This is a genomic window from Achromobacter sp., from assembly GCF_049647645.1.
GTDB lineage: Bacteria > Pseudomonadota > Gammaproteobacteria > Burkholderiales > Burkholderiaceae_B > Achromobacter.
In genome coordinates this window covers 1-49195 of sequence record NZ_JBARYB010000201.1, presented here as the reverse complement: position 1 = coordinate 49195, position 49195 = coordinate 1, and the positions used below count along the sequence as shown (strand labels likewise).

Annotated in this window: 44 protein-coding genes; 27 read left to right on the top strand and 17 right to left on the bottom strand. The window is 67.1% G+C overall.

The window, feature by feature from the left end; translation table 11 throughout:
• The 6 genes from WBB14_RS22685 to ruvA all read left to right on the top strand — a co-directional run.
• Positions 1 to 1073, top strand: a 1073-nt coding sequence (locus WBB14_RS22685) for a UbiH/UbiF/VisC/COQ6 family ubiquinone biosynthesis hydroxylase (RefSeq protein ID WP_424241832.1), incomplete at its 5' end; no start/stop codon positions are given.
• 114 nt (positions 1074 to 1187) lie between these two features.
• Positions 1188 to 2213 (top strand): tRNA dihydrouridine synthase DusB, encoded by a 1026-nt coding sequence (gene dusB / locus WBB14_RS22680; protein ID WP_424241831.1) that lies wholly within the window; start codon positions 1188 to 1190, stop codon positions 2211 to 2213.
• A 36-nt stretch (positions 2214 to 2249) separates the two neighbouring features.
• Entirely contained in the window at positions 2250 to 2489 is a 240-nt protein-coding gene (locus WBB14_RS22675; RefSeq protein ID WP_006217670.1) for a helix-turn-helix domain-containing protein, read from the top strand.
• A gap of 103 nt (positions 2490 to 2592) precedes the next feature.
• Positions 2593 to 4182, top strand: coding sequence for a bifunctional phosphoribosylaminoimidazolecarboxamide formyltransferase/IMP cyclohydrolase (purH, locus tag WBB14_RS22670; protein WP_424241830.1), 1590 nt, complete (start codon positions 2593 to 2595; stop codon positions 4180 to 4182).
• Positions 4182 to 4730 carry a crossover junction endodeoxyribonuclease RuvC gene (gene ruvC / locus WBB14_RS22665; RefSeq protein WP_332014366.1) on the top strand — a complete coding sequence of 183 codons (549 nt, stop codon included), beginning with the start codon at positions 4182 to 4184 and terminating at the stop codon, positions 4728 to 4730. Before purH ends, ruvC begins: the two co-directional genes overlap by 1 nt.
• Before the next feature lie 125 nt (positions 4731 to 4855).
• Positions 4856 to 5428: a Holliday junction branch migration protein RuvA gene (ruvA, locus tag WBB14_RS22660; protein ID WP_173143858.1), complete on the top strand. Its 573-nt coding sequence runs from the start codon at positions 4856 to 4858 to the stop codon at positions 5426 to 5428.
• Between the two features lie 7 nt (positions 5429 to 5435).
• Here ruvA and WBB14_RS22655 read toward each other — a convergent pair whose 3' ends face one another.
• From WBB14_RS22655 to WBB14_RS22635, 5 genes are all read right to left on the bottom strand, one after another.
• Positions 5436 to 6344, bottom strand: a complete 909-nt coding sequence (locus tag WBB14_RS22655) for a complex I NDUFA9 subunit family protein (protein WP_424241829.1) — start codon at positions 6342 to 6344, stop codon at positions 5436 to 5438.
• Between the two features lie 102 nt (positions 6345 to 6446).
• Positions 6447 to 7412, bottom strand: coding sequence for a threo-3-hydroxy-L-aspartate ammonia-lyase (locus WBB14_RS22650; protein WP_424241828.1), 966 nt, complete (start codon positions 7410 to 7412; stop codon positions 6447 to 6449).
• A gap of 120 nt (positions 7413 to 7532) precedes the next feature.
• Positions 7533 to 8606 carry a Holliday junction branch migration DNA helicase RuvB gene (gene ruvB / locus WBB14_RS22645; protein WP_424241827.1) on the bottom strand — a complete coding sequence of 358 codons (1074 nt, stop codon included), beginning with the start codon at positions 8604 to 8606 and terminating at the stop codon, positions 7533 to 7535.
• 87 nt (positions 8607 to 8693) lie between these two features.
• Positions 8694 to 10244: a sensor histidine kinase gene (locus tag WBB14_RS22640; protein ID WP_424241826.1), complete on the bottom strand. Its 1551-nt coding sequence runs from the start codon at positions 10242 to 10244 to the stop codon at positions 8694 to 8696.
• On the bottom strand, positions 10244 to 10945 hold the full coding sequence (locus tag WBB14_RS22635; RefSeq protein ID WP_424241825.1) for a response regulator: 702 nt from the start codon (positions 10943 to 10945) through the stop codon (positions 10244 to 10246). Before WBB14_RS22635 ends, WBB14_RS22640 begins: the two co-directional genes overlap by 1 nt.
• A 216-nt stretch (positions 10946 to 11161) precedes the next feature.
• On the opposite strand from WBB14_RS22635, the gene WBB14_RS22630 reads away from it, so the two are divergent.
• Positions 11162 to 12466, top strand: coding sequence for a fimbrial protein (locus tag WBB14_RS22630; RefSeq protein WP_424241824.1), 1305 nt, complete (start codon positions 11162 to 11164; stop codon positions 12464 to 12466).
• A 93-nt stretch (positions 12467 to 12559) separates the two neighbouring features.
• A complete protein-coding gene (recQ, locus tag WBB14_RS22625) occupies positions 12560 to 14389 on the top strand; it encodes a DNA helicase RecQ (RefSeq protein WP_424241823.1) in 1830 nt (609 codons plus the stop codon).
• A 30-nt stretch (positions 14390 to 14419) separates the two neighbouring features.
• Here recQ and WBB14_RS22620 read toward each other — a convergent pair whose 3' ends face one another.
• Both WBB14_RS22620 and WBB14_RS22615 read right to left on the bottom strand, forming a co-directional pair.
• Positions 14420 to 15472, bottom strand: a complete 1053-nt coding sequence (locus WBB14_RS22620; protein ID WP_424241822.1) for a cytochrome d ubiquinol oxidase subunit II — start codon at positions 15470 to 15472, stop codon at positions 14420 to 14422.
• Positions 15469 to 16812: a cytochrome ubiquinol oxidase subunit I gene (locus WBB14_RS22615; RefSeq protein ID WP_424241821.1), complete on the bottom strand. Its 1344-nt coding sequence runs from the start codon at positions 16810 to 16812 to the stop codon at positions 15469 to 15471. Before WBB14_RS22615 ends, WBB14_RS22620 begins: the two co-directional genes overlap by 4 nt.
• A 136-nt stretch (positions 16813 to 16948) precedes the next feature.
• Here WBB14_RS22615 and WBB14_RS22610 point away from each other — a divergent pair, with 136 nt between their 5' ends.
• The 4 genes from WBB14_RS22610 (at position 16949) to minE (ending at position 20973) form a co-directional block, all read left to right on the top strand.
• Entirely contained in the window at positions 16949 to 18715 is a 1767-nt protein-coding gene (locus WBB14_RS22610) for a glutamine--tRNA ligase/YqeY domain fusion protein (protein WP_424241820.1), read from the top strand.
• A 162-nt stretch (positions 18716 to 18877) separates the two neighbouring features.
• Positions 18878 to 19756, top strand: a complete 879-nt coding sequence (gene minC, locus WBB14_RS22605; RefSeq protein ID WP_424241819.1) for a septum site-determining protein MinC — start codon at positions 18878 to 18880, stop codon at positions 19754 to 19756.
• A 140-nt stretch (positions 19757 to 19896) separates the two neighbouring features.
• A complete protein-coding gene (minD, locus tag WBB14_RS22600; protein WP_207470361.1) occupies positions 19897 to 20712 on the top strand; it encodes a septum site-determining protein MinD in 816 nt (271 codons plus the stop codon).
• A gap of 3 nt (positions 20713 to 20715) precedes the next feature.
• On the top strand, positions 20716 to 20973 hold the full coding sequence (gene minE / locus WBB14_RS22595; protein WP_006217654.1) for a cell division topological specificity factor MinE: 258 nt from the start codon (positions 20716 to 20718) through the stop codon (positions 20971 to 20973).
• A gap of 88 nt (positions 20974 to 21061) precedes the next feature.
• Here minE and WBB14_RS22590 read toward each other — a convergent pair whose 3' ends face one another.
• The 4 genes from WBB14_RS22590 to WBB14_RS22575 form a co-directional block, all read right to left on the bottom strand.
• A complete protein-coding gene (locus WBB14_RS22590) occupies positions 21062 to 21286 on the bottom strand; it encodes a glycine zipper 2TM domain-containing protein (protein WP_332014222.1) in 225 nt (74 codons plus the stop codon).
• Positions 21287 to 21477: 191 nt separating this feature from the next.
• Complete coding sequence (locus WBB14_RS22585) at positions 21478 to 22011, bottom strand: isochorismatase family protein (RefSeq protein ID WP_424241818.1); 534 nt, start codon at positions 22009 to 22011, stop codon at positions 21478 to 21480.
• A gap of 121 nt (positions 22012 to 22132) precedes the next feature.
• A complete protein-coding gene (gene ettA / locus WBB14_RS22580) occupies positions 22133 to 23806 on the bottom strand; it encodes an energy-dependent translational throttle protein EttA (protein ID WP_424241817.1) in 1674 nt (557 codons plus the stop codon).
• A 106-nt stretch (positions 23807 to 23912) separates the two neighbouring features.
• Positions 23913 to 24833, bottom strand: coding sequence for a DMT family transporter (locus WBB14_RS22575; protein ID WP_424241816.1), 921 nt, complete (start codon positions 24831 to 24833; stop codon positions 23913 to 23915).
• 100 nt (positions 24834 to 24933) lie between these two features.
• On the opposite strand from WBB14_RS22575, the gene WBB14_RS22570 reads away from it, so the two are divergent.
• Both WBB14_RS22570 and WBB14_RS22565 read left to right on the top strand, forming a co-directional pair.
• A complete protein-coding gene (locus WBB14_RS22570) occupies positions 24934 to 25731 on the top strand; it encodes an AraC family transcriptional regulator (protein ID WP_424241815.1) in 798 nt (265 codons plus the stop codon).
• A gap of 137 nt (positions 25732 to 25868) precedes the next feature.
• Complete coding sequence (locus tag WBB14_RS22565; protein ID WP_424241814.1) at positions 25869 to 26411, top strand: hypothetical protein; 543 nt, start codon at positions 25869 to 25871, stop codon at positions 26409 to 26411.
• Between the two features lie 60 nt (positions 26412 to 26471).
• Here the strand turns inward: WBB14_RS22565 and WBB14_RS22560 are convergent, their stop codons facing one another.
• The 6 genes from WBB14_RS22560 to WBB14_RS22535 all read right to left on the bottom strand — a co-directional run bounded on the left by WBB14_RS22560 (position 26472) and on the right by WBB14_RS22535 (position 32698).
• Positions 26472 to 27467, bottom strand: a complete 996-nt coding sequence (locus tag WBB14_RS22560) for an ABC transporter ATP-binding protein (protein ID WP_424241813.1) — start codon at positions 27465 to 27467, stop codon at positions 26472 to 26474.
• Positions 27464 to 28444 carry an ABC transporter ATP-binding protein gene (locus WBB14_RS22555; protein ID WP_424241812.1) on the bottom strand — a complete coding sequence of 327 codons (981 nt, stop codon included), beginning with the start codon at positions 28442 to 28444 and terminating at the stop codon, positions 27464 to 27466. Before WBB14_RS22555 ends, WBB14_RS22560 begins: the two co-directional genes overlap by 4 nt.
• Before the next feature lie 7 nt (positions 28445 to 28451).
• Positions 28452 to 29366, bottom strand: coding sequence for an ABC transporter permease (locus WBB14_RS22550; protein WP_332014229.1), 915 nt, complete (start codon positions 29364 to 29366; stop codon positions 28452 to 28454).
• Positions 29366 to 30355 (bottom strand): ABC transporter permease, encoded by a 990-nt coding sequence (locus tag WBB14_RS22545; RefSeq protein ID WP_424241811.1) that lies wholly within the window; start codon positions 30353 to 30355, stop codon positions 29366 to 29368. Before WBB14_RS22545 ends, WBB14_RS22550 begins: the two co-directional genes overlap by 1 nt.
• 84 nt (positions 30356 to 30439) lie before the next feature.
• Positions 30440 to 32011: an ABC transporter substrate-binding protein gene (locus WBB14_RS22540; protein ID WP_424241810.1), complete on the bottom strand. Its 1572-nt coding sequence runs from the start codon at positions 32009 to 32011 to the stop codon at positions 30440 to 30442.
• A 189-nt stretch (positions 32012 to 32200) separates the two neighbouring features.
• Positions 32201 to 32698, bottom strand: a complete 498-nt coding sequence (locus tag WBB14_RS22535) for a MarR family winged helix-turn-helix transcriptional regulator (RefSeq protein WP_424241809.1) — start codon at positions 32696 to 32698, stop codon at positions 32201 to 32203.
• 370 nt (positions 32699 to 33068) lie between these two features.
• Between WBB14_RS22535 and WBB14_RS22530 the strand changes: the two genes are divergently transcribed.
• The 13 genes from WBB14_RS22530 to WBB14_RS22470 form a co-directional block, all read left to right on the top strand.
• Entirely contained in the window at positions 33069 to 35291 is a 2223-nt protein-coding gene (locus WBB14_RS22530) for a thiamine pyrophosphate-dependent enzyme (RefSeq protein ID WP_424241808.1), read from the top strand.
• 13 nt (positions 35292 to 35304) lie between these two features.
• Positions 35305 to 36849 (top strand): indolepyruvate oxidoreductase subunit beta family protein, encoded by a 1545-nt coding sequence (locus tag WBB14_RS22525; protein ID WP_424241807.1) that lies wholly within the window; start codon positions 35305 to 35307, stop codon positions 36847 to 36849.
• Between the two features lie 26 nt (positions 36850 to 36875).
• Positions 36876 to 37853, top strand: coding sequence for a PDR/VanB family oxidoreductase (locus WBB14_RS22520; protein ID WP_424241806.1), 978 nt, complete (start codon positions 36876 to 36878; stop codon positions 37851 to 37853).
• A 22-nt stretch (positions 37854 to 37875) separates the two neighbouring features.
• A complete protein-coding gene (locus WBB14_RS22515) occupies positions 37876 to 39195 on the top strand; it encodes an aromatic ring-hydroxylating dioxygenase subunit alpha (RefSeq protein WP_424241805.1) in 1320 nt (439 codons plus the stop codon).
• Positions 39192 to 39683, top strand: a complete 492-nt coding sequence (locus tag WBB14_RS22510; protein ID WP_424241804.1) for an aromatic-ring-hydroxylating dioxygenase subunit beta — start codon at positions 39192 to 39194, stop codon at positions 39681 to 39683. The genes WBB14_RS22515 and WBB14_RS22510 overlap by 4 nt, the downstream gene beginning before the upstream one ends.
• Before the next feature lie 9 nt (positions 39684 to 39692).
• Positions 39693 to 41327, top strand: a complete 1635-nt coding sequence (locus tag WBB14_RS22505) for an AMP-binding protein (protein ID WP_424241803.1) — start codon at positions 39693 to 39695, stop codon at positions 41325 to 41327.
• Positions 41324 to 42493: a thiolase family protein gene (locus WBB14_RS22500; protein WP_424241802.1), complete on the top strand. Its 1170-nt coding sequence runs from the start codon at positions 41324 to 41326 to the stop codon at positions 42491 to 42493. Before WBB14_RS22505 ends, WBB14_RS22500 begins: the two co-directional genes overlap by 4 nt.
• The gene (locus WBB14_RS22495) at positions 42490 to 43731 is read left to right on the top strand and encodes an SDR family NAD(P)-dependent oxidoreductase (protein ID WP_424241801.1); all 1242 of its coding nucleotides are present in this window, start codon (positions 42490 to 42492) and stop codon (positions 43729 to 43731) included. The genes WBB14_RS22500 and WBB14_RS22495 overlap by 4 nt, the downstream gene beginning before the upstream one ends.
• Before the next feature lie 44 nt (positions 43732 to 43775).
• A complete protein-coding gene (locus WBB14_RS22490; RefSeq protein ID WP_175205216.1) occupies positions 43776 to 44561 on the top strand; it encodes a cyclase family protein in 786 nt (261 codons plus the stop codon).
• Between the two features lie 50 nt (positions 44562 to 44611).
• Positions 44612 to 45340, top strand: coding sequence for an SDR family NAD(P)-dependent oxidoreductase (locus WBB14_RS22485; protein ID WP_424241800.1), 729 nt, complete (start codon positions 44612 to 44614; stop codon positions 45338 to 45340).
• A gap of 176 nt (positions 45341 to 45516) precedes the next feature.
• Positions 45517 to 46668: an ABC transporter substrate-binding protein gene (locus WBB14_RS22480; RefSeq protein WP_013391688.1), complete on the top strand. Its 1152-nt coding sequence runs from the start codon at positions 45517 to 45519 to the stop codon at positions 46666 to 46668.
• A gap of 162 nt (positions 46669 to 46830) precedes the next feature.
• Complete coding sequence (locus WBB14_RS22475; protein WP_424241799.1) at positions 46831 to 47871, top strand: branched-chain amino acid ABC transporter permease; 1041 nt, start codon at positions 46831 to 46833, stop codon at positions 47869 to 47871.
• A partial coding sequence (locus WBB14_RS22470) for an ABC transporter permease subunit (protein WP_424241798.1) occupies positions 47868 to 49195 on the top strand: 1328 nt, incomplete at its 3' end. The genes WBB14_RS22475 and WBB14_RS22470, both read left to right, overlap by 4 nt.

The window sequence follows — 49195 nt, the reverse complement described above, 5'->3', positions numbered from 1 at the left end:
GCATCGCGCTGCTTGCGGGCAGCGCGCCCGCCCCGGTCGCGCCCTCGGCGGCGGTACCCGCCGCGGATCCCCGCGTACTGGCCATGAACCACGGCAGCCGGGTATTGCTGGAGTCGCTGCATGCCTGGCCCGAACGCTCGGCCGACATCCGCAACATCCATGTGTCGCAACGCGGCCGGCTGGGCCGCACCCTGATCCAGAACACCGATTTCGGCGTGCCGCAGCTGGGCAGCGTGGTCGCGTATTCGGGCCTGCATGCCAAGCTGGACGAATGCGTGGCCGCCTGTGGCGTCACCGTGCTGCAAGGTCCTCCCGCCCAGATCGGCCAGCAGGACGCCGACGGCGTGCGCATCCAGCAAGGCGAAGCGACGCTGCTGTGCCGGGTCGCGGTGCAGTCCGACGGCGCGGGCGCGACCGACGTGCGCCGGGACTACGACCAGCACGCCGTGCTGACCACCGCCCATGCCACCCTGCCGCGCCGCGGCTGGGCCTGGGAGCGCTTCACCGCCGAAGGGCCGCTGGCGCTGCTGCCGCATCCGCAGACCCCGGATGCCTATTCGGTGGTCTGGTGCAGCGCACCCGAACGCGCCGCCGAACTGGCCGCTCTGGACAATGCCGCCTTTTCGCGGGCGCTGTCTGAAGCTTTCGGCGACCGCCTGGGCCGGCTGTCCAGCCAGGCGCCGCGGCATGTCTTCCCGCTGGCGCTCAGCGCCCGCCGCGCCCAGGTGCATGGGCGCGTGGCGGCCATCGGCAATGCCGCGCAAACCCTGCATCCGGTCGCCGGACAGGGCTTGAATCTGGGCCTGCGCGACGCGGCCCGCCTGGCGCAGACCCTGGGCGGCTGGCTGGCCCAGCCTGACGTCAATCCCGGGGCCGCCCTGGCGGAATTCGCCGGGGCGCGCCACGTGGACCGCTTCCTCACCGCCGGCCTGACCGATCTGATGCCCCGCATCTTCTCGACCGGCCTGGCTCCGGTGGAGCATGCTTGCGGCCTGGCTTTATTGGGGATGGATCTGGCCTCTCCGTTGCGGGCGCCGCTGGCGCAGCATCTGCTGCAGGGTTTCCGCGCCTGAACCCCACCCGTTCCGCCCCCGAAAAGGGGCGGATTGCCTGTTTTCCTCCCCTTCTGTTACGAATTGTTCCCCTGGTGACAAAGGGGGCGCGATCGAGCCGGTTAAAATGTGAGCATGCGCATAGGTCAATGGACCCTTCCCAACAACGTGCTGGTCGCGCCCATGGCGGGCGTGACGGACCGTCCTTTCCGCCAGCTTTGCAAGAAGCTGGGGGCGGGCTACGCCGTGTCGGAAATGGCCGCCAGCAACCCAAAGTTGTGGGATAGCGTCAAGACATCCCGGCGCCTGAACCACGACGGCGAGATCGCCCCTATTTCCGTGCAGATCGCCGGCGCCGACCCCGCCATGATGGCGGAGGCGGCCGTGTTCAACGCCAGCAAGGGCGCCCGGATCATCGACATCAACATGGGCTGCCCGGTCAAGAAGGTCTGCAACGTGGCTTCCGGGTCGGCGTTGCTGCGCCACGAAGACCAGATCGCCCGCATCCTGGACGCGGTGGTGTCCGCCTGCGCACCCCTGGACGTGCCGGTGACGCTGAAGACCCGCACCGGCTGGGACCGCGAAAGCCGCAATGCCCTGCGGGTGGCGAAAATGGCGGAAAACGCCGGCATCGCCGCCCTGACCCTGCACGGACGCACCCGCGCCGACCTCTATACGGGCGAGGCGGAATATGACACTATCCGCGCCGTCAAGGCGGAGCTGAAAATCCCCGTTGTCGCCAACGGAGATATCACGACGCCCGAAAAAGCCAAGCACGTCCTGGATTACACTGGCGCCGACGCGGTCATGATCGGCCGGGCGGCTCAAGGCCGTCCCTGGATTTTCCGCGAAATCGACCACTACCTGCGCACGGGCGAAACACTGGCCCCTCCCTCCTATGGGGAAATGCGCGAGCTGCTGCTCGAACATCTCGACGACCACTACCGGTTCTATGGCGAGCACACCGGCGTACGCACGGCGCGCAAGCACATAGGCTGGTATCTGGACGGCCTGCCGGGGGCGGACTCGTTCTGCGCCCGCATGAATCTGATCGACAACACCCGCGACCAGTGGCGGGCCGTGTCGGACTGGTTCGACCTCATCTCGCGCGACGGCGGATCCCATCCGGCGCCGGTCGCAGAAGCCCTGCTGGCGGCATAACCGCCTCAACACCAACATAAAAATATCTGTACTCAAATGAGCAAGAAAGATGTCCTGGAAGAATGCGTGCGCGCCAGCCTGGAGCGCTATTTCGAAGACTTGGGCGAATCCGAACCCCACGACATGTGGGACATGGTGATGCGCTGCGTGGAGCGCCCGGTGCTGGAAGTGGCGTTGGAACGGTCGGGCGGCAATCAGTCGCGGGCATCCGAAATGCTGGGCATCACCCGCAACACCCTGCGCAAGAAGTTGCTGGCGCACAATATCCAGGTATAGCTTTCGTGCGCGGGCGGCAGGCGCGTCGCGCCGCCCGCTCCCCCCAGATTTCCCATCCGACCTGAACGAGAAAGGCGCTCCCGCCCCACTCCCGTCCCTCACCATGAAAATCGAAACCGCCCTGCTTTCGGTGTCCGACAAGACCGGCATCGTTGAATTTGCCCGCGCCCTGGCCGCGCGCGGCGTGCGCCTGCTGTCCACCGGCGGCACCGCCAAGCTGCTGGCCGACGCCGGCCTGACCGTCACTGAAGTGGCGGCCCACACGGGTTCGCCCGAAATTCTCGATGGCCGCGTCAAGACGCTGCACCCGAAGATCCATGGCGGCCTGCTGGCGCGCCGCGACAGCGCCGAGCACATGGACACCATCAAGGCGGCCGGCATCGACCGCATCGACATGCTGGTGGTCAACCTGTATCCGTTCCGCGAAACCGTGGCCAAGCCGGACTGCACCTTCGCCGACGCCGTCGAGAACATCGACATCGGCGGCCCGGCCATGCTGCGCGCGGCGGCCAAGAACCACGGCACCGAAGCCGGCGGCGTCACGGTGGTGATCGACCCGGTCGACTACTCGCGCGTGCTGGCTGAAATGGACAAGGGCGGCAAGACGTCCTACGGCCTGCGCCTGGCGCTGGCCTCCAAGGTCTACGCCCACACCGCCGCCTACGACGGCGCCATCGCCGCCTACCTGACCAGCCTGGCCGAAGCCGAGCCCAAGCAGGAAGCCGTGCCGGCCCGCAACGAATGGCCCGGCACCCTGACCCTGCAGGTCAAGCAGGAACAGGCGCTGCGCTACGGCGAGAACCCGCACCAGACCGCCGCCTTCTACGTGGACGCGCAGCGTCAGGCCGGCCTGCTGGGCAACTACCGCCAGTTGCAGGGCAAGGAACTGTCCTACAACAACATCGCGGACGCCGACGCCGCCTGGGAATGCGCCCGCAGCTTCGAGGCGCCCGCCTGCGTCATCGTCAAGCACGCCAACCCCTGCGGCGTGGCGGTCGCGGCCGACACGCTGGGCGCTTACCAGCAAGCCTTCAAGACCGACCCGACCTCGGCCTTCGGCGGCATCATCGCCTTCAACCGCCCGGTGGACGCCGCCACGGCCGAAGCCGTGAGCGCGCAGTTCCTGGAAGTACTGCTGGCCCCCGCCTATGACGGCGCCGCGCTGGCGATCCTGGCCGCCAAGAAGAACGTGCGCGTGCTGGAAGTGCCGATGGGCACGGGCCAGAACGCCTTCGACATCAAGCGCGTGGGCGGCGGCTGGCTGGTGCAGAGCCCGGACGCCTACAACGTGCCGCGCGATGCGCTCAAGGTGGTCAGCAAGCGCCAGCCCACCGAAGCTGAAATGAACGACCTGGCATTCGCCTGGAAGGTCGCCAAGTACGTCAAGTCCAACGCCATCGTGTTCGTGGGCGGCGGCATGACCCTGGGCGTGGGCGCCGGCCAGATGAGCCGCATCGACTCGGCCCGCATCGCCTCGATCAAGGCGGAAAACGCCGGCCTGACCCTGAAGGGCTCGGCCGTGGCGTCCGACGCCTTCTTCCCGTTCCGCGACGGCCTGGACGTGGTGGTGGCGGCTGGCGCGACCTGCGTGATCCAGCCCGGCGGCAGCATGCGCGACGATGAAGTCATCGCCGCGGCCGACGAGCACGGTATCGCCATGGTGCTGACCGGCACCCGTCACTTCCGCCACTGATGCGCGTCCTCGGCATCGATCCCGGCTTGCGCCGCACCGGCTTCGGTGTGATCGATGCCGACGGCCCGCGGTTGCGCTATGTGGCCAGCGGGACCATCGTGGTCCCGCCGGCGCTGGCGCTGTCCGAACGCCTCAAAGTCATCCTGGACAATCTGCGCCAGGTGGCGCGCGACACGCAACCCGATGTGGCCGCGCTGGAAATCATCTTCCTGAACACCAATCCCGCGTCCACGCTGCTGCTGGGCCAGGCGCGCGGCGCCGCACTGTGCGCGCTGGCCGACAGCTCGCTGGCGGTGCACGAGTACACCGCGCTGCAGATCAAGAAAGCCGTGGTCGGCACCGGCCGCGCCGCCAAGGAGCAGGTGCAGATGATGGTGCAGCACCTGCTGGCGCTGGACGGCGCGCCCGCGCCCGACTCGGCCGATGCGCTGGCCTGCGCGATCTGCCATGCCCATGCCGGCCCCATGCAGGACAAGCTGGAACGCCTGGGCGCGACCCTGCGCATGAGCGGCAAGACCCGCATCCGCAACGGCCGCCTGGTCGGCTGAACGCCTGATCCACCGCGATTTGCCGCAAGGCGGGACCGGTTCCCGCCGATTGCGCGCCCGCGCGTATAGAATCCCCGCATCCGCCGCGCATTCAGCGGCCTCACCATTGCCAGGCCACCATCACCATGATCGGACGCATCACCGGAACCCTGATCGAAAAACTCCCGCCCACCATCTGCGTGGACGTGGGCGGTCTGGGCTATGACATCGACGTGCCCATGAGCACGCTGTACTCGTTGCCCGACACTGGCGCCCGCGTCACGCTCTACACGCACCTGACGGTGCGCGAAGACGCGCACATCCTGTATGGCTTCGCTTCGGCCGGCGAACGCAGCGCGTTCCGCGAACTGATCAAGGTCAGCGGCATCGGCGCGCGCACCGCGCTGTCGGTGCTGTCGGGGCTGTCGGTGGCGGATCTGGCGCAGGCCATCACCTTGCAGGAATCGGGCCGCCTGACGCGCGTGCCAGGGATCGGCAAGAAGACCGCGGAACGCCTGTTGCTGGAGATGCGCGGCAAGCTGGGCGCCGACATCGGCGCGTCCGCCCACGCCACGCCCGACAATCAGTCGGACATCCTGAACGCGCTGCTGGCGCTGGGCTACTCGGAAAAGGAATCGCTGTCGGCGCTGAAGACCCTGCCGGAAGGCGTGGGCGTGTCCGACGGCATCAAGCAGGCCTTGAAGGCGCTGGTGCGCTGAGACAGGCTTACAGGTAGCGTGGCGCCACGGCTTCCAGGCCGGTCGGCACCACATGCAGTTCCGGCGCGATCGGCCCGCTGCAGATGTTGTCGCGGCGCAGGGAGTCCAGGTTGTCGCGCGACATCAGCGGCGTGCCAGGCAGGCATTCGAACAGCCGGGCCTGCATGCGGCCCACGCCCATCGGCATGCTGACGACCGGCCGAGGATGGCCGCTCCAGGCGGCGCACAGGCGGGCGATCTCGCCCAGCGTGTAGACCTGGGGGCCGCCCAGTTCGTAGGTCTTGCCACAGGTGTGCGTATTGCCCAGCGCCGACACGATGGCCGCGACCACGTCGCCCACATAGACCGGCTGCATGCGCACGTGCGCGCCCGCCAGCGGCAGCACCGGCAGCCAGCGCGCCAGGCCGGCGAACATATTGGTGAATTTGTCGTCGGGGCCGAAGACCACCGAAGGACGGAAGATGGTCCAACCGCCTTCCTGCCAGCCCTGCAATTCCTGTTTGATGGCGGCTTCGCCGTCGCCCTTGGAGCGCTGGTACATGCTGTCGCCATTGGAATCGGCGCCCAGCGCGCTGACGTGCAGCAGCCGGCGCACGTCCTGCCGGCGGCACGCTTGCGCGATGCGCTGCGGCAGCAGCACGTGCGCCCGCGCGAACTCCGAGCCATAGGGCCTGCCGCCGTTGCCGTGCAGGATGCCGACCAGGTTGACGACCGCGTCGCAGCCCTGCGCCAGGCTGTCCAGCGTGGCGTCGTCGTGCACGTCGCATTCGAGCAAAGTAACGGTGGGAAGAATCTGCAGGTCGCGCCCGCGGCTGTAGAGCCGGGTGGGCACGACGATCTGATGTTGATCCGCGGAAAGCCGCGCTACCAGATGACGGCCGATGAAACCGGTGCCGCCGATGACAAGGATACGCATGTCGCAGCCCCTGTTCGTCAGGATTCAGTCCCGATTCTGCCTTGCACACGCTACAACCGCAAGCGCGCATCGGCGGCCCCGAAACAGGGCCGCCCGCCGCTATCAGGCCGCCAGCAGCTTGGCGTAGGCCGGAAGATCGACGTTGCCGCCGCTGATGATGACGCCGACCCGCGCGCCGCGCACCGGCACCACGTTCTGCATGACGGCGGCCGCGCCCAGGCAGCCGGTGGGTTCGACCACCATCTTCATTCGTTCGGCGAAGAAGCGCATGGCGGTGACCAGCTGTTCGTCGGTCACCGTGACGATGTCGCGCACATGCTTCTGGATGAGCGGAAAGGTCAGATTGCCCAGGTGCGTGGTGGCGGCGCCGTCTGCCAGGGTCTTGGGCGCCGGAATTCGGACGATTTCACCTTTGCGCAAGGACTGCTGGCCGTCGTTGCCGGCCTCGGGCTCGACTCCGTAGACCAGGCAGCGCGGGCTCAGCGCGTAGGCGGACAGCGCCGACCCCGACAGCAGGCCGCCGCCGCCCAGGCAGACGAACAGGTAATCCAGCTCGCCCACTTCCTCGAACAGTTCCTTGGCGGCGGTGCCCTGGCCGGCAATCACGTCTTCGTGATCGTAGGGCGGGATCAGGGTGGCGCCGGTTTCCGCCTGGATGCGGCGGGCGATCGCCTCGCGGTCCTCGGTGTAGCGGTCATAGGTGACGATCTTGCCGCCATAGCCCTCGGTGGCGGCGCGCTTGGCGGCGGGCGCATCCAGCGGCATGATGATGGTGGCCTGCACGCCCTGCAGCCTGGAGGCCAGGGCGATGGCCTGCGCATGGTTGCCCGACGAGAACGTCACCACGCCTGCGGCGCGCTGCTCAGGCGTCAGGCGCGCGATGGCGTTGTAGCCGCCGCGGAACTTGAAGGCGCCCATGCGCTGGAAGTTCTCGCACTTGAAGAAGACCGACGCGCCGCTGATCGCGTCGGCCGTGGCCGAGGTCAGTACGGGCGTCCGGTGTGCGTTGCCGGCCAGGCGCTCGCTGGCGCGCACGACGTCGTCATAGGTGGGCAATTCGGGCTGCATGGGATTGGGTCCTTTGATCGCGAAGGGAAATCAAAACCTTCGGATGATAAACCCGCGGCGCAGTCGCGGCGCCAATTGGACGCCGTTCGCTGCGCGGCTCCCGTCCGATTGACCCGCCGCCTACTTGCCGAAGAGGTCGCCGGAACCGGCCGCGTTGCCGGCCGGCGGGGTCAGGCCCAGGTGGCGCCAGGTGGTCAGCGTGGCGGTGCGACCGCGCGGTGTGCGCTGCAGATAGCCATGCTGGATCAGATAGGGTTCGATCACGTCCTCGATCGTGTCGCGCTCTTCGCCGATGGCGGCGGCCAGGCTGTCCACGCCGACGGGACCGCCGTCGAACTTGTGGATGATGGCCTCGAGCAGCTTGCGGTCCATCAGGTCCAGGCCCTGCGGATCCACCTCCAGCATGGCTAGCGCGCGGCCGGCGACCTCGGCGTCGATGGTGCCGCCAGCCTTGACTTCGGCGTAGTCGCGCACTCGGCGCAGCAGCCGGTTGGCGATACGCGGCGTGCCGCGGGCGCGGCGCGCCACCTCGGCCGCGCCTTCCGGCGTGATGTCGGCGTTCAAGAGGCCGGCGCTGCGCGTGACGATGTGGCCGAGATCGGCGGCGTTATAGAACTCCAGGCGCGACACGATGCCGAAGCGGTCGCGCAAGGGATTGGTCAGCATGCCGGCGCGAGTGGTGGCGCCGACCAGGGTGAACGGCTGCAGGTCCAGCTTCACGCTGCGCGCCGCGGGCCCTTCGCCGATCAGGATGTCGATCTGGAAATCCTCCAGCGCCGGATAGAGGATTTCCTCGACCACGGGCGACAGGCGGTGGATTTCGTCGATGAACAGGACGTCGTTCTTTTCCAGGTTGGTCAGCAGCGCCGCCAGGTCGCCCGGCCGTTCCAGCACCGGACCGGACGTCTGGCGCAGTTGCACGCCCATTTCATGCGCGATGATGTGGGCCAGCGTGGTCTTGCCCAGGCCAGGCGGGCCGAACAGCAGCACGTGGTCCAGGGCTTCGCCGCGCTTCCTGGCCGCGGCGATGAAGATCTCCAGTTGCTCGCGGGCCCGCTGCTGGCCGACGTACTCGCCCAGCGCCTTGGGCCGCAAGGCGCGTTCGATCGACTCCTCGTTGGGCGATACCGGCTGCGGCGCCACGATACGGGGGGCGTCGGGACGGGAGGAAAGTGAATCGGACTGGATGGCCATGGTGCGGAAACAACAAAGTACTGAGCAGGATGCATCGTACCGTAGGGCGGCCCGCCCCGGGGGGCGGCCGCCCTTGCCTGGACAGTCCTAAGGCGTTTCCGACAGCGGCAGCCTGACCCGCACGCACAGTCCGCCGGATTCCGCTTGCAACAGCTCCAGCGACCCGCCGTGGGCGCGCGCGATGGCCTCGGCCAGCGCCAGGCCCAGCCCCACGCTGCCCGTGCGCGTGCGTGCATCGTCCAGCCGGCTGAACGGACGCAAGGCTTCCTGGCGCCGCTCCGGCACGATGCCCGATCCATGGTCGGCCACGTCCAGCACCGCGTGGCGTCCCTCGTGCCGCAGGCTGACCTCGACCGGCGGCGCGCCATGGTTCAGCGCATTGCCGATCAGGTTGTCCAGCAGGCGGCCCAGCGCCACGGCGTCCGCCTGCACCACCAGGGCAGCAACATCGTCGCCGGCCCGCAGGCTGATGTCGGTGCCGGCGCCCTGCCAGGCGCCCACGCGCTCGGTCAGCCAGTCGGACAGGATCATGGAGGCGTAGCGATAGGCGGCAGGATCAGTGCCGCGCACGAAGCCGATGAACTGGTCGACCATGTGCTGCATGTCCTGCAGGTCCGCGCGCAGCCCCTCCTTCAGCTTGGAGTCGTCGGCCAGCTCGATCCGCAGCCACATCCGCGACAAAGGTCCCTTCAAGTCATGCGGCAGGCCCGACAGCAGGGTGCGGCGCACCGAATCGGATTCCGACAGCGCATCCAGCATGGCGTTGAAGCGTACGCCCAGCACCCGCGTTTCATGCGGCCCCGAGGGCTCGACCCGCTGCGGCTGCCCCGCAGCCAGGCGGTCGGCCGCGTCGGCCAGCCGGGTGATCGGACGCGTGATATGCCAGGAGAAACCCACCGCCAGCAACAGCAGCAGTCCCAGGCCGCCCAGCCAGGCGGCGATGAACGGCGTGGCGACCGGCGGGTCCAGGCGGTCCAGCGGAATGACCAGCCATTCGCGCAGGCGCGGCGCGTCCTCGCTGGCGGGATTGGGCGCCAGCGAAATGAAGATTTCGGGCGTGGGTCCGCGCGACAGCGCCACGCGCGTGCCGTCGTTCAGGCGTTCATTGAGTTGTTGCACCAGCACCCGCAGGTCGCGGCGGATGTCGTCCGGCTCGGGCTGGTAGCGGCGGTTGTGCTCCTCGCGATCGCGCGCGCGCTCGCCTTCGCGGGCCTCTGTCCGTTCCTCGTCGCGCACTTCGGGCGGCGGCGGCGCCGGGGGGCCGTGTATCTGCGTATCCGCGGCCGCAGGCGGCGCTGGAGGCGGCCGCGGCGCGGGCTTGGGCGGAGGACGGCGGCCATTGAAGCGTTGCAGCTTGGCTTCGGCGGGCAGCACCCGCGACCACAGCCGCCATTGGTTCTGCGAGGCCGTGCGCACGAAGTCGGCGCGCTCCTCCGCCGGCACCTGCGACACGGCGGCGCGCAGCGTACGGATGGTGGTGACGATGTAGCCGATGGCCACGTCTTCCATGAACTTGTGCCGGAAGTACGACACCGTCACCAGCGTGGCCGCCTGCGTCAGCAGGACCGAACCCAGGATCAGCAGGATCAGCCTTGCCCGCAGCGATCGCGGCACCAGGAAACCAGGGGAAAAGCGCATCAGGGCGAGAACCGGTAGCCGATGCCCCAGACGGTCTGGATCCAGCGCGGTTGCTTGGGATCTTCTTCTATGACCCGGCGCAGCCGCAGGATGGCGATGTCGATGGCGCGGTCATTGCGTTCGCCCGCGTCGTCGTCGCGCGCCAGCGCCAGCAGGCGTTCGCGCGACAGCGGCTTGCCCGCGTTGCGCACCAGCGCTTCCAGCAGATTGATTTCACCGCCGGTCAGCTTGACCACCGTACCCTCGCGCGACAACTGGCGGGTGGAGGGATCGAACACGAAGGGGCCGAACGCGACCGGCGCATCCTTGGTCAGCGCCGACGGGCCGCGCTTGCGGCGCAGCACGGCCTCGATGCGGGCCAGCAGTTCGCGCGGGTCGAAGGGCTTGCCGACGTAATCGTCGGCGCCGGCCTCCAGGCCGATGATGCGGTCCACCGCCTCGTCGCGGGCGGTCAGCAGGATGACGGGGATGTCCTCGCCTTGTTCGCGCAGGCGGCGGCAGGCGTCCGCGCCATCGCCGCCCGGCAGCATGCGGTCCAGCACCAGCAGGTCGGGCGCGTAGCGGGTGATGCGGGACGACAGGTCGGTGGCGTCTGGCGCCAGCAAGGTGTCGTAGCCGTGCCGGTTCAGGTAATCGGCCAGCAATTGCCGTAAGGCAGGATCGTCGTCGACGACCAGCAGCTTGGTGTGGGGATTGTCCATGGATGCCATAGTGCGGCCCGGCGGGCCCCGCCGCAAGAGGCGGGAAATCAACTGAAATATACCTGTTGCACGATGTTGGGCATGTTTTCGAGCGCTTTCCCGCCACGGCCCCGCGCCGGTTCGGACTGGCCCTAAAATGGAATCCAGCCTGCCTTCTGTCCGCTTTGCTAAAAAACGTTTACAGGCAAGGTGGCGCCCCCTTTTTACACTGTGTCTATGATCGCCCCTGCATTCAACTGGCGAAACCGGCTGGTGCGCGCCGCGTTGGCGGCGGCCCTGGCCTGCCCGCTCGCCCCGGCCCTGGGTGATCCGCTGGCTGCGTCCCCTTATATGCCTCCCGCGCCCACGGCGCGCGGCATCGGCGCGCTGTCTCCGGTTCAGCCCATTCCCGTGCGCCCCGCTGCGTCGATGGAATCACGCGCGGTGCCGCTGGATCCGTCCCCGTGCGACATGCAAACCATGGAACCAGCGCTGGACACCAGCGTGCACGGCGCGGGCGACACGGATCTGATCCCCGGCACCGGACTGGCCCTGTCCGGCGACGCCCAGCCCGCCCCTGTCCCCCTGGATTGCGGCGTGCTCGCCACGCCCGAGGAAGCCACGCCGGACTACTCCTTCGTCCTCCAGGACGGAGATCTGCCGCGCGTGCCCGTGGTCATGATTTCCGGCGTGTCGCGCGCTTCCCGCCCGTGGTTCGCCTCCGCCAGCAGCCAGGACGGCCTGCGCTACGGCGGCAACCGCAACTGGGTCTACCGCAACACCTCGGGTCCGTCCGTCGCCGTCGGCAACATCGACGCCAGGGCGCCCGCCTGGGGCAGCAGCGCGCCGGTGGGCGGGTTGCAGATATCGAACTGGGCCGGGTCCGGCGCCACCGCGCCGGAAGGCAGCTTCGGTTATTCGTCATCGCTGGGCCGGCTCAACCGCATGGACCCCGCGGCCAATTCGGGCGCGGTGGACTACGGCGACACGGTAGGCAGCGGCAGCGTGCGCTACGGGCTCACGCCGGCGCTGACCGTGGAGGGCCAGATGCAGAGCGCGCCCTCGCTCACGACGCGCGGCATGGGCACCACCTACGCCGCCGGCGAGTACGGCACATTCCGCGCCGGGGCCACGCAAAGCTCGTTCGACACCGCCAGCGCCTGGCGCTACCGCTTCAACTACAGCGTGGACGTGGGCGACAGCCTGAACCTGGGTTACACCAACGAGCAGGTCGGCGCCGGCTTCGGCGACCTGTCCAGCTACTCGGGCGGCGTCGTCTCGACCGCGCACACCCGCAACACGCTATCGGCGGGCGTGCCCATCACGGGCTGGGGCGTGCTCAGCGGCACCTATTCGGGGCTGCGGGAAGGCTCCGAGCTGGCCGAACAGCGCGTGGGCTTGTCCCACAGCATGTTCGTGGCGCCCAAGGTCAAGCTGGCGGTGGGCGCCGACCGCGACATCCTGTCGGGCAACTACGAATGGCGCGCCAACCTGAGCATGCCGGTGGACACCTTCATGCGCGGCACCTGGCTCAGTTGGTAGGCAGGCCACCGCAGGGACGGAAATCTCCCTCTGGAAAGGCCCGCGCGGAATTGCGGCTTAAAATCCCTGCCATGATGCTTCCGGCCTACCCCCATGTCTGACGCGCGCGCCCTCGGCGTGTTGCAGCGCGTTTTCGGTTACGAATCCTTCCGCGGCGACCAGCAAGCCATTGTCGAACAGGTGATCGACGGCGGCGACGCGCTGGTCCTCATGCCTACCGGCGGCGGCAAGTCGCTCTGTTACCAGATCCCCTCGCTGGTCCGCGAAGGCACCGGCATCGTCGTGTCGCCGCTGATCGCGCTGATGCAGGATCAGGTCGATGCCCTGACCGAACTGGGCGTGCGCGCGGCCTTCCTGAATTCCACGCAGGAATGGCGGGTCGCCCGCGACGTCGAGCAGGCCTTCCTGGCCGGCGAGCTGGACTTGCTGTACGTGGCGCCCGAACGCCTGCTGACCGACCGCTGCCTGCAACTGCTGGAACGCGGCCGCATCGCGCTGTTCGCCATCGACGAGGCCCACTGCGTGTCCCAGTGGGGGCACGACTTCCGTCCCGAATACCTGGGCCTATCGATGCTGCACGAGCGCTGGCCCGACGTGCCGCGCATCGCGCTCACCGCCACCGCCACCGCCGACACACGCAGCGAGATCGCCCAGCGCCTGTCGCTGGACGACGCGCGCCACTTCGTTTCCAGCTTCGACCGCCCCAACATCCGCTACCGCATCATCGAAAAGAACGAGGTGCGCAAGCAATTGCTGGACATGATCCAGACCGACCACGAAGGCGAATCCGGCGTGGTGTACTGCCTGTCGCGGGCCCGCGTCGAAGAAACCGCGGAGTTCCTGTGCAACCAGGGCATCGACGCGATGCCCTATCACGCGGGCCTCAGCGCGCAGGTGCGCGCCGCCAACCAGTCGCGCTTCCTGCGCGAGGACGCCGTGGTCATGGTGGCCACCATCGCCTTCGGCATGGGCATCGACAAGCCCGACGTGCGCTTCGTGGCCCACATCGACCTGCCCAAGTCCGTGGAAGGCTATTACCAGGAAACCGGCCGCGCCGGCCGCGACGGCCTGCCGGCCACGGCCTGGCTGGCCTATGGCTTGCAAGACGTGGTGCAGCAGCGCCGCATGATCGACGAATCGCCCGGCGACGAGTCCTACCGCAGGCGCCTGGGCCAGCAGCTGGACGCCATGCTGGGGCTGTGCGAAACGGTGGAATGCCGGCGCGTGCGCCTGCTGGCCTACTTCGGCCAGCAAATCACGGCCTGCGGCAATTGCGACGTCTGCCTGGAACCGCCCCAGGCCTGGGACGGCACGGTGGCCGCGCAGAAGGTGCTGTCCGCCGTCTACCGCCTGTGGAAGGAACGCGGCCAACGCTATGGCGCCGGGCACATCATCGACATCCTGCGCGGCAAGGTCACCGACCGCACCAAGCAGCACGGCCACGAAACGCTGAGCGTGTTCGGCGTGGGCGCGGACCTGAGCGATACCGCCTGGCGCGGCGTGCTGCGCCAATTGCTGGCGCAAGGCCTGCTGACGGTGGACCACGAAGGCTACGGCACCCTGGCCCTGACCGAAGGCAGCCGGGCCGTGCTCAAGGGCGAACGGCAACTGATGCTGCGCCGGGAATCCGAAAAGAAACCGCGTGCGGGCAAGACCGGCAGCGGCCGCCCCAAGGCGGCGGCCATCGACCTGCCGGCCGAACTGCAGCCCGTATTCGAGGCCCTGCGCGCCTGGCGCGGCGAAGTGGCCAAGAGCCACGGCGTGCCGGCCTACGTCATCTTCCACGATGCCACGCTGCGGGAAATCGCGCTGGCCCAGCCCGAATCGATGGACGACCTGAGCCACATCAGCGGCGTGGGCGCCCGCAAGCTGGAAGCCTACGGCGAAGAAATCCTGCAGCGCGTGGCCAGGCCGGTCTTGTGATGCCGGCCCCGGCCGGGTTGCCCGGCCGGATCAGCCCGGCGGCGGCAACAGCGGCACCGGCGCGCGTTCCTTGCCGAACACCGAGCGGTAGGCCAGGATGTTGAACACCAGCACCACCGGAATGCCCACCACCGCGCCGGCCAGCACCAGGCGCATCGAGCCCAGCGCGCCCGCGCCGTCCCACAGCGTCATGTCGTCCAGGATCAGGTAGGGGAACAGGCTGTAGGCCAGGCCGCTGAGCATCAGCAGGAACAGGGCCACGCACAGCACGAACGGCAGCCAGCTGAAGCGGTCAGCCTTCCCGGGCAGCCGCGCCAGCAGCATTTCGGCCGCCACGAAGCCCGCCAGCATCAGCACCCAGACCGTCGCCGCCAGGCTAAGGTGAGCGATGTTGCTCCACTTATAGAAGATGCCCGCGTTGGCCAGGCCCAGCGTGACCGCGATCGCCACCATGCCCACCGCCGTCCAGCGGATGGCGTGGCGAGCCCAGTTGGCGGCGCGGCGCTGCAAATCGCCGTCCACCCGCATGACCAGCCAGGACGCGCCCAGCAGCACGTAGGCCGCCACCGCGCACAGGCCCACGAACATGGAGAACCAGCCGTAGCCGGCATCGGACTGGTAGCCGGTCGCGATGCGGCCAAGCAGCATGCCCTGGCCGAAGGCAGCGATCAGCGAACCCGCCCAGAAGCCGAAGATCCAGCGCGGCTTCATTTCATTGCGCGCGCGGATGCGGAATTCGAACGAAACGCTGCGCAGCACCACGCCCAGCACCATGCAGGTGAGCGGCCCGTAGAGCTTGCCCAGCACCGCGCCCCAGGCGAACGGGAACGCCGCCGCGAACAGGCCCATGCCCAGCAGCAGCCAGAATTCATTGGCGTCGCGCCACGGGCTGAGCAGGCTCATCATGCGGCCGCGCTCGTGCTCAGGCGCCAGCTGCAGCAGGATGCCCACGCCCAGGTCGAAGCCGTCCAGCACCATGCCCGCGGCGATCACCACGAACAGCAGAGCCATGAAGGCCAACGGCATCCAGAACGAAGGGTCGTCGGGGTTAAGGCCCTGGGAGGCGGCCAGCATGGCGATCATGGCGTGCCTCCGCCCAGTTTGCGCACAGGGACTACGCCGTAGCGCGCGGCGTGGAACAGCATGCCGACAAAGGCCGCGAGCAGCAGCAGGTACAGCACGCCATAGCCGATCAAGCCATACAGCACGGTGCTGGAGGCCACGATGCCCAGCACTTCGGATTGCGTGATGGTGCCGTTCACCGCGAACGGCTGCAGACCCAGGATGGATACCCACCATCCGGCCACGACGGCGATGGCGCCGGAGAACATCATGCCGCACAGGACCCGCTGCCACCACTGCGGCAGCGTGGATGGATCCAGCCCGCGCCGGAACGTCCACAGGAAAGTCACGCAGGCCACGGCCAGCATCAGCAGGCCCAGTCCGGCCGCCACGCGCAGCGACCAGAAGGTCAGCGCCACCGGCGGCAGCATGCCCGAGTATTTGTCCAGGCCGCGGTAGGTGCCGTCCTGGTTGCGGTGCAGCCACATCCCGCCCATGTTGCGCAGGGTCAGGTCGGCCACGTTCTCATGGGCGCGCGCGTCGGGCCAGGCAAACAGCACCAGCTGAGGCTCCGCGCCGCTTTCCCAGTAGCCTGCGGCGGCGGCGGCCTTGGCCGGCTGCAGCTTGGCGATCATCTGGCCGGCGCCGGTCGCGACCGGCAGCTGCATGAAGGCCGCCACCACGGCGATCACCAGGGCGGTCTTGAACGTATTGCGCTCGCCGTCGCCCAACGGGCGCCGCAAGGCCTGCAGCGCAGTCACGCCCATCATCAGGAACGAGGCGGCCAGGGCCGCGCCCACCATCACCACCGCCATGCGCCAGCCCACGGACGGATTCAGCACCACGGCCATCCAGTCGTAGACCTGGTAGCGGCCGTCAACCAGCAGCGCGCCGTCCGGCGTCTGCATCCACGATTGCAGCGCCAGCACCCAGAACACCGCCACCAGTTGGCCCACCGCCACCATCAGCACGGCCAGCGTATGGGCGCCATCCGACACGCGACGCTGGCCGAACAGCATGACGCCCAGGAAACAGGACTTGAGGATGAAAACCGAGAGAATGCCGTAGCCCAGCAAGGGACCGGCCACGTTGCCGATCTTGTCCATCAGGCCCGCCCACAGGCTGCCCAACTGGATCAGCACCGGCACGCTGGCCGCCAGTGTCAGCACGAAGGCCAGCGCGAAGATCCGCACCCAGAAGCGATACGCGGCGGTCCAACCGCCATGGCCGGACCAGCGTGCCCTGATCTTGAAGAACAGCAACACCCAGGCGAGCGCCAGGGAGAAGGCCAGGAAGAAAGCCAGGAAGCTCAGGCTGGCCACGAACTGCGCGCGGGCCAGGGATAACGTGGATATGTCCATGATGGCCCGTAGTGTAGAGCCAGTTACATCACTGTGGGGACAGTTTGAAACCGGTTGCACCAGCCGCGAAAAGGCCTCTCCTGCGGAACGTGGCAAAATTGACTCTTTGTCGCTGCTTTTTCCTATTCTTTCAAGAATGACCTCCGCCACGACGCCGACCCCTGCCGCATCAAATTTCCTGCTCAACATCGTTCAAGACGACCTCGAAGCCCAGCGCTTCGCAGGCAAGCGTTGGGCGGGCAAGCCTGGCCCGGCGGCCTTGCAACAGCAGGGCGAAATGGATCCGGCCCGCATCCGCACGCGCTTTCCGCCGGAGCCCAACGGCTACCTGCATCTCGGCCACGCCAAGAGCATCTGCGTGAATTTCGGGCTGGCCCGCGACTTCGGCGGCGTCTGCCACCTGCGCTTCGACGACACCAATCCGGAAAAGGAAGACCAGGAATACGTCGACGCCATCATCGAGGCCGTGCACTGGCTGGGCTTCGACTGGAAGGCCGACGGCAATGACAACCTGTACTTCGCCAGCGACTACTTCGGCTACATGTACGAGTTCGCCGAGGCGCTGGTCGAGGCCGGCCACGCCTACGTGGACGAGCAAAGCCCCGAAGAGATCCGCGCCAACCGCGGCACGCTGACCGAACCCGGCACCGACTCGCCCTGGCGCAACCGCCCGGCGGCCGAGTCGCTGACGCTGCTGCGCGAAATGCGCGACGGCAAACACCCGGACGGCAGCCTGGTGCTGCGCGCGAAGATCAACATGGCTTCGCCCAACATCAACCTGCGCGACCCGGTCATGTACCGCGTGCGCCACGCCCACCACCACCGCACCGGCGACCAGTGGTGCATCTACCCGATGTACAGCTGGGCGCATCCGGTCGAAGACGCGCTCGAAGGCATCACGCACAGCGTCTGCACGCTGGAGTTCGAAGACCAGCGCCCGTTCTACGACTGGATCCTGGCGCGCCTGGCCGAACTCGGCAAGCTGGCGCAGCCGCTGCCGCACCAATACGAATTCGCGCGCCTGAACGTGAGCTACGTCGTCACCAGCAAGCGCAAGCTGCTGCAACTGGTGCGCGAAGGCCACGTGGACGGCTGGGACGACCCCCGCATGCCGACCCTCTTCGGCCTGCGCCGGCGCGGCTACACGCCTGCTTCGATCCGCCTGTTCTGCGACCGCACCGCCGTCTCCAAGTCCGATTCCCGCATCGACTACAGCCTGCTGGAGCAGGCGGTGCGCGACGACCTGGACCCGATCGCGCCGCGCTCGGTGGCCGTGCTGGATCCGATCAAGCTGGTCATCACCAACTACCCGGAAGGCCAGACCGAAATCTGCACCGCGCCGCGCAACCCGCACGATCCCGAGGCCGGCGTGCGTGAATTCCCGCTGTCGCGCGAGCTCTGGATCGAACGCGACGACTTCCGCGAAGAAGCGCCCAAGAAGTACTTCCGCCTGTTCCCGGGCAACACCGTGCGCCTGAAGTACGGCTATGTAATGCGCTGCACCGGCTTCACCAAGAACGAAGCCGGCGAAGTCGTCGAGGTCCAGGCCGAATACCTGCCGGAAACCAAGAGCGGCACGCCGGGCGCCGACAGCGTCAAGGTCAAGGGCAACATCACCTGGGTCAGCGCGGCCCACGCAGTGCCTGCCCAGATCCACCTGTACGACCGCCTGTTCGCGGACGCGCGTCCCGACGGCGGCGACAAGGACTTCCTGGCCTGCCTGAACCCGAACTCCAAGCTGACCGTCACGGCCTGGCTGGAGCCGGGCACCGTCGCCACGCCCGGCGCCACATGGCAGTTCGAGCGGCTGGGCTACTTCACCGCCGACCTGAAGGAATCCACTGCCGAAGCGCCGGTGCTCAACCGCATCGTGACCCTGCGCGATTCCTGGACCCAAGGCTGACGCGCCTGGCGTCCGCATTGCCGGGAAAAGGCGCCGAAAGGCGCCTTTTTCTTTGGGTCCGCCTCCTGCGCATGCCGCCCCTGGGCGGGTTATCATCCCCCGAACCCCGCAGCCGGTCGAGCGCGCCGTTTCCCGGCCCCAAGACCGCCAGCCACAATCAAGATGAACACTGAATCCCTAGCCCTGGACTTCAAAAGCGCCACCCTTTACGCCATCCGGGTGGTCCTGCACAGCGCCGACCCTGAACGCCTGAACGCCGCCCTGGCCAAGCGCATGGCCGATGCCGGCAGCTTCTTCGAAAATGAACCCGTGGTCGTCGACGCCAGCCGCGTCGAGGAAAAAATCGATTGGACCGCCCTGGTGGCGGCCTTGCGCGGCCATAACCTGCCTCCCATCGGCGTGGTCGCCGAAGGCGCCAACCTGGAAGCCGCGCGCGCAGCCGGCCTGACCCCGGTGGAACTGTCCACGCCCGCGGCCCGGCCCGCGCCGGTGATCGACACCGCGCCGCCCAACGACGTCTCCACCCCGGTGCCCTCGGTGCCTGCCGCCGCGATTGAAACCGCGCCCGCGCCCACTGAAGTCTCCACCGAAACTGCCGTCGAACCGGAGGCGCCCGCCGGCAAGCCCGCGGCCGAACCGCTGCCCGCGCGCGCGGCCAGCAACACCACCTCGGCATCCAGCCCCACGCCCGCCGCGCCGCACTCGTCGTCGGCGCTGGTCATCACCAAGCCGCTGCGTTCCGGCCAGCGCGTCTACGCCCGCCACACGGACCTGGTGGTGATCGGCATGGTGAGCCAGGGCGCGGAAGTCATTGCCGACGGCAACATCCATGTCTACGGCCCGTTGCGCGGCAAGGCCATGGCCGGCGCCCGCGGCGACACCTCGGCGCGCATCTTCACGACCCATCTGGACGCTGAGCTGCTGGCCGTGGCCGGCGTGTACCGCGTGGTCGAGGACAAGCTGGACCGCACGCTGCATAACCAGCCCGCGCTGGTCCGCCTGGACGGCGAGACGCTGCGCATCGAAGCCCTCAAGGCTTGATATCCGGCTCGCAACCGCCTACAGCGGCCGGCCGGATGCGCGGACACCCGCGCAAATTTCCACACATCCTGTAAGAAGCCTTACAAGGGCTTTTTGCTTTACGATAACGCGATTTATTCGAACATAAGGGTTTGATCGTCATGACACGCATTGTTGTGGTGACTTCCGGCAAAGGCGGCGTGGGCAAAACCACGACCAGCGCCAGTTTTTCTGCAGGACTCGCGATGCGGGGCCACAAGACCGCTGTCATCGACTTCGATGTCGGCTTGCGCAACCTCGACCTGATCATGGGCTGCGAACGGCGCGTCGTGTACGACTTCGTCAATGTGATCCAGGGCGAAGCCACGCTCAACCAGGCCCTCATCAAGGACAAGCAGCTCGAAAACCTGTTCATCCTGCCCGCCTCGCAGACGCGCGACAAAGACGCGCTGACGCAGGAAGGCGTGGAAAAGGTCATCAACGACCTCAAGGGCATGGGCTTTGACTACATCGTCTGCGACTCGCCCGCCGGCATCGAAACGGGCGCCCTGATGGCCGCCTACTTCGCCGACGACGCGCTGGTCGTGACCAACCCGGAAGTCTCGTCGGTGCGCGACTCCGATCGCATCCTGGGCATCCTGGCCGCCAAGTCCAAGCGCGCCGTGGACGGCGACGAGCCGGTCAAGGAATACCTGCTGCTCACGCGCTACAGCCCCAAGCGCGTGGTCGACGGCGAAATGCTGTCGCTGGGCGACATCGAGGACATCCTGCGCATCAAGCTGATCGGCGTGATCCCCGAATCGGAAGCGGTGCTGCAGGCATCGAACCAAGGCCTGCCGGCCATCCACCTCAGAGACACCGACGTCTCCGAAGCCTACAAGGATGTCGTGGCCCGTTACCTTGGCGAAGACAAGGCCCTGCGCTTTACCGATTACGAAAAGCCCGGTTTCCTGAAACGCCTGTTCGGAGGCAAGTAAGCAATGTCCTTCCTGTCGTTTCTGCTCGGTCAAAAGAAAACTTCCGCATCCGTCGCCAAGGAACGGTTGCAGATCATCCTGGCCCACGAGCGGGGCCGCGGCGATTCGCCCGACTACCTGCCGCAGCTGCAGCAGGAGCTTATCGCTGTCATTTCGAAATACGTGAAGATCAACCCCGAGGACATCAAGGTGCACCTGGAACGCCAGGACACGCTGGAAGTCCTGGAGGTGAAGATCGAAATGCCGCAGAACGAGACCTGATGCGGCTGTGCGCCCCCCAGGGGCGCGCGCCACGGTCAAAAAAAATGCCCGGCGATGCCGGGCATTTTGTCTTGGGGCAGCGCAAGCCTTAACGCTTGCCGACCTGATCGCCGATGACGCCGCCGATCGCCGCTCCGCCCACCGTTCCGAGGATGCCGCCGTTGGTGATCACGGCGCCTGCCACGCCGCCCAATGCGGCGCCGCCGACGGTGCTCTTCTGGCGATGGCTCATGCCGTCCCAGGAAGAGCAGCCAGCCATGGCGGCGGTCATCGCCAGCGCGACACAGATTTTGGAAAGAGATGCGATTTTCATATTTGTGGTTCCTATTCTCGTACCCGGAAGCCGCGCATGAAACTGGATGCGAGCGCGCGGCGCCCATAAGGGCCTGGAACCTTCAGGATCGCAAAATAATCGTGCCCTGGCTGTGAAGTTTGCCCATGAATTGTGTCAAAGGGCGAGTTAATCTTTGCGTCCCCCAGGGACATTGTTGCAGCCACCAGGCGCTATTTGACCAGACGTAACACCTCGCGGAAGCGCGGGTGTTCGCAAGTGCGCATCCACTCGAATATCGCCATCTCGGACGTGACGATTTCAGCGCCATGGGCGCGCGCGCGGCGCAGCGCCGCGTGATGATCGGCAGGCTTGCGCGAGCCCGCGGCGTCCGACACCAACACCGCGTGGTAACCCAGATCGATCAGGCCGATCACGGTCTGCAGCACGCAGATGTGCGCCTCGCAGCCAGCCACCAGGATGGTCTTGCGCGCGGCCGGCAGCCAGGCCTCGAAGCCCGGCTCCAGCGCTGACGAGAAATGCATTTTCTGGAAGGTGGCCTGGACCTGCTCGCGCAGCGGCTCCACGGTGGCACCCAGCATTTTGGCGTGATGCTCGGTGGCGACGACCGGCACGTCCAGCAGATGCGCGGCCTGCGCCAGCTTGTAGGCGGTGCGGAGCACGGCCTCGCCATCGTGGATGACGGGCATCAGGCGGCCCTGCATGTCGACGATCAGCAGGGTGGAATCGGTGGCGGACAGCAGCATTGCGGGTACTCCTGGAAGTCGTCCTCAAGGCCTGTTCACACTGAAAGTCGCCTTGAACAGCCCTAGCATACCTCCGGCAAAAAAAATCCCGGCGCGGGGCCGGGATCTTTTCAGGCGCTGATTACTTCAGCGCCTTGTAGCGCAGGCGCTTGGGCTTGGCGCCCTCTTCGCCCAGGCGGCGCTTCTTGTCCGCTTCGTATTCCTGGTAGTTGCCGTCGAAGAACACGACTTGCGAGTCGCCTTCGAAGGCCAGGATGTGCGTGGCGATGCGGTCCAGGAACCAGCGATCGTGGCTGATGACCATGACGCTGCCGGGGAACTCCAGCAGCGCGTCTTCCAGCGCGCGCAGGGTTTCGACGTCGAGGTCGTTGGACGGTTCGTCCAGCAGCAGCACGTTGCCGCCGGCGATCAGCGTCTTGGCCATGTGCAGGCGGCCGCGTTCGCCGCCCGACAGTTGGCCCACGACCTTGTTCTGGTCACCGCCCTTGAAGTTGAAGCGGCCCAAGTAGGCGCGCGAAGACATTTCGAACTTGCCCACGGTCAGCAGGTCGGCGCCGTCGGCCACCGCGTCGAACACGGTCTTCTTGTCTTCCAGTGCGTCGCGCGACTGGTCGACGTAGGCCAGCTTGACGGTCTGGCCGATATTGACCTCGCCCGAATCGGGCTGCTCGCGGCCGGCGATCATGCGGAACAGCGTCGACTTACCGGCGCCGTTGGCGCCGATGATGCCGACGATGGCGCCAGGCGGCACCTTGAAGCTGAGGTTGTCGATCAGCAGGCGGTCGCCATAGGCCTTGCTGACGTTGTTGAATTCGATGACCTCGTTGCCCAGGCGCTCGCCCACCGGAATGAAGATTTCCTGGGTTTCATTGCGCTTCTGGTATTCGTAGGACGACAGTTCCTCGAAGCGAGCCAGGCGCGCCTTGGCCTTGGCCTGACGGCCCTTCGGGTTCTGGCGCACCCACTCCAGTTCCTTCTTGATGGTCTTCTGGCGGGCGGATTCGGACGACTCTTCCTGCTTCAGGCGGTCTTCTTTCTGCTCCAGCCACGAGCTGTAGTTGCCCTTCCAGGGAATACCGTAGCCACGGTCCAGTTCCAGGATCCATTCGGCCGCGTTGTCCAGGAAGTAGCGATCGTGGGTCACGCCCACCACGGTGCCCGGGAACTTGTGCAGGAACTGCTCCAGCCACTCCACGCTTTCGGCGTCCAGGTGGTTGGTGGGTTCGTCCAGCAGCAGCATGTCGGGCTTGGACAGCAGCAGGCGGCACAGCGCGACGCGGCGCTTCTCGCCCCCCGACAGATTGCCGATGACGGCGTCCCAGGGCGGCAGGCGCAACGCGTCGGCGGCGATTTCCATCTGGTGTTCGATATCGTCCGCGCCGCTGGAGGCGGCGGCGGCGATGATGGCTTCGAGTTCGGCCTGCTCAGCGGCCAGCGCGTCGAAATCAGCGTCCGGCTCGGCATAGGCGGCATAGACCTCGTCCAGGCGCTTTTTGGCGGTGACGACGGCGCCCAGGCCCTCTTCCACCGACTGGCGCACCGTGTGCTCAGGGTTGAGCTGCGGTTCCTGCGGCAGGTAGCCGATGTTCAGGCCCGGCATGGGGATGGCTTCGCCCTCGATTTCCTTGTCGACGCCAGCCATGATCTTCAGCAGCGTCGACTTGCCCGAGCCGTTCAGGCCCAGCACGCCGATCTTGGCGCCAGGAAAAAACGAAAGCGAGATATCGCGCAGGATCTGCCGCTTGGGCGGCACGATCTTGCCGACGCGGTTCATGGTGTAGACGTATTGGGCCATGGGCTCGTGTGAGTGATATAGCTGATAAACCGTTGATTGTAGGCCGGAACCTTGACCCGCGTGTGTCCACGGCCGAATACCCGGCCTGCGCGCCCCGTCCCGGGCGTCAGGCGGCCTTGGGCCGCGCCGCCCGGGCGCCGGAGCCGGTCTGCGCCAGCATCACTCCGGCCAGCGCCATGGCCCCGCCGACGATGTGGAACAGATGCGGCTTTTCGTCCAGGAACACCGCCGCGATCGCCACCGTGGCCACCGGCATGACGTTGAGGAAAATGCTCGCGCGGTTGGGCCCCAGATGCTTCACGCCCTGCATCCACAGGAAGGGCGCGAACAGCGACGGGAACACGGCCGCATACAGCACCAGCGGCAGGTTGTCGCCATTGAGCGGCGAAGGCGGCGCCATCAGGAAGGCCGGCAGCTGGAACAGCACGCCGAAAGCCACCTGTATATACAGCGACTGCCACGGCCCCACGGGCAAGGCCCAGCGGCGCAGCAGCACCCCGTACAGCGCATAGGCCAGCGCCCCTATGCCCATCAGCAGGTCGCCGCGGTTGGCGCCTACTTCCAGCAGGCGCGCGGGATCGCCCTCGCCGATCAGCAGGGCCAGGCCCGCCAGCGACAGCAGGCCGCCCAGCATGGCCATGACCGAGGGCAATTCGCGCAGCAGCAGCGCCACCACCGCAATGGTCATCAGCGGAATCATCGCCGTGATGATGCCCATATTGGTCGCCGTGGTGCTGGCCGCCGCCACATAGGCCAGCCCCTGGTACAGGGCCATGCCCAACCCGCCCAGCACGGCAAGCTTGGGCAAGTGGGCCAGGATCTGGCGGCGCTGCGCCCAGACGCCCGGCAGCACGAATGGCGTCAGCACCAAGCCCGCCAGGGCCCAGCGGTAGAAGCCGATGGCGGCCGGCGCGATGGCGGTGGCCGCCATCTTGGTGACGATCATGTTGACCGACCAGATCAGGGCCGCCAGCAATGGGTACAGCAGGTAACGGGCAGGAATATGCGGGGTGGAAACGCGCGTCATGAGGGGCAATGCACTGGTAAAGATGAGACAGGGCAAGTGTAGGATCTGTCCGACCTGATGTATATAATTAAAAACAGACAAAACCAGACGAAGTTCCGACATGTCCGCCGCCGATTCCGCGCCCGCGTTGGCCAGCCACCTGCCCTACCCGCTGGCTTGCCGCATCCTGCACTTCACGCCGAATTCCCGCATGAAGCGCCACAGCTCGCCCTGGGCGGAACTGAACCTCGCCATCTCCGGCATCATGGAAATCGGCATAGGCGACATCACGTATCTGTCACCGCCGCAGTACGCCATCTGGATACCTCCGCACGTCGAGCATTGCTGCCAGAACGAAGGCGAGGTCCATTACGCCTGCATCGACATCCCCGCCGCGGCCTGCGCCGGCCTGCCCCAGGAACCCTGCACGCTGGAGATCAGCCCGGTCATGCGCGCCATCCTGGGCGACTTCGAACGGCGCGGCGTCAGCTATCCGGATACGCCGGAAGACCGGCGCATGGCGCAGATCGTCATCGACCAGGCGCGCCAGGCGCGGGCCTACGCCAGTTACCTGCCTTCGACCGCCGACCCGCTGCTGGCGCCCATCCTGTCGGCGCTGCAGCACAGCCCGGGTGACAAGCGCGGCGCCGCGCACTGGGCCGCCACTGCCGGCATTACCGAACGCACGCTGCTGCGCCACTGCCAGCAGCGCCTGGGCATGTCGTTCAATGAATGGCGCCTGCGGCTGCGCGTGGTCAGCGCCCTGGGCATGCTGGACGCGGGCCGGCCGGTACAGTCCGTGGCGCGCGAGCTGGGCTACAGCACGCCCTCGGCCTTCATCGCCATGTTCCAGCGACTTACCGGCGAATCGCCCGACACCGCGCGCAGGCGCAGCCAGGGCGGCGCGCCCGCGCCATGACCCCGGGAAACCGCGTCATCCAAGCGCCTGATGCAAGGCGGCGCCGATCGCGAGACAATACGCTGTAGCCAGGGCCTGTCAGCAGGCCCATTTCTTGCCGTGCCGTCGCGGCTTCATCGCGCCCAGGAACCCTCTTCATGTCTGCCTCCGCCACTCCCCCCGCTTCCTTGACCCATTTCAGTACCGCCGAACTGGACATGCTGGCCAAGACCGCCGACGCCCTGAGCGCCTACCTGGGCAAACCCGTGCTGGCCGAAGTGGTGCTGGGCGATGACGGCACCGAATGGGTGACCTATGGCGTGCCCATGGACGAAAACGCCAAGCCCGACGAGGACCAGACCCACGTGCAGCTGGGAGGCGCCGGCGCCCGCCTGCTGGGCAACCGCGGCGGCCTGCCCCCGTCCGATGACGACACCTACGACTGCCTCTACCTCTGGGCCATCGAGATCTCGCTGAACGAAGGCGAGCGCTTCATCAAGCTGGACCACGACGGCGAAGAGTCCGCGTGGTCCGACAATCTGGAAGACGTGCTGCCGTTCGCCCTGACGGAAGAACCCGCGCCGGCGGACCCGGACGCGGAGGATGACGAAGACGAGGAAGAAGAGGAAGACGAGGACGACGGGGACGAGGCCGATGGCCACGACCACGACCATCCTCACGACCGCAACCACCGCCACTGAAGCGGCGCCGGACGGCGGGTTGCGGCTGGCCTGACGCCAGGCACCCGCGCCGTCCGCGGATCAGACCGAGATCCGCCCTTCCTGCACGGCGTGGCAGGCCACCACCGACACGCCGGCCGCCATCGCCGCTGGCGCCTCGGCCTTGCAGCGCTCGTTGGCATGCGGGCAGCGCGGATGGAAGGTGCAGCCCGAGGGCGGATTCAAGGGATTGGGCACCTCACCCGCCACCGCGGTGCGCGGCTTGCCCGCGCCGTTGATGTCGGGAATGGCTTCCAGCAGCATGCGCGTGTACGGATGGCGCGGCCGCGCGAACAGTTCGTCGCGCGGCGCCACTTCCACCATGCGGCCCAGGTACATCACCCCCACCCGGTCGGCCACGTGGTGCACCACCGCCAGGTTGTGGGAAATGAACAGATAGGTCAGCCCCAGGTTGCGCTGCAAGTCCTTCATCAGGTTCAGCACCTGCGCCTGCACCGACACGTCCAGCGCCGAGGTCGGCTCGTCGCACACCAGGAATTCGGGATTCACCGCCAGCGCCCGCGCGATCGAGATGCGCTGGCGCTGGCCACCTGAAAACTGGTGCGGATAGCGTCCCTGGTCGGCAGGATCCAGGCCCACCTGCTTGAGCAGTTCACCCACGCGCGCGCTGCGCTCGTCCGCCGTCATGGCGGTGTGGGTCAGCATGGGCTCGGCGATGATGCGTCCCACGCGCCAGCGGGGGTTCAGGCTGGCATAGGGATCCTGGAAAATCATCTGCAGGCGCTTGCGCAGGACGCGTCCGCCCGGCTCCGACATGCGCGACAACGGCTGCCCGTCAAAGCGGATGTCGCCGCGGGTCAGGCCGTACAGGCCCACCAGCATGCGCGCCACGGTCGATTTGCCGCAGCCCGATTCTCCGACCAGCGCCAACGTTTCGCCGCGCGCGATCTCGAACGAGATCCCGTCGACGGCGCGCAGCATCACGCGCGGCTTGCCCGCGAGCTTGCGTTCCAGCCACGGCGGCGACACATCGAACCAGCGCGCGGCGTCCTTTACTTCTACCAAGGGCGTCGTCATGCGGCCACCTTGTCGTTGTTGTCGTGCAGCCAACAGGCCGCGCGGGACGTGCCCGCCGCCATCAGCTCCGGGCGTTCCACGCCACAGCGCGGCAGACGCTGGCCGCAGCGCGGATTGAAGGCGCAACCCGGCGGAATGGCGTTCAGGCGCGGCATGCTGCCGTCGATCTGCACCAGCCGTTCGGAATGCCCCTCCAGCGACGGGATCGATCCCATCAGCCCCGTCGTATAGGGATGGCGCGGCTTGTGGATCACGTCCGCCACCGGTCCGATCTCGGCCACGCGGCCCGCGTACATCACCGCCACCCGGTCGGCAGTCTCGGCGATCACGCCCATGTCGTGCGTGATCAGCATCACGGCCGTGCCGTTTTCGCGGCACAGGCGCTTGAGCAGTTCGATGATCTGCGCCTGGATGGACACATCCAGCGCGGTCGTGGGCTCGTCGGCCACCACCAGCTTGGGTTCCGCCGCCAGGGCCAGCGCGATCACCACGCGCTGGCGCATGCCGCCGGAAAACTGGTGCGGATAGTGGTCGATGCGTTCGCGCGCGGCCGGAATGCCGGTAGCCGCCAGCAATTCCACTGCGCGGTTGCGCGCCTGGGCCCAGCTCAGGTCCAGGTGCGTCACGATGGTTTCCGCCAACTGCCGGCCCACCGTGTACAGCGGGTTCAGCGAGGTCAGCGGATCCTGGAACACCGCGCCGATTTCGCGGCCGCGCACGCGGCGCATCTGCTCGTCGGGCAGGTTGTCGATGCGGCGGCCCGCCAGCAGGATCTCGCCCGCGGCGATGCGCCCCGGCGGCTCCAGCAAGCCGATGATGGATGCGCCGGTCAAGGACTTGCCGGCGCCGGATTCGCCCACTACGCCCAGGACTTCGCCAGCCTGGATGGAAAAGGACACGTCATCCAGGGCGCGCAGCGTGCCGCGACGCGTGGGAAACTCCACGCGCAGATTGCGGACTTCTAGTAATGCGCTCATGTAAACCTCAATTCAGCCGGGGGTTGAGCGCATCGCGCAGCCAGTCACCGAGCAGGTTGACCGACAGCACCAGCAGCACCAACGCCGCGCCCGGGAAGATGGTGATCCACCATTCGCCGGAAAACAGGAAGTCGTTGCCGATGCGGATCAGCGTACCCAGCGACGGCGCCGTCGGCGGCACCCCTACGCCCAGGAACGACAGCGTGGCTTCGGTGATGATGGCCGTGGCCAGATGCACCGTGGCCAGCACCAGCACCGGCCCCAGCACATTGGGCAGCACGTGGCGGAACATGATGACGGGCGAGGCCACGCCGATCACGCGCGCCGCCTGCACGTACTCGCGGTTCTTCTCCACCAGGGTGGAGCCGCGCACCGTGCGCGCGTACTGCGGCCAGCCCGCCAATGCGATCGCGCCGATCAGCACCGGGAACGCGATCAGCTCATGCAGCTCGCGCGGCACCGCCGCCCGTGCCACGCCATCGATCAGCAGCGCGATCAGGATGGCGGGGAACGACAGCTGCACATCGGCGATACGCATGATGAAGGCGTCGATACGCCCGCCCGCGTAACCCGATATCAGCCCCAACACGATGCCGATCAGCATGGACAACAGCACCGAGGCCAGGCCGATCAGCAGCGACACCCGGGTGCCGTACAGGATGGCCGAGTACAGGTCGCGGCCCTGGCTGTCGGTGCCCAGCAGATAGGTAGGCTGGCCGTTGGCCTCCCAGGCCGGCGGCAGCAGCGCGTCCAGCAATTCCACCTTCGTCAGGTCGAACGGGTTGTGCGGCGCCACCCAGCCGGCCCCGAAGGAGCCGATCAGCAAAGCCGCCAACATCAAGGTGGCGATGATGGCCACGGGCGCCCGGCGCCAGGCCCAGGCGATGTCGCTGTCCCACCAGCGTTTGAGTACGGCGCGCATCAGTGAGCCCCCCCGCCGCGGGTCAGCCCGGAACGCAGGCGCGGGTCCACGACAAAATACAAAAGATCGACGATCAGGTTGATCACCACGAACACCAGCGCGATCAGGCACAGGTAGGCCGCCATGACGGGCACGTCGGCGAATTGCACCGCCTGGATGAACAGCAGCCCCATGCCCGGCCACTGGAATACGGTTTCCGTGACGATGGCGAAGGCGATGATGCCGCCCAGCTGCAGGCCGGTGATGGTGATGACCGGCACCATCGTATTCTTCAGCGCATGGCCGAAGTGGATGGCGCGGCGCTTCAGGCCGCGGGCGCGCGCAAACTTGATGTAGTCCGAACGCAGCACCTCCAGCATCTCCGAGCGCACCAGCCGCAGCACCAGGGTCATCTGGAACAGCGACAGGGTGATCGACGGCAGGATCAAGTGCTTCCAGCCCGTGGCGGTGAACAGCCCCGATGACCACCAGCCCACGCTGACGGTGTCGCCCCGCCCGTAGCTGGGCAGCCAGCCCAGTTGCACGGAGAACACCAGGATCAACAGGATGCCGATCAGGAAGGTGGGCAGCGACACGCCCAGCAAGGAGCCGGCCAGCAGCAGCTGGGACACCAGGCTGTTGCGCTTGAGCGCGGTGTACACGCCCAGCGGCACGCCCACCAGCAGCGCCAGCAAGGCAGCCACCATGGACAGCTCCAGCGTGGCCGGCAGGCGGGATTTCAGCAGGGTGGAAACCGGTTCGCTCTGGCGCAGGGAGATGCCGAAATTGCCCTGCAGGGCGTTGCCCACGAAATGGCCGAATTGGACGATGGCGGGCTCGTTCAGCCCCAGGCGCTCACGCAGTTCGATGCGTTCGGCATCGGTGGCGTCCTGTCCCAGCATGATGGTGACGGGGTCGCCGACGTATTGAAAAAGCACAAAGGCCAGTAGCGCGACGGTGAGCATCACCGCTACGGCCTGCAACAGGCGACGCAGTATGAAAGCAAACATAGGCGGAAAAGGCGAAACAGCGAAAGCCCGCTGGCCTGCTCGGTATGAACAGGCCAGCGGGCTGCGCCGTTTGATTAGCCTGGATCAGTCAACCTTGACCCAATCGGCAACGAGGCGATTGTCGGCACGGTGGATGACCGTGACGTTCTTGCGCATGGCCCAGGGAATGACCTGGTCGTGCAGCGGGATGTGGCCGAAGTCCTTGGCGTGCCCTTGCAGCACGGTGATGATATCGGCGTCGCGCTTGGCCGGATCGGTTTCGGTCTTGATCCGGTCGATGATGACGTCCAGTTCCTTGTTGCTGTAGTTGCCCAGGTTGTACATGCCGTCCGCGCCCTCGCCCTTGGTGCGGATCAGGTTCTGCAGCGTGTACATGGCGTCGAACGTGGGCACGCCCCAGCCGAACAGGAAGGCGCTGGTGTCGAACGACTGCACCTTGGGGAAATAGGTGGAGCGCGGCATGGCGTTCATGGTGGCCTTGACGCCCACCTTGGCCCACATGCCGACGACCGCCTGGCAGATGGCTTCGTCGTTGATGTAGCGGTTGTTCGGGCAGTCCAGCGTGAAGTTCAGCGTGCCGTCGTAGCCGGCGTCCTTCAGCAGGGCGCGGGACTTTTCGGGATCGTAGGGCACGCGCGCTTGCAGGGTCTGGGCCCAGCCGTGCACCTGCGGCGCGATCATCGTGCCGGTGGGCGCGGACAGGCCGCGCATCACGGCGCGCTTGATCGCGTCCACGTCGATGGCGCGGTACAGCGCTTCGCGCACGCGGATGTCCTGGAACGGGTTCTTGCCCTTGATGTTGGAGTACTGGAGTTCCGGACGCTTCTGGTCCAGGCCCAGGTAGATGGTGCGGTATTCGTTGCCTTCCACCACCTTGGCCGACTGGCGCAGGCGCTCCAGGTCCTGGGCCGCCGGATCCAGCACGAAGTCGATTTCGCCCGACAGCAGCGCCGCGGTGCGCGTGGCGTTCTGCTTGATCGGCGTGAACACGACTTCGGTCACGTTGCCGACCTTGCCGGCCTTGTTCCACCAGTCCTTGTTTTCCTCGAACACCGTGCGCACGTCGACTTCGCGCGACTTCAGCTTGTAGGGGCCGGTGCCGTTGGTGTTGCGCGCGGCGTAGGTCTCTTCCTTGTTGACGAAGTCCTGCGGCTTGGCGGCGTTGTTCTTTTCCGACCAGGCCTTGTTCATGATGAACACGTTGGTCAGCTGGCGCAGCAGCACGGGGTTGGGCGCCGAGGTTTCGATCTCGACCGTCAGGTCGTCGATCTTGCGCGCTTCCTTGATGCCGGTGGTGTAGGCCTTGTAGTTCGAGGTGGGCGCCATGGCGCGGTGGATCGAAAACACCACGTCGTCGGCGGTGAAGGCGGCGCCGTCGTGGAACTTCACGCCGGGGCGCAGCTTGAAGCGGTACAGCGTGGGCGACACCTGCTCCCACTCCGTGGCCAGGCGCGGGTTGATCTTGAAGGACTTGTCGTAGTCCACCAGCGGTTCGTAGACATAGCTGTTGGCGGCGATCGTCATGCCTTCGTTCTGCGAGTGCGGATCGAAGGTGAGGATGTCGCCCTGGGCGGCCCAGCGGAAGGTCTTGGCTTGCCCGATCGTGGGCACGGCAACGGCGGCGGCGATCGCGATAGCAATCAAAGTGCGGCGCATAGGTTCAACTCCTGACTGTAGTCTGAATACCGGCGCGATATTGCCTAGCCGCAAGACCTCCGTCAATTGAGGGTTTATGCGTACCGTAGGGGGTTTCCACAGAGGGAACACCAATTGGGGACACATAAGCTTGTAACAAAATAATCGAAGCAAACAGCGTTGGGTATGCCCCGGGGGACGCCCGCCTGGCTATTCGTCGTCCGGCGCCGACAGTTCCAGCGGCACGTGCTCCGTCATCAGCACCTCCAGCATGTCAATCAGCATCGCGGCCTTTTCCTCGCCGAAGGGCGCGAGCACGGCCTTCTGGTGCTGCAAGGCTTGATCGCACAGCGCGGCGATCAGGTTGCTGCCCTTGGTGGTGATGCAGACCCGGGTCTGGCGCCGGTCCGCGCGCACGCCGGTGCGCGCCACCAGGCCTTCGACCTCCATGCGCTGCACCACCTTGCTCAGGGTCGGCTGCTTGGTGATGGCCAGCACCGCCAGCATGCCTATGGTTTCGCCCGGGCTGCCCTGCAGGCTGGCCAGCACCCGCCATTCGGTCACCGACAGGCCGGCCGCCTTCACCTGCAGATGGAATTCCGCAGAAATGCGCTGGCTGGCCTGCGCCAGCAGATAGGCCAGATAACCATCGACGAAGCGGGCCTTGTGCGCCGCCGCGTCCGTGTCCCGCTGCTTGTCCAACCGCATGTTGCTTTGCTCCCACGCACCGGAATCCAGGGCCTGCGCCGGCCCGACGAAATGCGCATTGCACCACGCTGGCGCAAACGCGCGCCATGATGTGCCGCAATGCTGTTGCGCAGCACAGGGTATACCCGGAATCGCAACCCGTTTTTGCACCATCGCAGCGCCTCAATCGCGCTGCGAACTAGAGAACAACGAGTATATACGTCATTGTTTTAGCGTGATATTTTTTGTTTTCCATGAAATTTCATCTTTTTTGTTGACAGCTAAAACGTTGACTCCTAAAGTATTTTTAAGACGAGAATTTCCTGACGTGACGATGCTGCGCAGCAGCAATCATTGAGGACCCGCAGGCCGGGCCGCGAAGGAGAGCCAGATGGCTGAAAGGTCTTTCAAAAAAGAAGTCCAGCAGTTGCGCATCGGCGCGGGCGAAGAGTTCCGCGGAGAAGGCATACTTGCGGTCACCAAGGCCTTGCTGCAATCCGGCGTGGGCTACGTCGCGGGTTACCAGGGCTCGCCGATCTCGCATCTGATGGACGTGCTGGCCGACGCCAATGACATCCTCCAGGAACTCGGCGTGCACTTCGAGGCCAGCGCCTCCGAAGCCACCGCAGCAGCGACGCTGGCCGCGTCGGTCATGTACCCCATCCGCGGAGCGGTCACCTGGAAGTCCACCGTGGGCACCAACGTTGCGTCCGACGCGCTGGCCAACCTGGCTTCCGGCGGCGTCACGGGCGGCTCGCTCGTCATCGTGGGCGAGGACTACGGCGAAGGCTCGTCCATCATGCAGGAACGCTCGCACGCGTTCGCCATGAAGTCGCAGATCTGGCTGCTGGACCCGCGCCCCAACCTGGAAAGCATGGTCAAGGCGGTGGAAGACGGCTTCGAGCTGTCCGAGGCCAGCAAGACGCCCGTGATGCTGCAGTTGCGCATCCGCGGCTGCCACGTGCACGGCCGCTTCATCGCCAAGGAAAACAAGCGCCCCGAATTCTCGCTGGCCCAGGCGCTGGAGAATCCGGCGCGCGACACCAGCCGCATCGTGCTGCCGCCGGCCTCCTTCCTGCACGAGCAGGAAAAGATCAAGGAGCGCTGGCCCGCCGCCATCCGCTACATCAAGGAGCACAAGCTCAACGAGCACTTCGACGGCGACCAGGACGATATCGGCCTGATCCTGCAAGGCGGGCTCTACAACGGCGTGATCCGCGCGCTGCAGCTGCTGGGCCTGGCCGACAACTTCGGCAACAGCCGCATCCCGCTGTACGTCATGAACGTGACCTACCCCGTCATCGAGGACGAGGTCATCGACTTCTGCCGCGGCAAGCGCGCCGTGCTGCTGCTGGAAGAAGGCCAGCCGGACTACATCGAACAGAACCTGCACGCCGTGCTGCGCCGCGCCGGCATCGACACCAAGCTGTCCGGCAAGGACGTGCTGCCGATGGCGGGCGAGTACACCACCCAGGTCATGCGCGACGGCCTGCGCGAATTCCTCAAGCGGCAGCGCCCGGAATCGCTGCAGACGCATCCCGCCGCCGCGGCCGATGCCGAAGCTGCCGAACGCCAGCTCCAGGTCACCGAAGTGGCGCGGCCCAAGCCCGCCCGCCCGGCCGAACAGCCCATCACCTTCCACAAGCACGTCGAGGGCCTGGCCGCCGTGGTGCCGCCGCGCCCCGCCGGTTTCTGTACGGGCTGTCCGGAACGGCCAATCTTCTCGGCCCTGACCCTGGCGCAGGAAACGCTGGGCCAGCACCATATTTCCTGCGACATCGGCTGCCACCTGTTCTCCATCCTGCCGCCGTTCAACCTGGGCGCCACCACCATGGGCTACGGCCTGGGCGCCTCCAGCGCCGCGGCCTTCAACGTGCCGGCTGCCAAGCGCCCCATCTCCATCATGGGCGACGGCGGCTTCTGGCATAACGGGCTGTCCTCGGGCATCGGCAACGCGGTGTTCAACAAGTACGACGGCGTCATCGTCATCGTCGACAACTTCTACGCCTCGGCCACGGGCGGCCAGGACATCCTGTCCTCGCGCGCCGAAAATCCGGACCGCTCCACCAACAACCCGATCGACGCGGCTGTGCGCGGCGTGGGCGTGAAATGGGTGCGCACGCTGGACCGCACTTATGACGTCGCCAAGGTGCGCGCCACCATCGAAGAGGCGCTGACCACCGACATCAAGGGCCCCAAGGTCATCATCGCGCAGTCGGAATGCATGCTGAACAAGCAGCGCCGCATCAAGCCCCTATTCAACAAGGCAGTGAAGGAAGGCAAGCGCGTGGTGAAGGAACGCTTCGGCGTGGACCCGGACGTATGCACCGGCGACCATGCCTGCATCCGCCTGTCGGGCTGCCCGTCGCTGACGGTCAAGGACAGCGGCGACCCCCTGAAGGAAGACCCGGTGGCGCACGTGGAAAGCAGTTGCGTGGGCTGCGGCAATTGCGGCGAGGTCGCCCATGCCGCCGTGCTCTGCCCGTCCTTCTACCGCGCCGACATCGTCCACAACCCGACCGGCCGCGACCGTTTCCTGGCGCGCATGCGCACCGCCGTCATCGGCTTCCTGCAACGGCGCCGCGCCGCGCGCCTGGCCCACTACGCCCTCTGAGGATTCCTGTTCCATGAACCCGGCCGCTATGCAACAAGCCAACCCGATCAAGATCGCCATCCTGGCCATGGGCGGCCAGGGCGGCGGCGTGTTGGCCGACTGGATCGTCGACATGGCCGAGCACGCCGGCTGGTGGGCCCAGACCACCTCGGTGCCCGGCGTGGCCCAGCGCACCGGCGCCACCATCTATTACCTGGAATTGCTGCCGGAATCCGAGGTGCAGCGCGCCGGACGGCAGCCCGCCCTGGCGCTGATGCCGACCCCGGGCGACGTCGACCTCGTGGTCGCCGCCGAACTGATGGAAGGCGGCCGCGCCATCCAGCGCGGGCTGGTCACGCCCGAACGCACGGTGCTGCTGACCTCTTCGCACCGCAGCTACGCGGTCAGCGAAAAATCCGCGCCCGGCAACGGCATCGCCGATCCGAACAAGGTGCTGGAAGCCGGCCGCGCCGCGGCCAAGCGCTTCCTCTGCTTCGACCTGCAGGACCTGGCCGACCGCGCCGGCAGCGTCATCAGCGCCAGCCTGTTCGGCGCGGTGGCCGGCAGCGGCGCGCTGCCGTTCTCGCGCGACGATTTCGAAGCCACGGTGCGCCGTGCCGGACTGGGGGTGGAAGCCAGCCTGCGCGCCTTTGCGCTGGGCTATGAATCCGCCGACCAGGCGCCCGCGCAGCCTGCCCCCATCGATCTGGCGCGCCCTGTGCCGGCCGTGCCCGAACGCGCCGCCAGCCCCAAGGCGCAAGCCCTGCTGGATACGGTCAAACGCGACTTCCCCGTCTGTGCGCAGCCCATGCTGACCGTGGGCGTGCGCCGCCAGATCGAATTCCAGGACCTGGCCTATGCCGCCGAGTACCTGCGCCGCATGAAGGCCATCCGCGACCTGGACGCCGCCCATGGCGGCGAAGCGCGCCAATGGGCGCTGACCTGTGCCGCCGCGCGCTACGTGGCCACGGCCATGGCCTACGACGACGTGATCCGCGTAGCCGACCTGAAGACCCGCGCCACCCGCTTTGACCGCGTGCGCCAGGAAGTGGGCGCGCGCCCCGACCAGCTGGTCTACACCACGGAATTCATGCACCCGCGCCTGGAAGAGATCTGCGGCACGCTGCCCGCCGGGCTGGGCCGCTGGCTCGAAGGCTCCAAGGCCTTCGGCGGCTTCGTCGAGCGCCGCCTGGGCCATGGCCGCCGCATGCAGAGCGGCACGCTGGGCGGCTTCCTGATGCTGTACACGCTGGCCGGCATGCGGCGCTTCCGCCGCAGCACGCTGCGCCACCAGGCCGAAGCCGCCGGCCTGGAACAGTGGCTGGACCTGATCGCCAGGCTGGCCCCGCGCGACTACGCGCTGGCCGTCGAAGCCGTCAACTGCCGCCGCCTGGTCAAGGGCTATAGCGACACGCACGTGCGCGGCGGCGGCAAGTACCGCCAGTTGCTCGCCGCGGCGGAACAGCTGGTCGGCCGGCCCGACGCCGCCGAAACGCTGCGCTCGCTGCGCGAAACCGCGCTGGCCAATGAAAAATGCGGCCCCATGGAACGCCAGTTGGCTGACAAGCTGGCGGCCTGAGACAAGTAAAGATAGGGACAAATGCCGTGCAGACACTGAAACTCATCGTCCGGGAAGTCCGGCAGGAATCGCCGCTGATCCGTTCGTTCCGGCTGGCGCGCGAAGACGCCGGCCCCCTGCCCGCCTTCGGGCCGGGCGCGCACCTGAAGGTGACGGTGCCGGGCCTGCGCGAGCCGCGCTGCTATTCGCTGGTGCAATTGGCGCCCGAGGCCGGCAAGTTCGCCCAGCCGGCGGAATACCGCCTGGGCGTGCGCCTGGAAGAAACCAGCCAGGGCGGATCGCGCCACATGCACGCGCTGGCCGAGGGCGACACGCTCACGGTCGAAGGCCCGAAGAACGACTTCCCGCTGCACGAATCGCCCGCCGGCGACGAACCCGTGGTGCTGATCGCGGGCGGCATCGGCATCACGCCCGTGGCGTCCATGGCGGCCGCGCTCAAGGCCGCGGGCCGCGCCTTCCACCTGCACTACTGTGGCCGCAGCAAGGACCAGCTGGCCTTCCTGCCCGAGCTGCAAGCCCTGGCAGGAGACGACCTGAGCCTGCACGCCGACGACGATCCGACCTGCCGCTTTGACCTGCAGGCGCTGCTGGAAGCCTCGTCGCCGCGCCAGCACCTGTACGTCTGCGGCCCCAAGGGCCTGATCGACGCGGTCATCCAGGGCGCCCGCGCGCGCCACTGGCCGGATGCCCACATCCATTTCGAACTCTTCGTCACCGCCGCGCCGCAGGCCGGCGACCAGCCCTTCGAAGTCGAACTGCGCCAGTCCGGCCGGGTGCTGACCATTCCCGCCGACAAGACCATCGTCGACGTGATGGAAGAGGAAGGCTGCGACCCGATGTACGACTGCAAGCGCGGCGAATGCGGCGTCTGCCAGGCCGCCGTGCTGGAAGGCGAACCCGACCACCGCGACTACTACCTCTCGGACACCGAGAAGGCCAGCGGCAAGATCATCCAGATCTGCATCTCGCGCGCGAAATCGGCGCGCCTGGTGCTGGACCTGTAGCCCGACGCAAGGAAGCGCCACCATGGCCAAATATCGCGACAATCCCGACGCCATCCGCGCCCTGCTGCGCGACACCGAGGTGCACAAGGACCTGTTCATCGACCAGGAGCTGTTCGAGCTGGAGATGGAACGCCTGTACGCCAACACCTGGGCCTACGTGGGCCACGACAGCCAGGTGCCCAATCCCGGCGACTACATCACCACCACGGTCGGCAACCAGCCGGTGGTGATGGTGCGCCACAGCGACCGCTCGGTGCGGGTGCTGCACAACCGCTGTCCGCACAAGGGCACCATGGTGGCGGGCGATGCCTGCGGCAATACCGGCAAGTTCTTCCGCTGCCCTTACCACGCCTGGACCTTCAAGACCGACGGCAGCCTGCTGTCCATTCCGCTGAAGAAGGGCTACGAGAACACCGGTCTGGAAAACTGCGAAGCCAGCCAGGGCATGGCCGCCGTGAAGGACGTGAAGAACCATCGCGGCTTCGTGTTCTGCCGCCTGAACCCGGAAGGCCAGTCCTTCGAGGACTTCTTCGGCGAATCGCTCTCCACCCTGGACAATATGGTGGACCGCTCGCCCGAAGGCCGGTTGGAAGTCGCCGGCGGCGTGCTGCGCTACATGCACCGCTGCAACTGGAAGATGCTGGTCGACAACCAGACCGACACCTGCCACCCGATGGTGGCGCACGAATCGTCGGCCGGCACCGCCGTCAAGGTCTGGGAGCAGGCGCCGGAAGGCACGCCCAAACCCATGGCGGTGGAACTGTTCGCGCCCTTCATCTCGCCCTACGAGTTCTTCGAGAACATGGGCATACGCGTATGGGAAAACGGCCACGGCCATACCGGCGTGGCGGACTCCATCCATGCCTCGTACTCCGGCGTGCCGGGCTACTGGGATTCGATGGTCGCGGCCTATGGCGAGGAGCGCGCCAAAGAGATCCTGGGCGACGTGCGCCACAACACCGTGTACTTCCCCAACATCATGGTCAAGGGTCCGATCCAGACGTTGCGCATCTTCAAGCCGATCGCCGCCGACCGCACGCTGGTGGAATCCTGGACCTTCCGCCTGGTGGGCGCGCCCGACCTTCTGCTGGAACGCACGCTCATGTACAACCGCCTCATCAACGCCCCGACTTCCGTGGTCGGGCACGACGACCTGGAAATGTACGAGCGCGCGCAGGACGGCCTGCAATCGCGCGCGCGGGACTGGGTCAACGTGGGCCGGCTGTACTCGCCCGACGAACTCGGCCAGAAAAACGTCGCCACCAATGGCACCAATGAATGGCAGATGCGCAACCAATACCGCGCATGGGGCCGCTACATGACCGGACCGGAGTCGGTATGAGCGCAAGCGACCGCGAGTTGATCGATTTTGTCTACGCCGAAGCGCGCATGCTGGACGAGCTGCGCTTCGAGGACTGGCTGAACCTGTACACCGAAGACGGCTATTACTGGATGCCGCTGGCCCATGGCCAGACCGACCCGAAGCTGCACGCCTCGTTGATGTACGAAGACAAGCTGCTGCTGCGCGTGCGCGTGGAGCGCCTGGCCGGCCAGCGCACCTTCTCGCAGCAACCCAAGAGCCGCTGCCATCACCTGCTGCAGGCGCCCATGGTGGAGCATGGCCATCCCGATGCCGCGCCCGCCGAAGGCCGCCACGTGGTGCGCACCGCCTTCCATTACGTCGAAACGCGGCACGACACGCAGACGCTGTACGCGGGCTGGGCCACCCACCATCTGGTGGAACAGGATGGCGCCCTGCGCATCCGCCTGAAACGCGTCGACCTCGTCAACTGCGATTCGGCCTTCGGCAATATCCAATTGTTCATGTAGGAGCGGCTTGTGAGCACCACCGTCCATCAGGCATTCCGCGACACCGCGGCCCGCTACGGCGCCCAGCCCTTTCTGTGCATCCTGCCGGAAACCGCGCAGGCCTACGGCATCGCCGCCGGCGAGCTGGCCTACGCCCAGGCCGCCGAGGCCATCGAGACCCTGCGCGCAGCCTATGCCCGCGCCGGCTACGGCCACGGCCACCGCGCCGGCCTGCTGCTGGAGAACCGCCCCGCCTTCTTCCTGCACTGGTTCGCGCTGAACGCGCTGGGCGTGTCGGTGGTGCCCATCAATCCCGATCTGCGCGCGGCTGAACTCGAATACCTGACGGGACACTCGGAGATCGCGCTGGCCGTGGCGTTGCCCGAACGCCACGCCGACCTGCTGGCCGCCGCGCAGCGCGCCGGCCGCGAACTGCGGGTGATGGGCCCGGACGATACGCCGCCCGCCGCGCCGTTTGCGGCGCCGCTGGCCGACAGCGAACCCGGCGTGCTGAGCGAATGCGCGTTGCTTTACACGTCCGGCACCACCGGACGGCCCAAGGGCTGCATCCTGCCCAACCGCTATTTCCTGCACGCCGGCGGCTGGTACGCCCGCATCGGCGGCCTGTGCGAACTGCGCCCCGGCCAGGAACGCATGCTGACGCCGCTGCCCCTGGTCCACATGAACGCCATGGCGTATTCGGCCATGGCCATGGTGCTGACCGGCGGCTGCCTGATTCCGCTGGACCGCTTCCATCCCAAGACCTGGTGGGACAGCGTGCGCGACTCCGGCGCGACGGTGCTGCACTACCTGGGCGTCATGCCCGCCATCCTGATGAAGGCCGAACCCTCCGCGCGGGATAAACAGCCCGCCATCCGCTTCGGCTTCGGCGCCGGCGTGGACCGCAAGCTGCACCAGCCTTTCGAAGAGCGCTTCGGTTTCCCCCTGCTGGAAGCCTGGGCCATGACCGAGACCGGCGCAGGCGCGGTCATCATCGCCAACCACGAACCGCGCCATATCGGCAGCAGCTGTTTCGGCCGCGAGGAAGATGACGTATTGGTGCGCATCGTCGCCGATTCCGGCGCGCAAGCCGCCGCCGGCGAACCCGGCGAACTGCTGGTGCGCCACGCCGGCGACGATCCGCGCTATGGCTTCTTTGCCGGCTATCTCAAGGACGAGGAAGCCACTACCCAGGCCTGGGAGGACGGCTGGTTCCACACCGGCGACATCGTACGCCGCGACGCTGACGGCGCGCTGCGCTTCGTGGATCGCAAGAAGAACGTCATCCGCCGCAGCGGCGAGAACATCTCCGCGGTGGAAGTGGAAAGCGTGCTGCTGCAGCATCCGCTGGTGAAGGCCGTGGCGGTCGCCGCCGTACCCGACGCGGTGCGCGGCGACGAAGTGCTGGCCTGCGTGGTGCCCGAGAGCCTGCCGGCCGAGGGCGACGCCATGGAACAGGCCGCCCGCAGCATCGTGCAATGGAGCCTGGAACAGCTGGCCTATTACAAGGCGCCCGGCTACGTCGCCTTCGTCGACAGCCTGCCGCTGACCACCACCAACAAAATCCAGCGCGGCGAAATGAAAGCCCTGGCGCCCACGCTGCCCGGCACGGCCCGCTGCGTGGACACCGGCCACATGAAGAAACGCCAGGAGCCCGCGCGATGAGCCGCCTTGGCTATGAAGGCGTGGTGGCGGCCCTGCCCGTCACCATTCCGTATGAGCGCTATTCCACCCATGCCGCCCACTGGTGGCTGGGGCGGGCGCTGGGCGCGCTGATCCGGCAAGCGGGCGTAGCCAAGACCGAGGTGGACGGGCTCTGCGTGTCCAGCTTCACCCTGGCGCCCGACACTGCCGTCGGCCTGGTGCAGCACCTGGGCATGAGCCCGCGCTGGCTGGACCACCTCCCCATGGGCGGCGCCAGCGGCGTGGCGGCGTTGCGCCGCGCAGCCCGCGCCGTGCAGGCCGGCGACGCGAACATCGTGGCCTGCATCGCGGGCGACACCAATCACGTGGACTCGTTCCGCAACACCGTCAGCCAGTTCTCGCGCTTCGCGCAGGACGCGGTCTACCCTTACGGCGCAGGCGGCCCCAACGCCAGCTTCGCACTGCTGACCGCCAACTACATGCGCACGACCGGCGCCACCCGCGCAGACTTCGGCAAGCTGTGCGTGGCGCAGCGCGACAACGCCCTGCGCTATCCGCACGCGCTGATGAAAAAGCCGCTGACCTTGGCCCAGTATCTGGACGCCCGCGTCATTACCGACCCGATACACCTGTTCGATTGCGTGATGCCTTGCGCCGGCGCCGATGGTTTCCTGGTCATGAGCGAGGAGCGGGCGTGCGCGCTGAACCTGCCTTACGCGCGCATCCTCTCCACCATCGAACGCCACAACGCCTGGATCGAAGATCCGATCCAGACGCGCGGCGGCTGGACCATGGACCTGGACGAGCTGTATGGCCTGGCCAACTCGCAGCCGGCCGACATGGATTTTCTGCAAGCTTATGACGACTACCCCGTCATCAACCTGATGCAGATGGAAGACCTGGGCTTCTGCCAGAAGGGCTCGGCCCCGGACTTCGTGCGCAGCCACAGCTTCACCGTGGACGGCAGCTTTCCCTTCAACACCAACGGCGGCCAGCTGTCGGTGGGCCAGGCCGGTGCGGCCGGCGGCTATCTGGGCATGGTGGAAGCGCTGCGCCAATTGAGCGGCACGGCCGGCGGCACGCAGGTGGCCGACGCCCGCCTCGGCATGGTCAGCGGCTTCGGCATGATCAATTACGACCGCGGCCTGTGCACCGCCGCGGCCATCCTGGCTAGGAGCGACGCATGACCGAACCCTTGGCCAAGCCGCCCCGCAAGAACCCGATCGCCCGCACCCGCCAGCCGACCCTGCCGCCAGGCTGGCGCAGCCGCAGCGCGCTGGGGCTGACCGCCGCCGCGGCCGAGGGCCGCTTCGACCTGCAGACCTGCGCCGACTGCGGCGCGGTCCAGTATCCGCCCCGCGAAGTCTGCGGCCACTGCCTGTCCGAGCGCCTGCCCTGGCGTCCGGCCGACCCCAGCGGCGTGCTGCTGGTCAGCACCACCCTGCATCACAGCAACGACCTGTATTTCCGCGAACGCCTGCCCTGGCGCGTGGGCACGGTGCGCATGACGGCCGGCCCTTCGGTGGTGGCGCACGTGCACCAGGACTGCGCCGACGGCGCCCGCGTGCGCCTGGCGCTGAAGCTGGACCGCAGCGGCCAGGCCGTGATGATCGCCCTGCCTGAAAGGAACACGCCGAACATGGAAGACGACAAGACCCTGCGCGAAACCTCGTGCGATCCGAAATTCCGCCGCGCGCTGGTCACCGACGGCAAGTCGGCGGTGGGCCAGGCCGTGGCGCGCGCCCTGCTGGACGCCGGCTGCCCGACCGTGTTCCTGGGCGACCCGCAAGCCTGGAAGCGCGACGCCGCCTTCGAGGCGCTGGCGGCCGACCCGCGCGTGCAGGCGGTCGTGCTGGACGTGACCGATACTGATTCCGTCGAGCGCGTCGCCGCCTCTATCGGCGGCAAGGTCGAGATCCTGGTGAACACCGCCGACCTGGAACGCGAAGGCGGCCTGCTGAACCGCAAGGACGTCAACACGGCGCGCGACGCCATGGACGTGAACGTGCTGGGGCTGATGCGCCTGGCACAGAGCTTCGGCCCGGCGCTATGCGGCCGCGCCGCGGATGGTGTCAACAGCGCCACAGCCTGGGTCAACGTGCTGTCCATCTACGCCCACATGAATCTGCCGTCGCGCGGCATGTGGTCGGCCTCCAAGGCGGCCGCGCTGTCCCTGGCGCAATGCCTGCGCGCCGAGATGCGCGGCGCGGGCGTGCGGGTGGTGAACGTGTTCCCCGGGCCGGTGGATCACGAATGGGAGCAGCGCACGCCGCCCCCGCGCGTGGCGCCCGCGGCGATAGCCGCCGCCATCGTGCGCGCGCTGAAGGAAGGCATCGAGGACGTCTACGTCGGCGATGTCGCGCAGGAATTCCGCGCCCGGCTGGCGGAAAACCCCAAGGGACTGGAACGGGAGCTGGGCGCCTGACGGCTGCCCGTCCCCGACAACGCACCAACCGAGAGGAACAGCACATGAGCCAAAACATTCTTGCCCAATTCATGGCCGAACTGATGTCCGGCCGCATCCGCGTGGTGGACCTGACCGAGACGCTGACGCCGGAGTTCCCGACCATCGTGCTGCCGCCGGAGTTCGGCCAGGCCTGGCCGTTCCGCATCGAAGAGATCTCGCGCTATGACGAGCGCGGACCCGCCTGGTACTGGAACAACTTCTCGTGTTCCGAACACACCGGCACCCACTTCGACGCCCCGGCCCACTGGGTCACGGGCAAGGACCAGCCCGACAATACCGTGGACACCATCCCGGTCGAAGCCTTCATCGCCAGCGCCTGCGTCATCGACTGCTCGGCCGAGTCTCGCGACAATCCGGACTTCCTGCTGACCGTGGACTTCGTGAAGAAATGGGAAGAGCGGCACGGCCGCATTCCCGCGCGTTCCTGGGTGTTGATGCGCACCGACTGGTCCAAGCGCGCCAAGCCCGCCGACTACCTGAACCTGCAGGAAGACGGCGCGCACTCGCCCGGCCCGGATGCGGAAGTGGTGCCCTGGCTGATCAAGGAGCGCGACGTGCACGGCTTCGGCACCGAGTCGGTGGGCACCGACGCGGGCCAGGCGCAGCACCTGGATCCCCCCTATCCCTGCCACTACTACATGCACGGCAACAACCGCTACGGCCTGCAGTGCATGACCAACCTGGACCAGTTGCCGCCCACCGGCGCGGTGATCTTTTCGGCGCCGCTCAAGATCCGCAGCGGCTCGGGCAGCCCGCTGCGCGTGCTGGCGCTGGCGCCCAAGGCCTGAGCCGGCCGCGCCTGAACCGGCCGCACGACAACGACAACAGGGGGAATTCCATGACGCACACCAACGTCGCCATCGTCACCGGCGGCAGCGCCGGCATCGGCGCCGAAATCTGCCGCAGCATGCTGGACGCAGGCTACGAAGTGATTTCCATGGCGCGCCGCGCCGCCGACTTCAGCCACCCGCGCCTGCACAATGTGCAAGTGGACCTGCTGGACGCCGAAGCCACCGCACAGGCCGGCGCGGAAGCCGCGGCGAAGTTTCCGATCAGCCACATCATCCACAACGCCGGCGTCATCTGGCCCAACCTGCTGCCGCAAGTCACGCAGGAAGAGCTGCACGGCCTGACGCAGATCCACCTGGGCGCCGCCATCAGCCTGGTGCAGGCCGCCCTGCCCGGCATGCAGGAACGCAAGTTCGGCCGCATCGTGATGATGTCCTCGCGCGGCGCGCTAGGCCTGCCGACCCGCACCGCCTATTCGGCCACCAAGGCCGGCATGGTGGGGATGGCGCGCACCTGGTCGCTGGAACTGGCGCCGTATGGCATCACGGTCAACGTGGTGGCCCCCGGCCCGATCCAGACCGACATGTTCTACGAGGTCATCGAGCCCGGCAGCGAACGCGAGAAGCAACTGGCCGCCGGCATTCCAGTCAAGCGCCTGGGCCGCTCGGATGATGTGGCCCGCGCCGTCATGTTCTTCTCGGATCCGGCCAACAGCTTCGTCACCGGCCAGACGCTGTTCGTCTGCGGCGGCGCCAGCGTCAGCTCCATCACCATCTGAACGCGCTTCGGGTTTTGACGGATAGGTAAGCACTGCGGACCGGGTCTACAGTGCGTAGCCTGCGCACAGAAAGTTTAAGCAACAAGTATTAGCGCAATCCAAGCCATTCCAGCAGTACCTGTTTTCTCCGTTTTCCAGCCGCACCCCCACCCTGCTCCCTATCCGGAGGTTTTGCCATGCTGTCGAAGAAACTCCCCCTGGCCGCGGCCGCCGCGGTAGCCGCGCTGTTCGCCCTGCCCGCCCTGGCCCAAGTCAAGGTCGGCGTCGTCACCTCGTCCACCGGCCCCACGGCGCTGGTGGGGATACCCCAGAAGAACACCGTGCCGCTGCTGCCGAAGAAGATCGGCGACCTGACCGTGGAGTACATCTCGCTGGATGACGCCAGCGATTCCACCAACTCGGTGACGGCCTTCAAGAAGCTGATCTCGGAACAGAACGTCGATGCGCTGATCGGCCCGTCGGGTTCGCCCAACGCCATGGGCGTGATCCAGTTCGCGGCCGAGGCCGGCGTGCCGATGCTGGCGCCGGTGGGCACCGCCGCGGTGGTGCTGCCCATGAACGAACAGAAGAAGTGGGTCTTCAAGACCACCCAGAACGACGACATCATCGCGCGCGCGCTGGTCGACCACATGGTCAAGACGGGCATCAAGACGGTTGGCTTCATCGGCCTGAACGATCCCTACGGCGAAAACTGGTCCAAGGTCTTCGCGGGCCTGGCCGCTGAAAAGGGCATCAAGATCACGGCCAACGAGCGCTACCTGCGCTTCGACAGCTCGGTCACGGGCCAGGCGCTGAAGATCCTGGCCGCCAAGCCGGACGCGGTACTGGTGGCTGCCCCCGGCGCCGCCAGCGTGTTGCCGCAAACGACGCTGTTCGATCAGGGCTACAAGGGCAAGTTCTACCAGACCCATGGCGCGGCCCTGCCCGACTTCCTGAAGCTGGGCGGCAAAAAGGTCGAAGGCACGGTGCTGGCCGCGAGCCTGATGCTGGTGCTGCCGGAAATGCCGGACAGCAACCCGTCCAAGAAGGTCGCCGCCGACTACATCGCCGCCTACGAAAAGCTCAACGGCTCCAAGCCGGCCACCTTCGGCGCCAACGTCTACGACGCCGGCCTGCTGCTGGAAAAAGCCGTGCCGATCGCCGAGAAGGCTGGCAAGCCGGGCACCAAGGAGTTCCGCAACGCGCTGCGCGATGCGCTGGAACAGACCAAGGAGCTGGTCGGCACCCAGGGCGTCTACAACATGACGGCCGCCGACCACAGCGGCTTCGACGACCGCGGCCGCGAACTCATCACCGTCAAGGACGGCGCCTGGACATTGGTGAAGTAGTCCCCCCCCGAAGCGCTGCGCGCTTCCCCCCAGGGGGCATGCCTGCGGACCGGCAGAGCCGGCTCCGCGGCATCCCGATAGGGTGCGCAGAGTTTGCTCCGTAGGAGCGCGGATAGGAGGTGACGTGCCTGCCGTGCTTGTCTGTCTTACCCGGAATTTCGCATGAATGCTCAGATTGCCCTGATACTCGGGCAGGACGGCATCACCAACGGCGCCATCTATGCGCTGCTGGCCTTGTCCATCCTGCTGGTCTTTACCGTCACCCGCGTGCTGTTCATCCCGCAAGGCGAGTTCGTCGCGTTCGGCGCGCTGACCATGGCCGCGCTCCAGGCCGGCAAGCCGGTGCTGCTGGTGTGGCTGCTGTTCGCCTTCGCAGTGGCCGAGGTCGGCGCCGATCTGCTGGCGCGCCGCAAGCGGCCGGGACGCAACCGCGGCGCCTGGCGCATGGCCGCCAAACTAGCCTATCCGCTGGCGCTGGCCGCGCTGTTCTACAAGCTGCCGCTGGCCCAGCTACCGATGGCGGTGCAGGCGTTGCTGACGCTGCTGCTGCTGGTGCCGATGGGACCGCAGCTGTATCGATTGTTCTACCAGCCCATCGCGTCGGCCTCGACGCTGGTGCTGCTGATCGTCTCCATTGCCGTGCACCTGGCGCTGGTCGGCCTGGGACTGCTGGCTTTCGGCGCCGAAGGCGCCCGCACCGCGCCGTTCAGCGACGCCAGCCTGGCGCTGGGACCCTTGAACGTCAATAGCCAGGCGCTGTGGGTGGTGGCTGTGTCGGCGCTGCTCATCATCGTGCTCTATCAGTTCTTCGAACGCTCGATGTACGGCAAGGCACTGCGCGCGGCCGCCTTCAACCGGCTGGGCGCGCGGCTGATGGGCATATCGCCGATCTTCGCCGGCAAGGCCACATTCTTCCTGGCCGCATTGATCGGCACGGTCTCGGGCATCCTGATCGCCCCCATCACCACCATGTATTTCGACTCCGGCTTCATGGTCAGCCTGAAGGGCTTCGTGGGCGCCATCATCGGCGGCCTGGTGAGCTATCCGCTGGCCGCGGCCGGCGCCATCCTGGTCGGCCTGATCGAGGCCTTCTCCTCGTTCTGGGCCAGCGCCTACAAAGAAATCATCGTGTTCACGCTGATCATCCCCGTGCTGCTCTGGCGTTCACTGAAAAGCCATCACGTCGAGGAAGAAGACGAATGAACCCGCGCCACATCCTCCTCGCATTCCTGGCGCTGCTGGCCCTGGCGCCGCTGGCGCTGCCGCCGTTCTACGTCACGCTGCTGAACTACATCGGCCTGTATGCCATGGTGGCGCTGGGCCTGGTGCTGCTGACCGGCGTCGGCGGCCTGACCAGCTTCGGGCAGGCCGCCTTCGTGGGCGTGGGCGCCTACACCACCGCGCTGCTGACCACCCGCGCCGATACGCTGCCGTCCTGGCTGGCATGGCTGGGCTCCTCGCCCTGGCTGACCTTGCTGGCCGGACTGGCGCTGACCGTGGTCATCGCCTACCTGCTGGGCGCGATCACGCTGAAGCTGTCGGGCCATTTCCTGCCGCTGGGCACGATCGCCTGGGGCCTGTCGCTGTACTTCGTCTTCGGCTCGGTCGAGGGCCTGGGCGGCCATACCGGCATCCCGGACATTCCCGCCATCAGCCTGTTCGGCTGGACCCTGAACCAGGGCGACAACATCTACTACCTGATCTGGGCCTTCCTGCTGGTGGCCGTGTGGTCCACCCAGAACCTGCTGGATTCGCGCGAAGGCCGCGCCATCCGCGCGCTCAAGGGCGGCCGCGTGATGGCCGAATCCATGGGCGTGGACACGGCCCGCTCGCGCATGGTGATCTTCATCATCGCGGCGCTGCAGGCCTGCGCCTCGGGCTGGCTATATGCGCACATGCAGCGCTTCGTGAACCCCAACCCCTTCGGCTTGCAGATGGGCATCGAATACCTGTTCATGACCGTCATCGGCGGCGCGGGACAGGTCTGGGGCGCGCTGGTCGGCGCGGGCGTCTTCACCGTGCTCAAGCAATGGTTGCAAGACTGGATGCCCAAGCTGCTGGGCCAGACCGGCAACTTCGAGGTGATCGTGTTCGGCTTCGGCATGGTGCTGCTGCTGCATCGCGCCCGCAGCGGCCTGTGGCCGGTGCTGACGCGCTGCGTGCCGGTGAAGAAGCAGCCGCGCAAGCTGGACATGAACGCCGAGCCGCTGCCGCGCAAGCCCATGCCGCCGCGCGGCGAGGTGGTGCTCAAGGCCGTGGACGTGACCCGCAAGTTCGGCGGCCTGGTCGCCAACAACGCCATGAACCTGGAGATCCGCGCGGGTGAAATCCTGGCGCTGATCGGGCCCAACGGCGCCGGCAAGAGCACCATGTTCAACCAGATCTCCGGCGTGGACACGCCGACCTCGGGCACGGTGACGCTGCTGGGCCAGTCCGTGGCCGGCGCCGGCGCGCGCCGCATCGCGCGGCTGGGCCTGTCGCGCACCTTCCAGCACGTGCGCCTGCTGGGCCGCATGAGCGTGCTGGA

Coding starts and splice junctions, on each gene's coding strand:
- minE (WP_006217654.1), top strand. CDS start 20,716: ATGTCCTTCCTGTCGTTTCTGCTCGGTCAAAAGAAAACTTCCGCATCC.
- ruvC (WP_332014366.1), top strand. CDS start 4,182: ATGCGCGTCCTCGGCATCGATCCCGGCTTGCGCCGCACCGGCTTCGGT.
- WBB14_RS22500 (WP_424241802.1), top strand. CDS start 41,324: ATGAGCCGCCTTGGCTATGAAGGCGTGGTGGCGGCCCTGCCCGTCACC.
- dusB (WP_424241831.1), top strand. CDS start 1,188: ATGCGCATAGGTCAATGGACCCTTCCCAACAACGTGCTGGTCGCGCCC.
- WBB14_RS22530 (WP_424241808.1), top strand. CDS start 33,069: ATGGCTGAAAGGTCTTTCAAAAAAGAAGTCCAGCAGTTGCGCATCGGC.
- WBB14_RS22535 (WP_424241809.1), bottom strand. CDS start 32,698: ATGCGGTTGGACAAGCAGCGGGACACGGACGCGGCGGCGCACAAGGCC.
- WBB14_RS22585 (WP_424241818.1), bottom strand. CDS start 22,011: ATGCTGCTGTCCGCCACCGATTCCACCCTGCTGATCGTCGACATGCAG.
- WBB14_RS22620 (WP_424241822.1), bottom strand. CDS start 15,472: ATGATCGCCATGCTGGCCGCCTCCCAGGGCCTTAACCCCGACGACCCT.
- WBB14_RS22565 (WP_424241814.1), top strand. CDS start 25,869: ATGTCTGCCTCCGCCACTCCCCCCGCTTCCTTGACCCATTTCAGTACC.
- ruvB (WP_424241827.1), bottom strand. CDS start 8,606: ATGGCCATCCAGTCCGATTCACTTTCCTCCCGTCCCGACGCCCCCCGT.
- WBB14_RS22575 (WP_424241816.1), bottom strand. CDS start 24,833: ATGACGCGCGTTTCCACCCCGCATATTCCTGCCCGTTACCTGCTGTAC.
- WBB14_RS22570 (WP_424241815.1), top strand. CDS start 24,934: ATGTCCGCCGCCGATTCCGCGCCCGCGTTGGCCAGCCACCTGCCCTAC.
- WBB14_RS22555 (WP_424241812.1), bottom strand. CDS start 28,444: ATGAGCGCATTACTAGAAGTCCGCAATCTGCGCGTGGAGTTTCCCACG.
- recQ (WP_424241823.1), top strand. CDS start 12,560: ATGTCTGACGCGCGCGCCCTCGGCGTGTTGCAGCGCGTTTTCGGTTAC.
- WBB14_RS22510 (WP_424241804.1), top strand. CDS start 39,192: ATGAGCGCAAGCGACCGCGAGTTGATCGATTTTGTCTACGCCGAAGCG.
- WBB14_RS22475 (WP_424241799.1), top strand. CDS start 46,831: ATGAATGCTCAGATTGCCCTGATACTCGGGCAGGACGGCATCACCAAC.
- WBB14_RS22635 (WP_424241825.1), bottom strand. CDS start 10,945: ATGGACAATCCCCACACCAAGCTGCTGGTCGTCGACGACGATCCTGCC.
- WBB14_RS22490 (WP_175205216.1), top strand. CDS start 43,776: ATGAGCCAAAACATTCTTGCCCAATTCATGGCCGAACTGATGTCCGGC.
- WBB14_RS22540 (WP_424241810.1), bottom strand. CDS start 32,011: ATGCGCCGCACTTTGATTGCTATCGCGATCGCCGCCGCCGTTGCCGTG.
- WBB14_RS22560 (WP_424241813.1), bottom strand. CDS start 27,467: ATGACGACGCCCTTGGTAGAAGTAAAGGACGCCGCGCGCTGGTTCGAT.
- minC (WP_424241819.1), top strand. CDS start 18,878: ATGAACACTGAATCCCTAGCCCTGGACTTCAAAAGCGCCACCCTTTAC.
- WBB14_RS22525 (WP_424241807.1), top strand. CDS start 35,305: ATGAACCCGGCCGCTATGCAACAAGCCAACCCGATCAAGATCGCCATC.
- WBB14_RS22610 (WP_424241820.1), top strand. CDS start 16,949: ATGACCTCCGCCACGACGCCGACCCCTGCCGCATCAAATTTCCTGCTC.
- WBB14_RS22630 (WP_424241824.1), top strand. CDS start 11,162: ATGATCGCCCCTGCATTCAACTGGCGAAACCGGCTGGTGCGCGCCGCG.
- ruvA (WP_173143858.1), top strand. CDS start 4,856: ATGATCGGACGCATCACCGGAACCCTGATCGAAAAACTCCCGCCCACC.
- WBB14_RS22590 (WP_332014222.1), bottom strand. CDS start 21,286: ATGAAAATCGCATCTCTTTCCAAAATCTGTGTCGCGCTGGCGATGACC.
- WBB14_RS22640 (WP_424241826.1), bottom strand. CDS start 10,244: ATGCGCTTTTCCCCTGGTTTCCTGGTGCCGCGATCGCTGCGGGCAAGG.
- purH (WP_424241830.1), top strand. CDS start 2,593: ATGAAAATCGAAACCGCCCTGCTTTCGGTGTCCGACAAGACCGGCATC.
- WBB14_RS22650 (WP_424241828.1), bottom strand. CDS start 7,412: ATGCAGCCCGAATTGCCCACCTATGACGACGTCGTGCGCGCCAGCGAG.
- WBB14_RS22495 (WP_424241801.1), top strand. CDS start 42,490: ATGACCGAACCCTTGGCCAAGCCGCCCCGCAAGAACCCGATCGCCCGC.
- WBB14_RS22485 (WP_424241800.1), top strand. CDS start 44,612: ATGACGCACACCAACGTCGCCATCGTCACCGGCGGCAGCGCCGGCATC.
- WBB14_RS22480 (WP_013391688.1), top strand. CDS start 45,517: ATGCTGTCGAAGAAACTCCCCCTGGCCGCGGCCGCCGCGGTAGCCGCG.
- WBB14_RS22550 (WP_332014229.1), bottom strand. CDS start 29,366: ATGCGCGCCGTACTCAAACGCTGGTGGGACAGCGACATCGCCTGGGCC.
- ettA (WP_424241817.1), bottom strand. CDS start 23,806: ATGGCCCAATACGTCTACACCATGAACCGCGTCGGCAAGATCGTGCCG.
- minD (WP_207470361.1), top strand. CDS start 19,897: ATGACACGCATTGTTGTGGTGACTTCCGGCAAAGGCGGCGTGGGCAAA.
- WBB14_RS22655 (WP_424241829.1), bottom strand. CDS start 6,344: ATGCGTATCCTTGTCATCGGCGGCACCGGTTTCATCGGCCGTCATCTG.
- WBB14_RS22615 (WP_424241821.1), bottom strand. CDS start 16,812: ATGGACATATCCACGTTATCCCTGGCCCGCGCGCAGTTCGTGGCCAGC.
- WBB14_RS22545 (WP_424241811.1), bottom strand. CDS start 30,355: ATGTTTGCTTTCATACTGCGTCGCCTGTTGCAGGCCGTAGCGGTGATG.
- WBB14_RS22675 (WP_006217670.1), top strand. CDS start 2,250: ATGAGCAAGAAAGATGTCCTGGAAGAATGCGTGCGCGCCAGCCTGGAG.
- WBB14_RS22515 (WP_424241805.1), top strand. CDS start 37,876: ATGGCCAAATATCGCGACAATCCCGACGCCATCCGCGCCCTGCTGCGC.